Annotated in this window: 51 protein-coding genes (1 of these 51 cut by a window edge); 27 read left to right on the top strand and 24 right to left on the bottom strand. The window is 64.8% G+C overall.

Going from position 1 to position 57,085, the window contains the following annotated elements; genetic code table 11:
* Positions 1-654 carry the 5' portion of a lipid A hydroxylase LpxO gene (lpxO, locus tag ASN89_RS13105; protein ID WP_046685160.1) on the bottom strand. Its footprint begins 246 nt before the window's first position, so 654 of the gene's 900 nt are visible here — the first part of the coding sequence; the start codon lies at positions 652-654; its stop codon lies off the left edge, out of view.
* Between the two features lie 144 nt (positions 655-798).
* Between lpxO and ASN89_RS13100 the strand changes: the two genes are divergently transcribed.
* The 3 genes from ASN89_RS13100 to ASN89_RS13090 all read left to right on the top strand — a co-directional run bounded on the left by ASN89_RS13100 (position 799) and on the right by ASN89_RS13090 (position 3,700).
* A complete protein-coding gene (locus ASN89_RS13100) occupies positions 799-1,233 on the top strand; it encodes a hotdog fold thioesterase (RefSeq protein ID WP_058049557.1) in 435 nt (144 codons plus the stop codon).
* A gap of 267 nt (positions 1,234-1,500) precedes the next feature.
* Positions 1,501-3,081, top strand: coding sequence for a methyl-accepting chemotaxis protein (locus ASN89_RS13095; protein WP_058049556.1), 1,581 nt, complete (start codon positions 1,501-1,503; stop codon positions 3,079-3,081).
* Positions 3,082-3,163: 82 nt separating this feature from the next.
* Complete coding sequence (locus ASN89_RS13090; RefSeq protein ID WP_058049555.1) at positions 3,164-3,700, top strand: CPBP family intramembrane metalloprotease; 537 nt, start codon at positions 3,164-3,166, stop codon at positions 3,698-3,700.
* On the opposite strand, the gene ASN89_RS13085 is transcribed toward ASN89_RS13090, so the two are convergent.
* Positions 3,682-5,181 (bottom strand): MFS transporter, encoded by a 1,500-nt coding sequence (locus tag ASN89_RS13085; RefSeq protein WP_058049554.1) that lies wholly within the window; start codon positions 5,179-5,181, stop codon positions 3,682-3,684. The genes ASN89_RS13090 and ASN89_RS13085 overlap by 19 nt on opposite strands.
* A 109-nt stretch (positions 5,182-5,290) precedes the next feature.
* Here ASN89_RS13085 and ASN89_RS13080 point away from each other — a divergent pair, with 109 nt between their 5' ends.
* Together ASN89_RS13080 and ASN89_RS13075 are read left to right on the top strand one after the other, a co-directional pair.
* Positions 5,291-6,184 carry a LysR family transcriptional regulator gene (locus ASN89_RS13080; RefSeq protein ID WP_058049560.1) on the top strand — a complete coding sequence of 298 codons (894 nt, stop codon included), beginning with the start codon at positions 5,291-5,293 and terminating at the stop codon, positions 6,182-6,184.
* Positions 6,181-6,825, top strand: a complete 645-nt coding sequence (locus ASN89_RS13075) for a DUF6000 family protein (RefSeq protein WP_058049553.1) — start codon at positions 6,181-6,183, stop codon at positions 6,823-6,825. Before ASN89_RS13080 ends, ASN89_RS13075 begins: the two co-directional genes overlap by 4 nt.
* Before the next feature lie 43 nt (positions 6,826-6,868).
* On the opposite strand, the gene ASN89_RS13070 is transcribed toward ASN89_RS13075, so the two are convergent.
* Entirely contained in the window at positions 6,869-8,011 is a 1,143-nt protein-coding gene (locus ASN89_RS13070; RefSeq protein WP_200969030.1) for a serine hydrolase domain-containing protein, read from the bottom strand.
* A gap of 317 nt (positions 8,012-8,328) precedes the next feature.
* Here ASN89_RS13070 and ASN89_RS13065 point away from each other — a divergent pair, with 317 nt between their 5' ends.
* The 9 genes from ASN89_RS13065 (at position 8,329) to ASN89_RS13025 (ending at position 20,217) form a co-directional block, all read left to right on the top strand.
* On the top strand, positions 8,329-11,349 hold the full coding sequence (locus ASN89_RS13065) for a calcium-binding protein (RefSeq protein WP_058049552.1): 3,021 nt from the start codon (positions 8,329-8,331) through the stop codon (positions 11,347-11,349).
* 91 nt (positions 11,350-11,440) lie between these two features.
* Positions 11,441-13,627 (top strand): type I secretion system permease/ATPase, encoded by a 2,187-nt coding sequence (locus tag ASN89_RS13060; protein ID WP_058049551.1) that lies wholly within the window; start codon positions 11,441-11,443, stop codon positions 13,625-13,627.
* Positions 13,624-14,967 carry an HlyD family type I secretion periplasmic adaptor subunit gene (locus ASN89_RS13055; protein ID WP_058049550.1) on the top strand — a complete coding sequence of 448 codons (1,344 nt, stop codon included), beginning with the start codon at positions 13,624-13,626 and terminating at the stop codon, positions 14,965-14,967. Before ASN89_RS13060 ends, ASN89_RS13055 begins: the two co-directional genes overlap by 4 nt.
* Positions 14,957-16,330 carry a TolC family protein gene (locus ASN89_RS13050; protein ID WP_082654551.1) on the top strand — a complete coding sequence of 458 codons (1,374 nt, stop codon included), beginning with the start codon at positions 14,957-14,959 and terminating at the stop codon, positions 16,328-16,330. The genes ASN89_RS13055 and ASN89_RS13050 overlap by 11 nt, the downstream gene beginning before the upstream one ends.
* Positions 16,331-16,411: 81 nt before the next feature.
* Entirely contained in the window at positions 16,412-16,909 is a 498-nt protein-coding gene (locus tag ASN89_RS13045) for a VOC family protein (RefSeq protein WP_058049548.1), read from the top strand.
* A 90-nt stretch (positions 16,910-16,999) separates the two neighbouring features.
* The gene (gene purT / locus ASN89_RS13040) at positions 17,000-18,229 is read left to right on the top strand and encodes a formate-dependent phosphoribosylglycinamide formyltransferase (protein WP_082654550.1); all 1,230 of its coding nucleotides are present in this window, start codon (positions 17,000-17,002) and stop codon (positions 18,227-18,229) included.
* 42 nt (positions 18,230-18,271) lie between these two features.
* The gene (locus ASN89_RS13035; protein WP_058049547.1) at positions 18,272-18,985 is read left to right on the top strand and encodes a DUF6058 family natural product biosynthesis protein; all 714 of its coding nucleotides are present in this window, start codon (positions 18,272-18,274) and stop codon (positions 18,983-18,985) included.
* A complete protein-coding gene (locus ASN89_RS13030; RefSeq protein WP_058049546.1) occupies positions 18,982-19,428 on the top strand; it encodes a DUF6678 family protein in 447 nt (148 codons plus the stop codon). Before ASN89_RS13035 ends, ASN89_RS13030 begins: the two co-directional genes overlap by 4 nt.
* A gap of 51 nt (positions 19,429-19,479) precedes the next feature.
* Positions 19,480-20,217 (top strand): hypothetical protein, encoded by a 738-nt coding sequence (locus tag ASN89_RS13025; protein WP_058049545.1) that lies wholly within the window; start codon positions 19,480-19,482, stop codon positions 20,215-20,217.
* Here the strand turns inward: ASN89_RS13025 and ASN89_RS13020 are convergent.
* On the bottom strand, positions 20,204-21,526 hold the full coding sequence (locus tag ASN89_RS13020) for a hypothetical protein (protein WP_058049544.1): 1,323 nt from the start codon (positions 21,524-21,526) through the stop codon (positions 20,204-20,206). The genes ASN89_RS13025 and ASN89_RS13020 overlap by 14 nt on opposite strands.
* A gap of 254 nt (positions 21,527-21,780) precedes the next feature.
* On the opposite strand from ASN89_RS13020, the gene ASN89_RS13015 reads away from it, so the two are divergent.
* Together ASN89_RS13015 and ASN89_RS13010 are read left to right on the top strand one after the other, a co-directional pair.
* Positions 21,781-22,962: a S1 family peptidase gene (locus tag ASN89_RS13015; protein WP_235432974.1), complete on the top strand. Its 1,182-nt coding sequence runs from the start codon at positions 21,781-21,783 to the stop codon at positions 22,960-22,962.
* Positions 22,963-23,192: 230 nt separating this feature from the next.
* Entirely contained in the window at positions 23,193-23,471 is a 279-nt protein-coding gene (locus ASN89_RS13010; protein ID WP_152988556.1) for a hypothetical protein, read from the top strand.
* A 111-nt stretch (positions 23,472-23,582) separates the two neighbouring features.
* Here the strand turns inward: ASN89_RS13010 and ASN89_RS13005 are convergent, their stop codons facing one another.
* From ASN89_RS13005 to ASN89_RS12975, 7 genes are all read right to left on the bottom strand, one after another.
* Complete coding sequence (locus tag ASN89_RS13005) at positions 23,583-25,019, bottom strand: catalase (protein WP_046685210.1); 1,437 nt, start codon at positions 25,017-25,019, stop codon at positions 23,583-23,585.
* A 282-nt stretch (positions 25,020-25,301) separates the two neighbouring features.
* A complete protein-coding gene (locus ASN89_RS13000) occupies positions 25,302-26,006 on the bottom strand; it encodes a tetratricopeptide repeat protein (RefSeq protein WP_058049542.1) in 705 nt (234 codons plus the stop codon).
* Positions 26,007-26,062: 56 nt separating this feature from the next.
* On the bottom strand, positions 26,063-28,159 hold the full coding sequence (locus ASN89_RS12995) for a bifunctional 2',3'-cyclic-nucleotide 2'-phosphodiesterase/3'-nucleotidase (protein WP_058049541.1): 2,097 nt from the start codon (positions 28,157-28,159) through the stop codon (positions 26,063-26,065).
* Positions 28,160-28,248: 89 nt separating this feature from the next.
* Positions 28,249-28,698: a TlpA family protein disulfide reductase gene (locus ASN89_RS12990; RefSeq protein ID WP_058049540.1), complete on the bottom strand. Its 450-nt coding sequence runs from the start codon at positions 28,696-28,698 to the stop codon at positions 28,249-28,251.
* Positions 28,695-29,162 (bottom strand): DUF3299 domain-containing protein, encoded by a 468-nt coding sequence (locus tag ASN89_RS12985; RefSeq protein ID WP_058049539.1) that lies wholly within the window; start codon positions 29,160-29,162, stop codon positions 28,695-28,697. Before ASN89_RS12985 ends, ASN89_RS12990 begins: the two co-directional genes overlap by 4 nt.
* Positions 29,163-29,172: 10 nt before the next feature.
* A complete protein-coding gene (locus ASN89_RS12980; RefSeq protein ID WP_058049538.1) occupies positions 29,173-30,351 on the bottom strand; it encodes an FtsX-like permease family protein in 1,179 nt (392 codons plus the stop codon).
* A complete protein-coding gene (locus ASN89_RS12975) occupies positions 30,348-31,004 on the bottom strand; it encodes an ABC transporter ATP-binding protein (RefSeq protein WP_058049537.1) in 657 nt (218 codons plus the stop codon). Before ASN89_RS12975 ends, ASN89_RS12980 begins: the two co-directional genes overlap by 4 nt.
* A gap of 137 nt (positions 31,005-31,141) precedes the next feature.
* Between ASN89_RS12975 and zigA the strand changes: the two genes are divergently transcribed.
* The 4 genes from zigA to ASN89_RS12955 are packed head-to-tail and all read left to right on the top strand — an operon-like array spanning position 31,142 to position 34,733.
* On the top strand, positions 31,142-32,368 hold the full coding sequence (gene zigA / locus ASN89_RS12970; RefSeq protein WP_058049536.1) for a zinc metallochaperone GTPase ZigA: 1,227 nt from the start codon (positions 31,142-31,144) through the stop codon (positions 32,366-32,368).
* 18 nt (positions 32,369-32,386) lie between these two features.
* Entirely contained in the window at positions 32,387-33,385 is a 999-nt protein-coding gene (locus ASN89_RS12965) for a CobW family GTP-binding protein (RefSeq protein WP_058049535.1), read from the top strand.
* Complete coding sequence (locus ASN89_RS12960; RefSeq protein ID WP_058049534.1) at positions 33,382-34,170, top strand: hypothetical protein; 789 nt, start codon at positions 33,382-33,384, stop codon at positions 34,168-34,170. The genes ASN89_RS12965 and ASN89_RS12960 overlap by 4 nt, the downstream gene beginning before the upstream one ends.
* A gap of 44 nt (positions 34,171-34,214) precedes the next feature.
* A complete protein-coding gene (locus ASN89_RS12955; protein ID WP_058049533.1) occupies positions 34,215-34,733 on the top strand; it encodes a GNAT family N-acetyltransferase in 519 nt (172 codons plus the stop codon).
* Positions 34,734-34,739: 6 nt separating this feature from the next.
* Here ASN89_RS12955 and ASN89_RS12950 read toward each other — a convergent pair whose 3' ends face one another.
* The 9 genes from ASN89_RS12950 to ASN89_RS12910 all read right to left on the bottom strand — a co-directional run bounded on the left by ASN89_RS12950 (position 34,740) and on the right by ASN89_RS12910 (position 45,456).
* Entirely contained in the window at positions 34,740-35,165 is a 426-nt protein-coding gene (locus ASN89_RS12950; protein WP_034787417.1) for a Fur family transcriptional regulator, read from the bottom strand.
* Between the two features lie 103 nt (positions 35,166-35,268).
* A complete protein-coding gene (locus ASN89_RS29695; RefSeq protein WP_058049532.1) occupies positions 35,269-36,609 on the bottom strand; it encodes an alpha/beta hydrolase in 1,341 nt (446 codons plus the stop codon).
* 108 nt (positions 36,610-36,717) lie between these two features.
* Complete coding sequence (locus tag ASN89_RS12940; RefSeq protein ID WP_058049531.1) at positions 36,718-37,596, bottom strand: hypothetical protein; 879 nt, start codon at positions 37,594-37,596, stop codon at positions 36,718-36,720.
* Between the two features lie 91 nt (positions 37,597-37,687).
* Positions 37,688-38,497 carry a transglutaminase family protein gene (locus ASN89_RS12935; RefSeq protein WP_034748328.1) on the bottom strand — a complete coding sequence of 270 codons (810 nt, stop codon included), beginning with the start codon at positions 38,495-38,497 and terminating at the stop codon, positions 37,688-37,690.
* Positions 38,497-39,441, bottom strand: a complete 945-nt coding sequence (locus ASN89_RS12930) for an alpha-E domain-containing protein (RefSeq protein WP_058049530.1) — start codon at positions 39,439-39,441, stop codon at positions 38,497-38,499. Before ASN89_RS12930 ends, ASN89_RS12935 begins: the two co-directional genes overlap by 1 nt.
* Complete coding sequence (locus ASN89_RS12925) at positions 39,435-40,889, bottom strand: circularly permuted type 2 ATP-grasp protein (RefSeq protein WP_058049529.1); 1,455 nt, start codon at positions 40,887-40,889, stop codon at positions 39,435-39,437. Before ASN89_RS12925 ends, ASN89_RS12930 begins: the two co-directional genes overlap by 7 nt.
* Positions 40,890-41,062: 173 nt before the next feature.
* Positions 41,063-42,190, bottom strand: a complete 1,128-nt coding sequence (locus ASN89_RS12920) for a sensor histidine kinase (protein ID WP_058049528.1) — start codon at positions 42,188-42,190, stop codon at positions 41,063-41,065.
* A gap of 83 nt (positions 42,191-42,273) precedes the next feature.
* Complete coding sequence (locus tag ASN89_RS12915) at positions 42,274-43,146, bottom strand: hypothetical protein (RefSeq protein ID WP_152988555.1); 873 nt, start codon at positions 43,144-43,146, stop codon at positions 42,274-42,276.
* A gap of 99 nt (positions 43,147-43,245) precedes the next feature.
* Entirely contained in the window at positions 43,246-45,456 is a 2,211-nt protein-coding gene (locus tag ASN89_RS12910) for a TonB-dependent receptor (RefSeq protein ID WP_058049526.1), read from the bottom strand.
* 233 nt (positions 45,457-45,689) lie between these two features.
* Here ASN89_RS12910 and ASN89_RS12905 point away from each other — a divergent pair, with 233 nt between their 5' ends.
* From ASN89_RS12905 to ASN89_RS12895, 3 genes are all read left to right on the top strand, one after another.
* Positions 45,690-46,367: a hypothetical protein gene (locus ASN89_RS12905; protein WP_058049525.1), complete on the top strand. Its 678-nt coding sequence runs from the start codon at positions 45,690-45,692 to the stop codon at positions 46,365-46,367.
* Between the two features lie 302 nt (positions 46,368-46,669).
* A complete protein-coding gene (locus tag ASN89_RS12900) occupies positions 46,670-47,623 on the top strand; it encodes a 2-hydroxyacid dehydrogenase (RefSeq protein WP_058049524.1) in 954 nt (317 codons plus the stop codon).
* A 52-nt stretch (positions 47,624-47,675) separates the two neighbouring features.
* A complete protein-coding gene (locus ASN89_RS12895; protein ID WP_409929625.1) occupies positions 47,676-48,860 on the top strand; it encodes a low temperature requirement protein A in 1,185 nt (394 codons plus the stop codon).
* Between the two features lie 7 nt (positions 48,861-48,867).
* Here the strand turns inward: ASN89_RS12895 and ASN89_RS12890 are convergent, their stop codons facing one another.
* Positions 48,868-49,398, bottom strand: coding sequence for a GNAT family N-acetyltransferase (locus ASN89_RS12890; protein ID WP_046685226.1), 531 nt, complete (start codon positions 49,396-49,398; stop codon positions 48,868-48,870).
* A 91-nt stretch (positions 49,399-49,489) separates the two neighbouring features.
* Between ASN89_RS12890 and ASN89_RS12885 the strand changes: the two genes are divergently transcribed.
* Positions 49,490-50,056: a helix-turn-helix domain-containing protein gene (locus ASN89_RS12885; protein WP_058049523.1), complete on the top strand. Its 567-nt coding sequence runs from the start codon at positions 49,490-49,492 to the stop codon at positions 50,054-50,056.
* 2 nt (positions 50,057-50,058) lie between these two features.
* On the opposite strand, the gene ASN89_RS12880 is transcribed toward ASN89_RS12885, so the two are convergent.
* Positions 50,059-50,955 (bottom strand): LysR family transcriptional regulator, encoded by an 897-nt coding sequence (locus tag ASN89_RS12880; RefSeq protein ID WP_058049522.1) that lies wholly within the window; start codon positions 50,953-50,955, stop codon positions 50,059-50,061.
* A gap of 63 nt (positions 50,956-51,018) precedes the next feature.
* On the opposite strand from ASN89_RS12880, the gene ASN89_RS12875 reads away from it, so the two are divergent.
* The 3 genes from ASN89_RS12875 to ASN89_RS12865 all read left to right on the top strand — a co-directional run bounded on the left by ASN89_RS12875 (position 51,019) and on the right by ASN89_RS12865 (position 54,526).
* Complete coding sequence (locus ASN89_RS12875) at positions 51,019-52,515, top strand: MFS transporter (protein ID WP_058049521.1); 1,497 nt, start codon at positions 51,019-51,021, stop codon at positions 52,513-52,515.
* Between the two features lie 92 nt (positions 52,516-52,607).
* Positions 52,608-54,176: an EAL domain-containing protein gene (locus ASN89_RS12870; protein WP_058049520.1), complete on the top strand. Its 1,569-nt coding sequence runs from the start codon at positions 52,608-52,610 to the stop codon at positions 54,174-54,176.
* Entirely contained in the window at positions 54,173-54,526 is a 354-nt protein-coding gene (locus ASN89_RS12865; RefSeq protein ID WP_152988554.1) for a hypothetical protein, read from the top strand. Before ASN89_RS12870 ends, ASN89_RS12865 begins: the two co-directional genes overlap by 4 nt.
* Positions 54,527-54,529: 3 nt before the next feature.
* On the opposite strand, the gene ASN89_RS12860 is transcribed toward ASN89_RS12865, so the two are convergent.
* Together ASN89_RS12860 and ASN89_RS12855 are read right to left on the bottom strand one after the other, a co-directional pair.
* Positions 54,530-55,882, bottom strand: coding sequence for a serine hydrolase (locus ASN89_RS12860; RefSeq protein WP_058049518.1), 1,353 nt, complete (start codon positions 55,880-55,882; stop codon positions 54,530-54,532).
* Between the two features lie 125 nt (positions 55,883-56,007).
* On the bottom strand, positions 56,008-57,085 hold a 1,078-nt coding region (locus ASN89_RS12855), incomplete at its 5' end, for a serine hydrolase (RefSeq protein WP_058049517.1).

Genomic DNA, 57,085 nt, shown 5'->3' with positions numbered 1-57,085 from the left:
GTCGCAGAACAGGATGATGCGGTCGCTGTCGGCATCGTTGCGGGCCCAGTGGATATACGTTTCATCGAACATCACGGCCTGGCCGTCGCGCCAGCTGTGGCGCTCGCCATCGACGTCGATGAAGCAGCGGTCATCGTTCGGCGTCTGCAAGCCCAGGTGGTAGCGCAGGGAACCGGCGAACGGGTCGCGGTGCGGGTTGAGCTTGCCGCCCTGCGGCAGTTCCGCGAACATGGCGGCCTTGATCGACGGAATCGATTGCAGCAGCGCATAGGTTTGCGGGCACATCTGCTGCGCCGACGGGTGGTTCGCGTCATACCATTTCAGGTAGAAACGCTTCCAGCCATACTTGAAGAAGGAATTGAAGCCCACGTCATTGTTCTTTTCAGCGGCCTTGATCTTTTTCATTTCCTGCATGCGCAGCGCTTCATCGCGGATGATTTGCCAGTTCTGCTGCAGCGGCGCCAATTCCGGAAACTGCTCGACGGAAAGATAAGGCGTGGCCGGCACCTTGGAAAAGGTGTGCATGAACAGGTTCAGCGGCGCCATGAACGAGGAGTGATCGAAAATCTGGCGGCGGAACGGCAGGCGCACCTTGCCCCGAAAATGAATATGTAAAACAGAAAACACAAAAATGCCCAGCAAGGCCCACTTCATACACAACCTCGTTTTTTAAGAATGGGGCAATTATAACCAGTTAATGCCATCGCCACCCCGTGCCACGGTGAAGGAAAGATGAAGCGGCGCACATGGGCGAACTGCCCTACAATGGCCTTTTCTACACACTTCTCCGAGGTAACAATGGAAATTTGGCACGCACCGCTCGACCTGGCCATCCTCAACGCCGCCAGCGAGGGCACGGCCATGCGCCACCTGGGCATCGAATTCACGGCCTTCGGCCCCGACTGGATCGAGGCGACCATGCCCGTCGACCACCGCACCATGCAGCCATTCAAGCTGCTGCATGGCGGCGCCTCGGTCCTGCTGGCCGAAACCCTGGGCAGCATGGCCGCGAATGCCTGTCTCGATTCGCGCCGCTACGTGAGCGTGGGGCAGGAAATCAACGCCAACCACCTGCGCGGCGTGCGCGGCGGCCACGTGACGGGGCGGGCCACGCCGATCCACCGGGGCCGTACCAGCCAGGTCTGGGAAATCCGCATCACGGACGACGACGGCAAACTGTGCTGCATCTCGCGTATCACCATGGCCGTCATCGATGCGCCGGGCGCGGGCTGATACATCCCCGCTTGACTTGCATCAAGGCATCAAAAGCGAGCGCGTGAAATCATAAAAAACGCTGTTCGCTTATAATTCAGTGTGCTGTTGTATGGCGTAGAGGAAAGTCCCGCGCGCCTGCATTGCCCGAAATTAGAAGCTGACTGCCCAAAAAACGCCAGTTAAAGACCCATCCCGCGCCATGCGGGAAAGGCACCACGACGGCGAGCAGATCGCTGGTTCTAGCGGAACCAGCAACAATCAACTTTATACAGGGCAATAACAACAATGATGTCATTCAATCGTTTGACGATAGGCGCGCGCCTGAGCGCAGGCTTCGGGCTGCTGGTGCTACTCATGCTGGTGCTGGCCGCCTTCGCGCTGCTGCGCATCGGCGCCATCTCCGGCGCCATGGACGCGCAAGACAAAGTCCAGCTGGAAAAACTCGAGCCGCTGTACGTGGCGCGCGAAGCGCTCGACCAGACGGGCCTGGCCGCCCGCAACGCCTATATCTTCCATGACCAGGCCGCCGCCGAGAAAGAGCTGGCCATCCTCGACAGCCAGAAGGCGCTGTACCTGGACGCGCTGGCCCGCCTGGCGCCGCAGTTCGCCGGCGATGCGCAATTCGAGAAAGTCAGCACGGGCTTGAAAGCCATGGCGCAGGAATTGCAACGTCCGCGCCAGTTCCGCGCTGCGGGGCAGATGGAACAGTACGGCACCTTTCTCGTCGAGGAATGCAGCCCCCTGCGGCGCCAGATCGTCGCCGACATCGATACCGTGCTGAAAAGCGTGCAGCGCGAATCGGAGCAGGCCAGCGTGGCCGCGCGCGCCATCTACGGCCAGTCCTTGCGCTGGATCGGCGTGCTGGCAGCGCTCAGCGTGCTTATTTGCATTGCGGTCGCCACTGTCATCACGCGCGGCCTGCTGCGCCAGTTGGGCGGCGAACCGGCGTATGCGGCCGCGATTGCCGGGCGCATCGCGCTGGGGGAGCTGGCCATCGACGTGCACACGCGCCACGGCGACGACGGCAGCCTGCTGTTTGCGATCAAGACCATGCGCGACAACCTGGCCGCCATCGTCGGCAAGGTTCGCCACGGAACGGAAAGCATCGCCACGGCGTCGACCGAGATCGCCACGGGCAACCGCGACCTGTCGCAGCGCACGGAGCAGCAGGCCGGCTCGCTGGAAGAAGTGGCGTCATCGATGGAAGAACTGATTTCCACCGTGCGCCAGAATGCGGACAACGCCCAGCAGGCGAACCGCCTGGCGCGCGAAGCGTCGCAGGTGTCGGAGCAGGGCGGCAAGGCGGTGGCCGAAGTGGTGCACACCATGGGCCTGATCAACGCCTCGTCGAACAAGATCGTCGACATCATCGGCGTGATCGACAGCATCGCCTTCCAGACGAATATCCTCGCCTTGAACGCGGCCGTGGAAGCGGCGCGGGCCGGCGAACAGGGGCGCGGTTTCGCCGTCGTCGCCACCGAGGTGCGCAGCCTGGCGCAGCGATCCAGCGCCGCCGCGCGCGAAATCAAGGCCCTGATCGACGATTCCGTCAGCAAGGTGGGCACGGGCACGGTGCTCGTCGAGCAGGCGGGCGCCACCATGCATGACGTGGTGGCCGGCATCGGCAGGGTGACGGGGATCATGGCCGAGATCAGCCACGCCACGCAGGAGCAGGGCGCCGGCATCGAACAAGTCAACCGCGCCATCGTCGACATGGACCGGGTGACCCAGCAAAACGCGGCCCTGGTCGAGCAGGCGGCCGCCGCCGCGCACGAATTGCAGCAGCAGGCCGCGCAGCTGGAACAGGAAGTGGGCATCTTCAAGCTGGCCCCGCCGGCCAACGGCCCGCTGCGCCTGGCGGCCTGAGGCCGACGGTGCTTTGGCGCGGCGCGCGCCAACCGGCATATTCCGCGCTACAATGAGCGCTGGATCACCGCCAGGACGACTCATGCAAGTGCGCAGCAGCCATGATCTATCCAGCCCGGACGACGACAAACCGGCGCCGCCCGTGCTGCAGCTGGCCCTTGCCGGTCTCGGCTGGGGCTTGCTCACCTGCATGCTGTGCTTTGCCATTCTGTTCGTGACGAAATGGCTGCTGCCGCCCGAATACTGGGGGGCGCACACGGGCCTGTCCAAGTTCAAGCGTGAAATGTCGCTGCCCCTGCTGGTGTTCTGGGTCGTCATCTATTCCCCCATCCTGGAAACCTTCCTCGGCCAGCTGCTGCCGCTGGAAATCCTCCGTCGCCTGGGCGCCAGCCGGCAGCTCAGCGTTTTTATCGGCGCCATCCTGTGGGCCATCGTGCATTTCATCAGTGGCGGCTTGCTGCACGCCATCGTCGCGCTGGGGTCGGGCGCCATGTTCAGCTTTGTCTACCTGCGCTACCGCGGCCCCAGCGTGGCCGTTGCCTATGCGACAACGGCATTTGCGCGCGCCTGCAACAATATCGCCATCCTTATCGCCGTGTTCTACGGCCTCGACGCCTGAGTCGCACCAATCCGAAGCAAGTACTGCACCAGCGCCGCCAGCGCCACGGCCAGCAGCGCCAAGCCGACCAGCAACTGGCGGAAGGCGGCGTCATAGCTGGCGCGCAGCAGCGCTTCCTGGCCGCCCAGCAGCTGTGTTGCTTGTTGGATATCGCCGAGCGCGGCGCGGCTGGCGGCGGCCAGCACCGGTAAATCGGCCGGCAGTTGCCGCGCCAGGCCCGCACCGATCAGGCCGGCCAACAAGGAGCCCGCCAGGGCCAGCGCCACCCCGTCGGCGCTGACGCGCACGGTATTGAAGATGCCCGTCGCCATGCCGGCCCGCTCCGTTTCCACCACGCTCAGGGCCATGCCATCCATCAAGCCCCACGGCAAGCCGATGCCCACGCCGATCAGCAGCAGGGGGCCGGCCAGCGCCGCGGTGCCGCCATGGCCCAGCACTTGCGCCAGCCAGGCCAGGCCTGCCGCGGCCAGCAGCAGCCCCGCCGCACACAGGGCGCCCGTCTTGACCCAACGCGACAGCAGCGCCGCCAGCATGGGCACGAGCAGCAACGGCGCTGCCAGAGCGATCATCAAACGGCCCGCCGCCAGCGCGGACATGTTGTCGATGCCGATGAAGCGCCCCGGCAGCATCACGATCAGCACGATGAACAGGAAGGCGGGCGAGGCGGCCAGCACCTGCACGGCGACAAAGCGGCGCTGGCGGAACAGCGACAAATCCAACATGGGCCGCGCCGTCCGGCGCTCGATCGCGACAAAGGCGAGGAACAGCAGCACGGATGCGGCGATGGACAGCAGCACGGCGCCGTTGCGCCAGCCGTGTTCGGGCGCCAGCAGCATGCCCAGGGTCAGCAGGCCCAGCGCGGCGCTGAAGCTGATGGCGCCAGGCCAGTCCAGCCGGCCCTGGCCGCGCGCCGGATCGGCCGGCACGCTGGCCCATACCAGCAGCATGCCAATGGCGCCCAGCACGGCCGTGGCATAAAAGATGGCGGGCCAGCGGGCCAGCGCCAGCATGGCGCCGGCCGCCAGCGGACCGAAGGCCAAACCCAGGCCGAACGTCGTGCCCAGCACGCTCATCACGCGGCTGCGCGCCGCACCGTGGAACAATGGCGCCAGCGAGGACATGGCGGCGGCGAACGCGGCCGCGCCGCCCAGGCCCTGCACGAAGCGCAGCGCGGCGATCCATGCCACCGATGGCGCGTGGGCGATGGCCAGGGTCGCCACGCAGAACAGCGCCAGCCCCGCCAGCCAGACGCGGCGCCGTCCCAGCACGTCCGTCAGGCTGCCGGCCACCATCATGGCACTGCCATAGCTGAGGATATACGCATTGATGACCCAGTTCAGGGCAGCGGCGCTGCCGTGCAATTCGGCGCCGAGGGCGGGCAGGGCCACGGCCGGGCCCGTGAAGCACAGGGGTATCAGCAAGCCCGTCAGGCAAGCGGCCAGCACTTGCAGCGGGAGTGAAAGACGTGAGGAAGTGGACATGGGTGTCGGATATAAAAGAAAGAGGGGCGAGTATGGCGCGCCCATCATTGAAGAAAAATGGGCTAAACTGATCAACATATCGGACAAGAATGTCTTTAATGGAGTGCGCATGGATAGCTTGGGTGGCATCGCCATGTTCGTGCAGGTGGCCGACAGCGGCAGTTTTTCGGCCACGGGCCGGTTGCTGGGCCTGTCGTCGTCGGCCGTCGGGAAAAGCGTGGCGCGCATGGAGGCGCGGCTCGGCGCGCGCCTGTTCCAGCGCAGCACGCGGCATCTGGCCTTGACGGCGGAAGGGGAAAAATTCCTGCAGCGCTGCAAGCGCATCCTGGCGGAAGTGGAAGCGGCCGAGCGCGAACTCGGTGAATCGGGTGGCGCGCCCAGCGGCCGCCTGCGCATCAGCCTGCCACGTTACAGCGGCCTGTTCGAAGCGGCCATCGGCGCGTTCATGCAAACCTATCCCGCCATCGAACTCGACCTCGATTTCTCCGACGCCATGGTCAATATCGTCAGCGACGGCTTTGACGCGGCCGTACGCACGGGCGAGCTGGCCGACTCAAGCCTGATGCGGCGCAAACTGTGCACATTTCGCCGCCTGCTGGTGGCGTCGCCCGCCTACCTGGCGCGCCATGGCCGGCCCGCCGATGGCGCCGAACTGATGCGGCACGCGCGCCTCGATTACCGTTTTCCCGCCACGGGCCGTTTGGAACAGTGGCCGCTGATGGACGAGGCTGCCCAGCCGACGCCCGGCATGGTGTGCAACAGCGTGGAAATGCGCATCTACCTGGCCGTGCAGGGGCAGGGCATCGCCTACCTGCCCGCATTTGCCGTGCAGCGCGAGCTGGCGGCTGGGCAACTGGTCTCGCTGCTGGACGAGCATACGCAGGCGCGCACGGCATTCTGGCTGCTGTGGCCAGCCAGCCGCCACCTGCCGCCGCGCCTGCGCGTATTCATCGATTTCCTCGTGCAGCAGTTGCAGGATCAAACTTTTGGAGCTTTGCCATGACGCAGGACGCTTCCCTGACGCCCTTGCAGTTGCATGTGGCTGGCGCCACCGTGCGCCACGACCACCCGTTTGCCGTGCCGGCGCTGCCGCCGCAGGAACCGCTGACGGCGGCCTTGCGCGATGACTGGGTGCGTCCCCTGTACATGGGCTTGCACCAGCCCCAGGCGCAGGCGTGCGTGGCCCGGCTGGTGCTGGCCGACGCCACCGTCATCGCCCGCCTGCTGGGGCAATTCGACTGGCGCAGCCGCACGGCGGGCGCCTACCTGGCCGCATTGACCGGGCAGTCCGCTTTCACGGACCAGCTGGGCGGCCTGCTGCTGGCCAGCGAGGTCTGCTACGCGGGCAGCGCGTATTGTCTGGCGCTGGCCGCTTTCGACACGCCAGCCAGCCGCGATTTCCTGCACCGCTATCTTGCACATTACCTTCGCCAGCCGCAGCTGCACTTTGATCAGGAGCAAGCGATGGCGGCCATTGCCTACCTCGATGGCCAGCATGGCCGGGACGAGGCGGCGCGCCACGGGCCAGCCTGGACCGGTTTCGCCGCCAGCCGGCCGGGCCTGGCGCTGGACGACGCGCTCGTGCAATTTTCTTCACGCATGGCCGCCTTGCGCGCCTTGCAGGGCGCGGCGCCCGGCAAATAAGCGCCAACTCCCAAACGCTGGCGCCATTTGTATTGTTGACGGCCTATTTCGCGCTTTCCATCGATTCCACTGTGTCGAAAATATGCGCCAGCGCGCTTTCCATGGCGCCGGCGGTCGCGTTGCCGCTCTGGTTGGTGATGATGAAGACCCCCAGCTGATATTTGGGAACGATCCAGGCGTAGCTTTGCGCACGCGGCACGCCGCCATGGTGTACATAATGTGTGCCCAACTGGCGATTGCTGCCGATGTTCCAGAAGTAGGCAATGCTGAAGTCGTCCTGAAAGCGCACCAGCGGCTTGTGCGATTCGACAACCGCGGGATGGGCGCTCAATTGCAGGCGCAGGTACTTCGCCATATCCGGCATGGTCGACTTCAGGTTGCCGGCTGCCCCCCAGGGCAGTTGCGGCATCGGTGTTGTCACGACGGGATTGTCGCTGTGGTAGCCGGGCGCCAGCCGGCTGGTATCCCCGGCTGCGATTCTCAGCCGGGTATCGTGCATGCCGGCTTCGCGCGCGAGGAATTGCGTGAGCAGGACTTCATACGGCATGGCGTAGATTGTTTCGAGTGTGTGCGCAATGAGTTCGGTACCGGCGCTGGAATAGGCGTAGTCCTTGCCTAGTGGCCCTTTGATGCTGACTGTGTGCAAGTCCCGCCAGAATTGCTGTTGTCCGTAGTTGGCGTAGGCCGTATTGAGCTTTGCCGGCGTGGCGTGTGCCGTGAAATCCTGCAATATGGTGTTCACCTGCAACGGCAGCATGCCCGGCATGGTGCTGGTGTGCGTGATCAGATGGCGCAAGCGCACTGGCTGCCCCTGCGACTGCAGGTTCGGGTAGGCGTCCGCCAGGTAGGTTTGTATGGGATCGTCGAGCGCCGCCTTCCCGTCCAGCACAGCGTTCGCCAGTAGCAGGCCGGCAAAAGTCTTGCTGACTGAGCCGATTTCATACAGCGTTGCATCGTTCGGCGGATTGCTTTTGCCGGTCTCCAGCTCGCCCTGATGCAGAATGAATTCCTTGCCGCGATAAACGACGGCAATCGAGGTCGCGTGCAGCAATGTCGACTGCAGCAGCGTGGTCGCGGTCTGGCGCATGGCTGCAGGAATGTCATGCGCAGGTGCCGTGGCTGCGGGCTTGCAAGCTGCCAGCAGCAGTGTCATGACAGTGATGCTTGCGGCGAGTTTGGTCATCATGCGCACCATCCAGGAGGGAGGGGCATTCTCGCACAATGGTTCAATGGTGACAGAAAAAACTTGGCAAAGCTCCTCTTCTTTCTTCCATGTAGTGTGACATTTGCATGACAAATAACAGTGCCTGTCCTGATTGCGCGTCATTAAGGCGTGCATGCGAGGCGACGCTCAAGCGCGCGCCGTCCATGCGCCAAAAGTGCCGGACCGTTGAAGGTGCACCTTGGACTGCAGGCGGAGGCGGCCGGAACTTTTGCCTTGCATGCCGGCTTGCGCCGGCATATTCGATCTTGGTTTTAAGTTTAAGGACAGGAAACTGCAACATGACTGAAAACAATGCATCTGGCTCCAGCGTCTCCGCCATCGACGCTTACCTGAACAGTTCCGCAGCCGCCGCCCAGCGTTTCACGGGCACGCCGAACGCCGATGTGCTCAGCGGCACCACGGGCGCCGACGTGCTCGAAGGCCTGGCCGGCGACGACACGTATTACGTCAACCACAGCGGCGACGTGATCGTCGAGCTGGCCAACGGCGGCACCGATACCGTCTACACCAGCGTCAATTACACGGTGGCCGACAACGTCGAGAACGTGCGCCTGACCGCAGGCGGCCTGACGGTAACGGGCAGCGCCAATACCAATAACGTCTTTTTCGTTGATGCGGCCGGTGGCAACAGGATCGATGGCGGCGGCACGGGCAACACGGTCAACTATATTGCGTCCAGCACGGGTGTGACGGCGACCTTGTCCGGCGCGAATGGCCCGGCGACGGCGCCGCCCGGCAGCGACGTGCTGCTCAATATCGCCAACATCGCCGGCAGCAAGTTCGATGATGTCCTGACCGGTAACGAGCTCAAAAACGCGCTCGTGGGCGGTTTTGGCAACGATATCCTGCGCGGCGGCAAGGGCGACGATACCCTGGCCGGCATGCAGGGCGACGACACCTATATGTTTGCCCGTGGCGACGGCGCCGACATCATCGTTGACGGGGAAGAGGCGGCCAGCCATAACGTCGTCTCCTTCCTGGCCGGCGTCAGCGCCGACCAGCTGTGGTTCCGCCAGGTGGGCACGGCGCTGGAAGTGAGCACCATCGGCACCGGCGACAAGATCACCATCAACGTCTGGTATTCCGGCACGGCGCCGCGCATCCAGGAGTTCCGCACGGCCGATGGCCGCGTGTTGCTGGGCAGCGACGTGCAAAACCTCGTACAGGCAATGGCGGGCCTGGCGCTGCCGCCGGCCGGCCAGCTGACCCTGCCAGCGGCGACGGCCGCCGCCCTGGCGCCGGCGCTGGCGCAGAACTGGCGCACGGAAGGGCCGTCCCAGCCCGGCAACGGCGTCTTCACCGGCACGGCGAATCCGGACATCATCCAGGGCACGGCGGGCGCAGACGTGATGGCGGGCCTGGCTGGCGACGACACGTATTACGTCAACCACGGCGGCGACGTGGTGGTGGAACAGGCAGGCGGCGGACGCGATACCGTCTATGCCACGGTCGATTACACCTTGGCCGCCAACGTCGAAGAGGTGCATGTGAGCGCTGCCGGCCTGACGGTGACAGGCAACGGCAATGATAACGTGTTCCACGTCGATGTCGCCGGCGGCAACGTGCTGCGCGGCACCGGCACGAACAGCACGGCCACCTATGCGGGTTCCAAGGCAGGCGCGACGGCCAGCATCGTTTCCATCAACGAATCCCACGCGGCCCGCCCGGGCGGCGATGTGCTGGTGAATATTTCCAGCGTCACGGGCAGCGGCTACGACGACGTACTGTCCGGCAACGAGCTGGCCAATACCCTGGCTGGTGGCCTCGGCAACGACACCTTGCAAGGCGGCAAGGGCGACGACGTGCTGACGGGCGGCCTGGGCGACGATACCTATGTTTTTGCCCGTGGCGACGGCGCCGACGTCATCGCCGAATCGTCTGCCGATGCCAATTACGACACCATCGCCTTCCTGGCCGGCGTCAACATCGACCAGCTGTGGTTCCGCAAGGTGGGTGCCGACCTGGAGGTGAGCACCATCGGCACCACGGACAAGATCACCATCCGCGCCTGGAACGCGGCCGTGCCGAACATCGAGGAATTCCGCACGGCCGCCGGCCACGTCATGCGCGGCGCCGACGTGCAGCTGCTGGTGCAGGCGATGGCGAACCTGACGCCGCCGCCGCTGGGCCAGCTGACCCTGTCGGCAGGCACGGCCGCCGCCCTGGCGCCCGCGCTGGCCCAGGCCTGGCACTTCAACGGCCCCACGCAGCCGACGGGTCTGACCTTCGTCGGCACGGCGGGCGCCGATGTCATCAAGGGCACAGCCGGCGCCGACCTGCTGCAAGGCCTCGGTGGCGACGACACGTATTACGTCAACCACAGCGGCGACTTCATCGACGAGCGGGGCAATGGCGGCAACGACACCGTGTTTACCACGGTCAACTACACGGTGGCCGACAATGTCGAGAATGTGCGCCTCGGCGGCCCTGGCTTGACGGTGACGGGCAGCGCCTTCACCAACAACATCTTTTTCGTCAATACGCCCGGGGGCAACGTGCTCGACGGTGGCGGTGCTGGCAACACCCTTAATTACGTCAATGCAAGCGCTGGCGCGACAGTTGCCTTCGCGCCAGCCGGCACGGCCCTGGCGGCGCGTCCTGGCGTGGATGTGGTGGCCAATTTCAACGCGGTTGTCGGCAGCAAATTCGATGACGTGCTGATCGGCAATGAACTGAAGAACACCCTGCTGGGCGTCCTGGGCAACGATATCTTGCAAGGCGGCAAGGGCGACGACATCCTGGCCGGTGTGCTGGGCAACGACACCTATATCTTCGCCCGCGGCGACGGTGCCGACTTGATCAACGAGGCGAACGAGGCGGGCAGCCGCGACGTGGTGTCCTTCCTGGCCGGCGTCAGCGCCGAGCAGCTGTGGTTCCGCCAGGTGGGAACCAACCTCGAAGTGAGCACCATCGGCACCACCGACAAGATCACCGTCAATGGCTGGTATGCGGCAGCGGGGGCGAGCATCGAGGAATTCCGCATGGCCGATGGCCGGGTCTTGCTGGGCAGTCAGGTGCAAAACCTCGTGCAGGCCATGGCGGGCCTGACGCCGCCTGCGGCTGGCCAGCTGACCTTGCCTGCAGGCACGGCCGCCATCCTGGCGCCGGTGCTGGCGCAAAACTGGCGCTCCGTCCAGCAATTCAGTGCCGTCAGCCAGGACGGACTCGGCGGCTGGCAGGCGGATTCCGCGCAGCTGGTGCAAGCGATGGCCGGCTTTGCCGTGCCGGCGGCCGCATCGGCGCCATGGTCAGGCCAAGGCAATCCGTCGACGCAACTCCAGCTGGCGGCAGTCCATTAATCAGTTGACGTAGCCAGATCCACCCTCACGCAGCCGGGCCGGGGCGACCAGCGCCGGCCTGGCTGCGCCATTGAATCTCTGATATTGCCCGATGACAGTCCTCTCCCACCGCAACGATCCGCCGTCCTTGGAAAAAACTGTGCCCGACACGGGCTTGCTGTCGCTGCTGCTGATCGCCAGCCTGCACGGCATCGCCGCGGACGGCATCCAGCTCAAGCATGCTTTCGGCCAGGCCGTGTTCACGCGGCAAACCGTGCTGCTGGCCGCCCGGCAACTTGGCTTGACGGCCAAGCTGGTGCGCCAGGCGCCCGAACGGCTGGCGCAAGCGCCGCTGCCCGCCATCGCCATCGATACGGATGGCCGATTTTTTATCCTCGGCAAGGTCGAGACGGACGCTGACGGCGTGAGCAAGGTGCTGGTCCAGCATCCGGGCCAGCCGCCGCAAATCCTCGGCCGGGCAGCGTTCCTTGCCGCCTGGACGGGCGAGCTGATTTTTTTCACGAGCAAGGCCAGCTATGCGGGCGAGACGGCCCGTTTCGACTTCAGCTGGTTCATCCCCGCCATCGTCAAATACCGCAGGCTGCTGGGCGAAGTATTGCTCATTTCCTTCGTGCTGCAACTGATCGGCCTGGCCACGCCCCTGTTTTTCCAGGTGGTGATGGACAAGGTGCTGGTCAACCACGCCATGAAAACCCTGCACGTGGTGGCCATCGGCCTGGTGTGCGCCATCGTCTTCGAGGCCGTGCTTGGCCTCATCCGCAGCTATGTTTTTGCGCGCACCAGCAGCAAGATCGACGTGGAACTGGGCGCGCGGCTGTTCCGCCACTTGCTGGCCTTGCCGATCGCGTATTTCCAGGCGCGCCGCGTGGGCGATTCCGTGGCGCGCATCCATGAACTGGAAAACATCCGCTCTTTCCTCACCGGCAACGCCATGACCCTGGTGCTGGACTTGCTGTTTTCCTTCATCTTCATTGCCGCCATGCTGTGGTACAGCGCGGCGCTCAGCGTCGTCGTGCTGGCCTCGATTCCCGTCTACGCGGCCCTGTCGATGCTGCTCACGCCCGTGCTGCGGGGGCGTTTGAACGAGAAATTCAACCGCAGCGCGGAAAACCAGTCTTTTCTCGTTGAAACCATCAGCGGCGTCGATACGCTCAAGGCCATGGCCGTCGAGCCGCGCTGGCAGCAGCAGTGGGAAAAGCAGCTGGCCGGCTATGTGTCGGCGGGCTTGTCGGCAAACAATATCGGCATGCTGGCCAGCGGCGGCGTCACCCTGGTCAGCAAGCTGGTGACGGCGGCCATCATGTGGTGGGGCGCCACGCTCGTCATCGACGGCAAGATGACGGTGGGCGAACTGGTCGCCTTCAACATGCTGGCCGGGCAGGTGGCCTCGCCCATCCTGCGCCTGGCGCAGCTGTGGAACGATTTCCAGCAGGTGGGCATCTCCATGAGCCGGCTGGGCGACATCCTCAACGCGCGCGTGGAAGCGGGCAGCCAGAAGGCGCGCCTGCCGCGCATCGCGGGCGCCATCGACTTCCAGCAGGTGGGTTTCCGCTACCGGCCCGATGCGGCCGAGGTGCTGCGCAATGTGTCGATCAGCATCGCGCCCGGCGAAGTGATCGGCATCGTCGGGCGTTCCGGTTCGGGCAAGAGCACCCTGACGCGGCTGGCGCAGCGCCTGTACATTCCCGAACGGGGCAAGGTGCTGATCGATGGGCAGGATATCGCCGTCATCGACACGGCTTCGCTGCGGCGCCAGATCGGCGTGGTGCTGCAGGAAAACATCCTGTTCAACCGCTCCGTGCGCGACAACATCGCGCTGAGCGACCCGGCGCTGCCCATTGACGCCGTCATCGCCGTGGCGAAACTGGCGGGCGCCCACGATTTCATTTGCGAACTGCCCGAAGGCTACGACACCATGGTGGGCGAGCACGGCACGGGCTTGTCCGGCGGCCAGCGCCAGCGCATCGCCATCGCCCGCGCCCTGATCGGCAATCCGCGCATCCTGATTTTCGACGAGGCCACGAGCGCGCTCGACTACGAGTCGGAAAAAATCATCCAGGATAATATGCGCGGCATTTGCGCGGGGCGCACCGTGCTGATCATCGCCCACCGCCTGTCGGCCGTGCGTGAAGCGCACCGTATCGTTGTCATGGAACGGGGGCAGGTGGCCGAACTGGGCACGCACGACGCGCTGCTGGCGCAGCCGGGCGGCATCTACGCCCACCTGTACAGCTTGCAGCAAGGCACGCACGGGAGCGCAACAGGGGACGCAACATGAGCGCCGGCCACCGCCTGGCCGCGTACGGCGAGCTGTTGCAACGCTACGGCCAGGTGCTGCGGCACAGCTGGCGCCAGCGTTCCGCCTTGAGCGGCCCCGTGCTCAGCGAAGACGAGGCGGCTTTCCTGCCAGCCGCGCTGGCGCTGCAGGAGCGGCCCGTGTCGCCCTCGCTGCGCCTGACGGCCCGGGTGCTGATGCTGCTGGTCGGCTGCGTCGTGCTGTGGGCGGTCTTCGGCCAGGTCGACATCATCGTCAATGCGGCTGGCAAGATCATTCCGTCCGGTAACACCAAGACCATCGCCTCCGTCGACGTGGCGGCCGTCAGCGCCCTGCATGTAAAGGAAGGGCAAGCCGTCAAGGCGGGCCAGCTGCTCGTGGAACTCGACAGCCGCGGCCCGGACGCCGAGCGCGACAAGGCGGCCGGCGACGCCGTGGCGGCCGCGCTGCAAATGGCCCGCTCGCGCGCGCTGATCGCCGCCATCGACAGCTTGACGCTGCCCAAGCTGGTTGCGCCCGATGGCGCCTCCTCCGCCCAGCGCGAGGAAGCGCAGGGCCACCTCGATGGCCAGTACGCGAATTTCCGCGCCAGGCTCGCGCATCTCGATGGAGAAATCGCCCGCTACGCCCAGGCGCTGCCGCTGGCCACGCGGCGCGCCGGCGATTACCGGGCGCTGCTGGCCACGCGCGACGTGGCCGAACACGCGTGGCTGGAAAAGGAACAGGCGCGCATCGACGTGGCCGGCCAGCTGGCGTCGGCCCGCAGCGAGCGGGCGGCCCTGGTGGCGCAGACGCGCAAGGACGCCTACGACGCGCTGACGGAAGGGGCGAGGGTGGCGGCGGCCAGCGGCCAGGATGCGCGCCGCGCGGGCGCCCGTGGCAGCCTGCTGCGCCTGACGGCGCCCGTCGACGGCACGGTGCAGCAACTCAAGCTGCACACGGTGGGCGGCGTCGTGCCGGCCGCGCAGGCGCTGATGCAGATCGTGCCGCGCCAGGGCAGGCTGGAAATCGACGCCGTGCTGGAAAACCGCGACGTCGGCTTCGTGCAGGTCGGGCAGGCGGTGGCCATCAAGGTTGATGCCTTCGATTACACCAAGTATGGCACCGTGCCCGCCGTCGTCAGCAGCGTCTCGCGCGACGCCGTCGAGGATGAAAAGAAGGGCCTTGTGTACGCCGTGAAAATCACGCTGCGGCAGCCGTCCATCATCATCGATGGCAAGACGGTGCCCTTGACGGCCGGCTTGGCCGTGCGCGCGGAAATCCGCACGGGGACGAGGCGGGTGATCGAATACGTGCTCTCGCCGCTGGTGCAGCACCAGAAGGAGGCGCTGCATGAACGCTAGACGCCGCGCCATGGCCATCGCCATCGCCGCCAGCTTGCTGCTGGCCAGTGCCGCAGCGCAGGCGGGCGAGCTCGAGGGCGCGCCATGCCCGTCCGCGTACGAGGCGAGCGTGCCATTGACCCTGCCGGCGGCCGTCGACCTGGCCCTGTGCCGCAACGCGCAGGTGCACGGCGCCTGGGCCGGCATCCGGCTGCAGGCGGCCGGGGTGGGCGAGGCCAGGGCCGCCTTTCTGCCGACCCTGAATGCGGGCCTGAGCCGGGTGCACGACCGCACGACTTATCCGGGCGCCAGCACGCGGTCCGGCAGCTTGAACAGCAATACAGGTTCGCTCAATCTGTCCTGGCGTTTGTTCGACTTCGGCGGGCGCGCGGCGGGCCAGCGTTCGGCGCAAGCCATGCTGGACGCGGCCCTGGCCAACCGCGACGCCGTGCTGCAAAAGACCCTGGCGGCCACCGTCAGCGCGTATTTCGACGCGCAGACGGCGCGGGCCAACGTGCGGATGCGCGAGGAATACCGGGCGCTGGCCAATGAAACGGTGCTGGCCACGCAGCGCCGCGCCCAGCGGGGACTGGGCTCGCACAGCGACACGCTGCAGGCGACGAGCGCGCTGGCCAAGGCGGCCCTGGGCGCCAGCCGCGCCGATGGCGAATTCCGGAAGGCGCGCGCCGTGCTCGTGTATACCCTGGGCTTGCCGGCAGAGGCGGGCGTGGTGCTGGACGACGATGCGGCCGAATCGGCGGCGGGCCTGCGTGATGGTTTGCAAGATGAGTTGCACACCTGGCTGGCGCTGGCCCAGGCGCGGCACCCGGCCATTGTGGCCGCGCAGGCGCAGCTGGCGGCGGCGCGCGAACGGGTGGCAGTGACCGAGTCGGAAGGCCGCCCCAGCATCGACCTGACGGCGAATATCTACCAGAACGGCCGCCCCAACCAGGGCTTGTCCGCCGCGTCCACGCGCGAAACCCTGGTGGGCATCGCATTGAACATTCCCCTGTTCGACGGTTTTGCGCGCCACTACAAGGTGCGCGGCGCGCTGGCGCAAGCCGGGCAAAGGGAAGCCGAGGCGCAAGAGGTGCAGCAGCAGACCCTGATGGAGCTGGTGAAAACGCATGCGGAAGCAAGCACGGCGCTGGCCAACCTGGCCGCGTCGCAAGCATGGCTGGACGCGGCGCGCGATGCCCAGGCCAGCGTGCAACGCAAGTTCGGCCTGGGCGCGGCCGACATCCTGGAAATGCTGAACACGCAGTCGGCGCTGCTCGAGGCGCAGCAGGAGCGCATCCGTTGCCAGGCGGAATGGCGTTCGGCCCGGCTGCGGCTGCTGGCCAGCGCCGGCGTGCTGGGACGGGAGGCGATTGCAGGGCGCTAACAGGCGCATTCCGCGCGCCATGCCGGCGCAATTATGACTATATTAGCGTAGCTAATCCACACACCGGCCAAGGGAGACATCATGCACAGCATACAAAAGATTACCCCGTGTTTATGGTTCAACGGCCACGCCGAGGCGGCGGCTCTGTTTTATACGGGGATATTCCCCAATTCGAAGATCGGCCAGATCCTGCGCTATGGCGAGGAGGGCAAGGAAATCCACGGCCAGGAGCCGGGCAGCGTGCTGACGGTGGCGTTCGAGCTGGACGGCCAGACGTTTACGGGCCTGAACGGCGGTCCCTTGTTCCAGTTTTCCGAGGCCATCTCGTTCCAGGTCAATTGCGAAACCCAGGACGAAGTCGACCACTACTGGAACCAACTGTCCGAAGGCGGGCCGCCGGAAGCGCAGCAATGCGGCTGGCTCAAGGACCAGTTCGGCGTGTCCTGGCAAATCGTGCCCACCATCATGGTCAAGCTGCTGGGCGACCCCGACCCCGTCAAGGCCCAGCGCGTGATGAAAGCCATGATGGGCATGAAAAAGATCGATATTGACGAGATCAAGCGGGCGTACGCGGGCTAGCCTGGCCCGTCAGGCAGCGGTGCGCCCTGTCCAAGATGGCCGGCATTTGTTATAGTCCCAGCCATCTTTCCATTGCCTACAGACCCTGCCATGACCACTAGCACCAGCAGCACCATCGCGCCCCGCACCTTCGGCACGCCCCTGTCCTCCACCGCCATCAAGGTCATGCTGCTGGGTTCCGGTGAACTGGGCAAGGAAGTGATCATGTCGCTGCAGCGCCTGGGCGTGGAAGTGATCGCCGTCGACCGTTATCCGAACGCGCCGGGCCACCCGGTGGCGCACCGCTCGCACGTGATCGACATGAGCGACGGCGTGGCCCTGGCCGCCCTGATCGACCTGGAAAAGCCCGATTTGATCGTGCCCGAAATCGAAGCCATCGCCACCGACACCCTGGCGGCGCTGGAAGCGGCCGGGCAAATCACGTGCATCCCGAACGCACGCGCGGCCGTGCTGACGATGAACCGCGAAGGCATCCGCACCCTGGCGGCGGAAACCCTGGGCGTGGCCACGTCGCCATACCGCTTCGCCAGCAGCCTGCAGGAGTTGCAGGTTGCCTGCCAGGAGATCGGTTTTCCGTGCGTGGTGAAACCCGTGATGTCGTCGTCGGGCAAGGGCCAGTCCAAGCTCGATGGCGCGCAAGACGTGGACGCGGCGTGGGCGTATGCGGCCAGCGGCAGCCGGGTCGACACGGGCCGGGTCATCGTCGAGGGTTTCATCGACTTCGATTACGAAATTACCTTGCTGACCGTGCGCGCCGTCGGCGCCTCGGGGCAGATCGAAACGCAGTTCTGCGAGCCGATCGGCCACTTGCAGGTGCATGGCGACTACGTGGAATCGTGGCAGCCGGCCCGCATGGCGCCGTTGGCCCTCGAGCGCTCGCGCGACATCGCGCGCAAGGTGACGGACAACCTGGGCGGCCTGGGCCTGTTCGGTGTGGAGCTGTTCGTCAAGGGCGACATGGTGTGGTTCTCGGAAGTGAGCCCCCGTCCGCACGACACGGGCATGGTCACCATGGCCAGCCAGGTGCAGAGCGAATTCGAGCTGCACGCGAAAGCCATCCTCGGCTTGCCCGTCAACGTGGCGCTGCGTTCGCCCGGCGCTTCGGCCGTCATCTACGGCCAGCTGGAAGCGAAAGGCATCGCCTTCGAAGGCGTGGCCGACGCCTTGAGCGTGCCGGGCGCCGACTTGCGTCTGTTCGGCAAACCCGAATCGTTCGCCCGCCGCCGCATGGGCGTGGCGCTGGCCACGGCCGATGATATCGACACGGCCCGCGCGCGCGCCGTGCTGGCTGCGTCCAAGGTCAAGCCGGTGGCGAAATAAGCCTGTTTGCGTAGATAACATCATCAACATGGAAGCCCGCGCATGACGGAACTCGATACTTATCTCGCGCAGCACTATCTGGACGAGACGCAGCTGTCGGCAGCCGCCGCCATGACCATGGCGGACATCGACGCCTTGATCCAGGCCCGCCTCGTTCCCGCGCCTGCGTACGTGGTCGACAACAGCGGCAATCTGTGCTCGTTCGTCTTTGGCGCCATGGCCGCGCCCGGGGCCCGTGCCGGCCGCTATTTTCCGCCGTCGCAGCTGGCCTGGATCGCTGTTGCGCGGCACGCTCTCGCCGAAGGAGCGCAAACGGCGCCAGCGCGTCTGCAGGCGCAATTTGCATCCCGTTACGCTGCCGCGCTGGCGGCCTTGAACCTGACGACCTGGCGCCTGCGCGACTGCTTCGACGACAGCGGTGCGCCGATCGCGGATGGCTTGCGCGCCCGCGCCGACAGCGCCTGGACGTATTTTTTGAATGGCACGTTTTCCCTGTGCGTGGCCAATCCCATGTCAGAGGCGCACATCGCCTGGAAAGAGGTGCTGCAGGAAAAGCTCGCGCAGCAAAGCGGGAATGGCGGCAAGACGCTGTTGTCGCAGGCGCAGGCGCAGCAGATGCATGCGCTGATCGATGCCTATGCGGCGGCCGCCATGCCTTTTTCGCCCATCGAATACGCCTTGAGCAGCCGCAAGCGGCTGGTCGAGGATTTGCGGGCGAACATCCGCGTGAGCGACGAAGAGGGGACGCCAGCATGACGGCATCAGTGACGTACAGCCTGCCGCAGGCCGACGCCGGCGGCGACGACATCAAGCGCAAGCTGCGTGGCCATATCGCGCGGCGCAACCTGGCCGGCGCCGCCAACGATTGCAAGTGGAACGAGCTGCTGGCCTTCATGCGCGGACGCACCGACTGGGCGCCGTCGTACCGTTACGGCTCCGTCTCCGGCTATGTCTCGCGCTGGGATACGGAATGGGATTACCACCCGCCGTTCCCGTTCATGGGCGTGGAATGGTTCGATATCAGCCTGTACTCGGAAGAACACGTGGCCATGCTGCTGCCAAAGAAAATCATCGACCACGGCGTGTGGATCGTGCCGGAGCTCGATCGCATCGGCTTCGATTTCGAGGTGCGGGACCGGGTGGCGCGCATCTGGGGGTATTTACCCCGCAATTATCACGACTTCCCACCCGCCGACTAATTCAAAGACTCTCTCATGCCTGAAAACCTTATCCCGCAAGTAGACTCTCTCATGCCTGAAAACCTTATCCCGCAAGTGCCGCAACCGGACGACGCCGTCGTCGGCAAGGAAGCGGGCGCGCAGATGCTGGCCGCGGCTTGCGCCGCGCGCGACGCCTTCTATGCCACCCTGGGCACAATGGGCGCCGACGTACTGGCGCCGCTGGTCAATCCGGCCTTCATGGGTGGCCCGCGCTGGCCATCGTTGCGCCAAGCCTGGAGGGTGATACGCCGGCCTGATTCGATTCTCATCGCCAGCGATGGCTTGAGCGATCCGTTCGAGGATGACGACGACGTGTTTGTGCCGCGCGGCCACCTGCTGGAAGTGTGCATCGAGGCGCCGCTGTCCGCCTTCGACGGCAATCCCGTGCAGGCATCGTGGCTGTTCGATCTGATTTATCAGGTCAGCCAGAACGTGGCCGACCATGGTTCCATCGATTTGCTGGTGCAGCGCCACGGCAGCGTGTCGATGGCGCTGGACTTGCAAGACGCGCCCAAGGGCCTCGAAGACGAGAATGAACAGGTGGGCATGCTGCTGGCCCAGGGCGCGAGCACCATCCCTTCATCGTTCGATACGCCGTATGGCGAGGTGATGCTGCTTGTTCTTACCGTGCTGCAGCCGGCCGAACTGGCGTACATCAGCGAGGCGGAAGACAAGGCGCAAGCGCGGCGCGACCTGGCCGCCGCGCTGGCCGCGTCGCCGGCGGGGCACCTGAGCGTGGCCCAGCGGCCGGCCGTCATTCCCCGCTAGGTTCGTCGACCGGCGGCATTGCCGGTTCTTCCGCTTTCGGCGCTTCCTTCGCCTCCACGACGACGGGCGCCGGCGGCGGCTCGCGCCACTTGCCCGCCGCCTTCAGCTTGTTCTTCAGCCCCGGCAAGGGGAAACCCAGCGCATAGGCCTTTTGCGCGTGCGCGCTGGCCTTCTCGTATTCTTTCTTCTTTACATACATCAAGCCCAGGTTGTACTGGATGGTGGGCTGGTCGGGCGCCAGGCGGCTGGCAGCGTCCAGCTGTTCCAGCGCCATCGCATCCTGGCCCGTGGACAGCAGATAGCTGCCATATACCATGCGCGCCGTCACGTCGTGCGGTGCGAATGCGATGGCGCGCTCGAAAAAGCAGCTGACCGTGTAGCGGGCGCCCACCGGTTGCGCGCTTTTCAGGCGCAGTCCCAGTTTGGCCATCGACGCCAGCGCCCGGTGGTGGTTCGGGAAGTGTTCGAGCGTGTAGAGGAATTCCCGCTTGACCTTGAGGATCTCGATCATTTCCAGCATGCCGCGGCTGGCCGCATACACGGCGCCTGACCACGACCAGGCGCGCGGGTCGCCTTCGTCGCCGTACTGCGCCACTTTCGACAGGTCGACGGAACCCACCAGGTCGGCCAGGTCGGCCGTGGTGGGATCGTGCGGCGCATAGGTGCCGATGCCGCAGCGGCCCGCCTCGGACAGGTGGATACGCTCGACGGGCATGCGCAGGAAGTCGCCCGCGTACTGTTCTTCCAGGCGGGCGCGGCAATGGGGACACAGTTCGCCGTGCAGCTCGGCATCATAGCTGGCGCGAAAGTCGGCGCGCATGCTGTGCGGCACCAGATGCAGCGGCGATTCGTGCACGGGACAGCCGGCGATGCCGTACAGTGCGCCTTCGCTGCTGTGGCTGTACTCTTCCAGCCCCCGCTTGAGCAGGATCACCATGGTCGACTTGCCGCCCGATGGCGGCCCCAGCAACAGCAGCATGCGCCGGCCCACTTCGGAGCCGGCGGCCGCTGCCTTGAAGTAGGCGGCGACCCGGTCGATCGCTTCGTCAATGCCGAACAGCTCGTCGTCGAACAGACGGCAGCGGAAGCGCCCGGCATCGTCCGTCTGGCCGTTCCAGCGCATCATGTCCCACAGGTACTGGTGCGCGCTGCGTGTCAGCAGAGCTGCGCGGCCGGGCAGGATTTGCTCGATGAAGTCGGCAAAACTGCCGCGCCAGGGACTGATGCGATGTTTTTCCGCCCATGCCGCCATACCGTGCACAAAATCGGCATGCTGGTCCGCAGGCGCGTCGTCGGGTTGGCGTGTCATACCAGGGCTCGTCATTGTTCCCCCATCCATACCGTTGCTGCCATGAAGCAGGCCCAGTTCCAGCCTGCCAGTCAAGTATACGGCGTCGCCTCTGGCCGCACGCCTGATCTCGCTCAACCTTGACGATGGAACTATTTTTATCCTCGCTGCCGCCGTCGGGATAGGCCAGCCATGTGTCGGCTCGGTTCAATCCAGATCAATACCGGCCCGCGCGGCCCGTCCACACTGGTCTTGCGACGACCCACGAGGAGAACATGATGATAGGCAATGAGAATGGTTTCAGCGCCCCGCCAGGCGGCAGCGGCAGGGGACAAAGCGCGGACGATGAAGAGGCCGTCGGCCAATTTTCCGCCCCCGGCGAAGACGACAATACGATCGAGAGCGCGTCCGTCTCGGACGTGCCCGACGCCTTGAGCGGTGTCAGCATGGAATTGCTGGAAATCAAGCGCAGCATCGAAGACGGCATGCGCCAGTCCATCTCCCAGGTGGGCGGCGTGCGCGCGGCCGATGCCTTCAGCGACGGCGGCAATATCCAGGGCGTGTCCATCGGCCTGGGCGAGGGCGCCAGCGACAGCTCGTCCGGCGAACCGGGCTTGCCAGCCCTGACCCTGTACGTGGCCGAGCCCACTTCCGTGGACCGCGCCAAGGCCGCCATCGTGGGCGCCATGGGCGTGCGCGCCGTGTCCAGCGACAGGGTGCCCGTCAACATCGTCGTCACGGGCGTGATCGATGCGCAACCGCATCGTTTCCGCTTGCGCCCGGCGCCGGGCGGCGTGTCGGTCGGGCATTTCCGCATCACGGCCGGCACCATCGGCTGCCTGGCCGTGGGGCGCAGCGCGCCGCGCAACAGCCGCTTGATGATCCTTAGCAACAATCACGTGCTGGCCAATTCCAACGGCGGCGTCTTTAACGACTGCATCGTGCAGCCTGGCCCCATCGACGGCGGCCGCTGTCCGCAAGACCAGGTGGCCGTGCTCGAGCGCTTCGTGCCCATCAATTTCAGTGGCGGCGTCAATTTTGTCGATTGCGCCACGGGCTGGGCCTGGCCAGACCGCGTGCGTCCCGAACTGGTCTACCTGAGCGGTGGCGTGCCCGCGTACTTCCGCATCAGCAATGCGCTGGTGGCGCCCGCGTTGGGCATGATGGTCGGCAAGTCCGGCCGCACGACGCAATTGACGCAGGGCCGCATCACGGGCCTGGGCGCCACCATCAACGTCAATTACGGTGGCGGCAGGATCGCGTTGTTCCAGGATCAGATCGCCATCACGGGCGTGAGCGGGGCGTTCAGCGCGGGCGGCGATTCCGGTTCGTCCATCTGGACCTGGAACCAGCAGCGCAATCCCGTCGGCCTGCTGTTTGCCGGCGGCGGCAATATTACGTTTGCCAACCAGATGCGGCGGGTGGTGGTGGCGCTCGACATCAATTTGTACACCTGAACGCCGCGAGGACACGGCGTGGCGTTGGCGTCGCGCCGCCTCGTCCTTGTATAACGCTGCTTTTTGCACGATGATGATGGTATGAGGGGCAGCAGTCACGCATGGTTGTGCCCGGCGAAGGGTGCGGCGACGCCCGATGGCCGGGTGTATCATGGAAGGCATCAGGAGGGTGTGTCATGTCAAACAGTAAATTCGCACAATCGCCTCATGGCGTCTTCGAGGACGCTGCCATGCCGTACTTACCGGATGAGGCTAGTGGACGGGGAATGGGGCAATATGCGCCTGCCGCGCCCCAGGGCCGCCTGGAAGCGGCGAAGCGTCGCAACGAGCGGGCGCTGATGGCCATCGACGGCGTGGAAGGTGTCAGCTTGGGGCAGACGGCCGTGGGCAAGGATGCACTCGTCGTGTATCTGCGCGACTCGTCCGTCAAGCGGCGCGTGCCATCGCAGGTCGAGGGCTATCCGGTGGAAACGAGCATCACGGGCCAGATCGATATCCAGCGCTGGTAGGGGGGCGGGCCCGGCAGCTTGGCCACCATGCCGCGGATCGCTGCGGAGGAAGGCCTGTTGCCAGGCCTTCCATGCAGTGTTTGAGCCTGCCTTACCTGGTTTGAGCCTGGCTTATTTGCTCAGGCGGCCGATCGCTTCGGCCACGCCCGCGCCATAGGCGGGGTCGCACAGGGTGCAGTTGCCGATGTGGCGTTGCTTGACTTGCTCGGACGCGCCCGAGATGGCGCGCGCCGTGTTGTCGAACAAGGCTTGCTGCTGCGCCGCGGTCATCAGGCGGAACAGGGCGCGCGGCTGCGAATAGTAATCCTCGTCAACTCTGTGGTTCCAATGGTCGGCCGCGCCTTCGATGCTCAATGGCGGCTCGCGGAAATCGGGCTGCTCGGCCCATTCCTGCTCGCTGTTCGGTTCATAGCCCAGGGTGCCGCCCATATTGCCGTCGACGCGCATCTGGCCGTCGCGGTGGTAGCTGTGGAACGGGCATTTCGGCGCGTTGACAGGGATATGGCTGTGATTGACGCCGAGGCGGTAGCGCTGCGCGTCGCCATACGAGAATAAGCGGCCTTGCAACATCTTGTCCGGCGAAAAGCTGATGCCGGGCACCACGTTGGCCGGGTTGAAGGCTGCCTGTTCCACTTCCGCGAAGTGGTTGTCGGCATTGCGGTTCAGTTCCAGCACGCCCACTTCGATCAGTGGATAGTCGCCGTGCGGCCACACTTTCGACAGGTCGAACGGGTTGAGGTGATACGTGCCTGCCTCTTTTTCTGGCATGATCTGCACGTACAGGGTCCAGCGGGGGAAATCCTTGTTTTCGATGCTCTCGTACAGGTCGCGGTGCGAGCTTTCGCGGTCCTTGCCGACCAGTTCTTCAGCTTCGGCATCCGTCAGGTTTTGAATCCCTTGCTGGGTCTTGAAGGTGAACTTGACCCAGAAACGCTCGTTTTGCGCATTCAGGAAGCTGAAAGTGTGACTGCCGAAGCCATGCATGTGGCGGAAGCTGCGCGGCAAGCCACGGTCGCTCATCACCACCGTGACCTGGTGCAAGGCTTCGGGCAGCGAAGTCCAGAAATCCCAGTTGCTGTTGGCGCTGCGCAAGCCCGTGCGCGGGTCGCGCTTGATGGCGTGATTCAGATCGGGAAATTTCAAGGGGTCGCGCATGAAGAAGACGGGCGTATTGTTGCCGACCAGGTCCCAGTTGCCTTCTTCCGTGTAGAACTTCAGGGCGAAGCCGCGGATGTCGCGTTCCGCGTCCGCCGCGCCCCGTTCGCCGGCCACCGTGGAAAAGCGCGCGAACATCGGCGTTTTCTTGCCCACTTCGCCAAAGATTTTTGCCCGCGTGTAGCGCGTGATGTCATGCGTGACGGTAAACGTGCCGTGCGCGCCGGAACCCTTGGCATGCATGCGGCGCTCGGGGATGACTTCGCGGTCGAAGTGGGCCAGCTTTTCCAGGAACCACACATCTTGCAGCAGGGCGGGGCCGCGTGGACCGGCCGTCTGGATGTTCTGGTTGTCGGGAACAGGCGCGCCAAAGGCGGTGGTCAGCTTTTTCATTGGACTCTTTCTTTCATGGCTAGGCAGAGCAATGGACGCACCGGCGCTACTCAAACACTGGCTGGGTTGAATGAACACTCACCGGGGCTGGTCCAGAGTAAAATTTCTAAAATGCAAACCAGTGTAAACTTTTTTGTGCGGGATGGTTTGCCACTCCGCCCGAGCAAGCTCAGCCGGCGTCCTTGCATCATAAGCGCTGAATAGCTGCCGCTCCCGCACGCTTGCAAGTTGCAAGTATATAAAGGCAGGCTTCGATCACGCCACTGGCCTTTTGCCCAGTTTTTAAAACTTGTTCCAATTATTATGCCGGTGCTCCGTCGCTTCCTTCATCAGGTGGCTGGCGCGCAGCGCGTCGTCCGCTTGCACCGTCATGGCCAGTTCCTGGATGGCGGGCGGGTATTCGTGGTGGGCCGCTTCTTCCAGCAGCGCATGGCCCTTGGCCAGGTCGCGCGGCACGCCGCGGCCCTCGCGGTAGGCGTTGTAGAGCAAAAACATGGCGTGCGGATTGCCCAGCTCGCTCGACTTGGCCAGCCAGTGTGCGGCGATCACGGGGTCTTGCGGCACGCCTTCGCCATTTGCCGCCAGCAGGCCCAGCATCAGTGCCGCCTTGGCGTGGCCTTGCTGCGCCGCTTGCCGGTACCACAGCCAGGCCTGGTCGGGCGTAGCCGCGCGCAGCATCTGGCCCAGCTCGAATGCCGCTTCCGTGTCGCCGGCGCGGGCCGCCTGTTCGAACAGGCTCAAGGCATCGGCGCGGCGTTCGGGACGGGGCTGGTAAATCAGCGCCAGTTCGCGCTCGGCGACGGGCATGTCCTTGCTGGCCCAGCTGCGCACACGGCGCTCGGCCTGGTGGTCGCCCGCCTGGCGCGCATGCATGGCGACGGCTTCGATTTCGGCAGCCGTGGGCGGTGGCGACGACTGGCAGGCGGCCAGGATAGTGGCCAGGACAGGGGCCAGCACGACGGCAGGAAGGGATAGTGCATGTTTCATATTGATCACCTTTCATCAAGACAGGCCGGAACTGTCGCAGTCCCGGCCTGTGGACCTTATTTGCTCAGGTCGATGCGGTACTTGGCGAAACCGCTGGCGTCGAGGCCGCCTTCGGCCGCCACGTTGGCGATGCCGCTGCCTTGCGCCAGCGCCAAATGGCCCGGTGCCGAGCGCAGGATCACGGGGCCGGCCGTGGCCGTCTTGACGAAGCTCCAGCTGCGCGCGCTGCCATTGGCCGCCAACGTCACCTTGCCGCCCTTGGTGCTGAGCGACGCCAGGTAGTTGCTGACCACGGCCTGGTTCGCATCGGGCGACTTGATGATGGTCTTGCTGCCGTCGATGCCAGGCACGGCGCCGCCGCCACCGGCGCGGTAGTCGTTGGTGGCAACGATGAAGTCATCGCCGTCGGCCACGGGCGCGCCCTTGTACGTGAGGTTGACGATGCGGCTGCCCGGCTTTTTCGTCACGTCGATCTGGTACGTCAGCGCATTGTTTTCCGCATAGAACACGTCATAGTTGTAGATCGTGCCATACGACGGCACCAGGTCCTGCTCGACCGTGGTGCTTGGGTCGATCTGGGCAAATTGCCTGGCCGACGTTTCCAGCCATGCTTTCAAGTCCGATCCCTTGATTTTGACGGCTTGCAGGTTGTTATTGCTATACAAATACAAGTCGCCCGGATTGCGCACTTGCAAGCCGACCGGTGCGGCCGGCGTCGCGCCCGCGGCCACGTCCGTGAAGTCGGACGGTCCGTTGCGGCCCGCCTTGAATGGCGCGCTGCACGAGATGACGGGGATATTCTTGTAGCTGGACAAGGTGGCGTCCGTGCTGGTGGCGATGAAATTCTTCACGTAGTCGAGCTGCGCCTGGTTGACCAGCTGGATGGCGCTCACGTCGCCCACCAGCGCGAAATAGGCCGACATCTCGAAATCCGTGCTGATGCCCAGCGGCTGCTTGGCGTAGGCGATGGTGGCCGCGTGCTCGGTGGCAACGAGCGGTGCGATGGCCGGGTCGGCTTTCACGAGGGTCGTGCCATCCGTGTACTTGAAGCCCCGCGATTCCACCGTCGTCTTGGCCGACTGCACCACCCATTTTCCACCCTGATACACCATCGTCAGCTTGATGATGCCCAGGCGGCGGCCCCAGCTTTGCGCCATGACGGTCGGCACGCCATTGACGAAACCGTTGACGGCGTCGATCTTGGCGCTGGCGGGGAAAGCGGCAAACGAGGCGTCCAGCGCGGCCGCGCCTACTTCCTTGCCTTTCGGGAAGATCAGATGCGAGTGGCCGATCATCAGCGCGTCGATGCCCGTGGTGGTCAAATGATAGCTGCCGTTTTCCATCTTCGGGCTGTAGGCGCTCGTGTCCAGGCCGCCATGCGACAGGGCCACGACGAGGTCGGCGCCCTTGTTGCGCAATTCCGGCACGTACTGTTTTGCCGCTTCCTGCACGCCCGTCACGCTGACCTTGCCAGCGAGTACTTTCTGGTCCCATTCAAGGATTTGCGGCGGCACAAAGCTCAGCACGCCCACATTGATTTTGACGGTCAGCTTGCTGCCATCGGGCGCCGTGGCGGCGAAGTCGCGCGGCAGCACAGTGTAGGGCTGGAAGATGGGCTTGCCGCTGGACACGCCGACAACATTGCTCAGTACGGAAGGGAAGGCGGGCGCGCCGCACGTGCCCGTCGGCTTGGCCACGCCGGGAATGCCGAAATCCGTGTTGGTGATCTGGCTCAGGTAAGACAAGCCGTAGTTGAATTCATGGTTGCCCATGCCGCCCGCGTCGTACTTCAGCGCGTTCATTGCCTTGTGCACGGCCAGGGTGCCGCTGCACGGCACTGGCGCGGCCACAGCCTGCAGGTCGGCCAGCAAGGTGCCCTGGATGACGTCGCCATCGTCAAGCAGCACGTTGTTCGGATTTTCCGCGCGCGCCGCCTGGATCAGGGTCGACGTGCGCTCCAGGCCCAGGCTCGTGTCTTCGGCCAGCGCATAATAGTTATAGCTCAAGACGTTCGAGTGGATATCGGTGGTTTCCAGCAATGCCACGGTGACCGTCGTGCCCTCGGGAATGGCCGGCGCCGTATTCGAACTGCCGTTGCAAGCAACGAGACCCGCACTTGCCAGCGCCGCCAGCATGACCCTATTTGTTTTCATTACCGCCCTCGGAAAGATTCAAAGGACGCGACTGTAACGCCGCCATGTGACGCGGCGATGACAGCCGTGCAAGGCGCATGGATACAGGCTTACGCGCAGGTGGCCAGGGCCTTGGCCAGCCAGGCCGCATCGATGGGGCCCAGGCGCCGCGTGCAGATTCGATGTTGAGAAGTCAGAATCACTGTGTACGGCAAGCCCTTGATTTGATTGCCAAAGATGGGCAGGAGAGTGGACGAAGCCAGGGCCTGGGGATAGCTGGCCCGATGCTGCCGCAGGAACGCTTGCGCGGCCGCCCGCGTGTCCATGGCGATGCCGATGAAGGGCAAGCCGGGCTGGCGGGCGGCGTGGGCATTCAATATCGGCAGTTCCCGGATGCACGGCTGGCAGTTGCTGGCCCAGAAGTTCAGCACCACGGCCTGGCCCTGGAACTGGCCGAGCTTCAGGCGGCCATCGCCATCGAGCCGGGCCAAGTCAAAGGACAACGGCGCGGCAGTTGCCTGGCCGGCCAGCAACAGCAATAGCGCCGGCCAGCGCGTCATTGCGGCACCACGGCCGCGTCCGTCATGCGGTAATACAAGCCCATGGGGTCGCTGGCCAGCACTTTCAGCTTGCCTTGCACGATGAAGGGCGCATAGCTGAATTTCACGGCTGTGCGGCTTTTGATCTCCACCACGCCCTCCGGGCCGGCCGGCAGGCAAAATGGGCAGCTGGCCGAGGTGATTGTCAGCAGGAAGTGTTTCTGCTTTTGCCCCGGTTCCAAGGGCATCATGAAACCTTGCACTTTCACGTCCGTGTTGTCGAGTGCGCTGATTTCCGGCGTGTATTTCGGCACCATGCGGCCTTTTTTTCCCTTGACGGTGGTGGCCTGGCCCAGCAGTTTCCACGACACGACGCCGGGCAAGTCCGTCAAGGGAGCGAAGAACGAGGGTGGCTCGTCGGCGGGGGCGGCGCAGGCAGATCCGGCCAGCAGCAGTCCAGCGCTCAAGATCATGATTTTCAACATTTTTTTCCTTTCAGGGGCGCGCCAGGGTGGCGGCGATATCGGTGCGGTAGGCGCGCGCGGCGGGAATGGCGGCGGCCAGCAAGCCGACGGCCACGGCGATGACGGGCAACCACGCTTCACCGGGCGCGACGCGCCACGCTTGCAGATTCAGTTGCTGCATCGATTCCAGCAAGCCAACACCGGCATGGCCCAGCAGCCAGCCTAGCGCCGCGCCCGTCAAGGACAGCAGCAAGCCTTGCGCCAGCAGCAAACGCAGCAGTTTTGCGGGCGAGGCGCCCAAGGTGCGCAGGATGGCCAGGTCAGTCTTGCGCTCTTCCAGCGCGCCGTACAGGGCCACGAACAGCGACAGGGCCGCCACCAGCAGCACGCCGGCGGCAATTGCCCGCAACACATCGATGCCGACGCCCAGCAAATTGAACAGCCGTGCCGCCTCGAAAGCGGGCTGGGCCGCTTGCAGGCGCGGCTGCCCATTCACCCAGCGCGGCAGGCTGATGGCGGCCAAAGGAGACGCGTATTGCACCAGCACGGCCGTCAGTTCGCGTTCAGGTGCGGCCGCCACCGGTTCATCGGGGTCCGTTTCGTGCACTTGCCACACGGAAGCGACAGGCGTGATGATCAATCGGTCGAGCACGGTGCCCGTGGGCATCAAAATACCCGTCACCGTGTAGGGGGCGTGGTCGTGCACTTCGCCGCCGGAAGCCAGGCCGTGCGAGCCGGCAAAGCGGGCGCCGAGGGTGGCGCCCGTTTCGCGGGCCGCCTGGGCGCCGAACACGGCTTGCATCGGCTGCGTGAACAACTTGCCTTGCGCCAGGTGCGCGCCATAGTGGCCCAGCAGCGCCGTGGTGCTGCCGGCGATGCGAAAACCGTGGAAATTGTCGCCTAGCGCGAGCGGGATCGCCGATTGCACCAGCGGCTGCGCGGCCAGCGCCGCCAGCGCGCTGTCGGGAATGTTGCCGGTCGGAATATCGGCGTGATACACGGACGACAGGATCAGTTGCAAGGGCGAGCCTTTCGCGCCCACCACGAGGTCGATCCCTTGCGCATCGCGTTCGGCGTGTTCTTCCAGCTGGCTGGATACGCCGAGTATGAAGGTCATCATGGCGATGCCGATGGCCACCAGCAGCAGGTTCAGGCTGGACGCCAGCGGCTTGTGGCGCAGGGCGCGCCAGGCCAGGGTGGCCGCGTTCATGCCGTCACCCGCGTACCTGGCAGGCGCAGCACGAGCGCATCGGGCAAGGCGGCCAGTACCCTCGCATCGTGGCTGGCAATCACCAGCGAGGCGCGGGCCTGCGCGGCTTGCCCGGCCAGCAGGTGCACGACGGCGGCGCAGGCGTCGTCGTCGAGGTTGGCCGTCGGTTCGTCAGCCAGTATCAGTTGCGGGCGCATGAAGAGCGCGCGCGCGATGGCGGCCCGTTGCCGCTGGCCGCCGCTCAAGGCATACGGATAGGCATCGAGCTTGCCAGCCAGGCCCAGCTGTCCCAGCAGGCTGGCCGCACGGGCCCGATCGGGCCGTTGGCCGCTGGCGTAGGCGGGCAGCAAGACATTATCGAGCACGTTCAAGCTTGGCACGAGCGCCAGTTGCTGGGGCAGCAAGCCGATGACGCGGCCGCGCCAGCTGTCGCGCTGGCGCGGTGTGAGGCCGGGCAGGGACGTGCCCGCCACGTCGAGGCGGCCCGCCTGGGGCGCCAGGATGCCCGCCAGCAAATGCAACAAGGTCGATTTGCCGGAGCCGGATGGCCCCAGCAGCAGCGCGTGCCGCCCGGCGGGCAGGTGGAAGTCGGCGATGTCGAGCACGGGGCTGGCTGGATCATAGCCATAGGTCAGTGAGGCGAGGTGGAGCATGGAATTCTTTCGGGAGTCAGGCTGGCAAAGATTGCTGCACAAATGCAACTTAGCTGCATTATAATTCAAACGCAATAGACTTGCATTTAAAATCCAAGGTCTATTGTTTCCCTCAATTGCCCATCCGAAAGATACTCATGACCCAGCGCAAACTCCCCGTCACCGTCCTGTCCGGCTTTCTCGGCGCCGGCAAGACCACCTTGCTCAACCACATCTTGCGCAACCGCGAAGGCAAGCGCGTGGCCGTCATCGTCAACGACATGAGCGAAGTCAATATTGACGCCTCGCTTGTCAGGGATGGCGCCGCAGCGGCTGGCGCGGCCCTGTCGCGCACGGAAGAAAAACTCGTGGAAATGTCGAACGGCTGCATCTGCTGCACCCTGCGCGACGATCTGTTGCTGGAAGTGCGGCGCCTGGCCGCGGAAGACCGCTTCGATTACCTGTTGATCGAATCGACGGGCGTGGGCGAGCCGATGCCAGTGGCCGCCACCTTCGACTTCGAAGACGAGCACGGCGACAGCCTGAACGACGTGGCGCGCATCGACTGCATGGTCACCGTCGTCGACTGCGCCAACCTGCTCAACGATTTCCACAGCGAAGACAGCCTGGAGCAGCGCGGCGAGATCGCGGGCGAGGGCGACGACCGCCAGCTGGCAAACTTGCTCACGGAACAGATCGAGTTTGCCAATGTCATTGTCCTTAACAAGGTCGACATGGTCGATGCGGCCGAGCGCCTGCGCGTGCTGGCTGTCATCAAGGCCCTCAATCCCGGCGCGTGCATCATCGAAACCAACCAGTCCGTCGTGCCGCTCGATGCCATCTTGGGCACGAATCTGTTCGACCTGGAGCAGGCGGCCGCCATGCCGGGCTGGGCCCAGGAGCTGGCAGGCGTGCACACGCCGGAGACGGACACCTATGGCATCAGCAGCTTTGTTTACCGCGCGAAAGAGCCGTTCCATGCGCAGCGCCTGCACGATTACATTGCCCAGCCGATCAAGGGCGTGGTGCGCAGCAAGGGCTATTTCTGGCTGGCCAGCCGTCCCGAATGGGTGGCCAGCCTGTCCGGCGCGGGCAAGCTGATGAATATTGAACCCGTGGGCCTGTGGTGGGCGTCCGTGCCCAAGGAGCGCTGGCCAACGGATGCGGCCTCGCTGGCGGAAGTTAAAGCGGGCTGGAGCGAGATGTATGGCGACCGCTACCAGGAGCTTGTCTTCATCGGCCAGGACATGGACCAGGCCGCCATCGAGGCGGACTTGAGGAAATGCCAACTTAACTACACGGAAACGCGCCAGGGCATGGCCGCCTGGCGCAAGCTGCCCGACCCGTTCCCCCAATGGCAGCGCATGGAAGAAGTCGAAGACTAACTTTAACAGGAACACAACATGACAGAACTGATCCCCGTTACCATCATCACGGGTTTTCTCGGCAGCGGGAAAACCACCTTGCTCAAGCGCATATTGCAGGGCGATCACGGCGTGCGCATCGCCGTGATCGAAAACGAGTTCGCCGCCGAAAGCATCGACCATGGCTTGCTGGTGCAAGACAGCGACGAGCAGATCGTGGAAATGAACAATGGCTGCATCTGCTGCAGCGTGCGTGGCGATCTGATCCGCATCCTGGGCGAATTGCAGGCCAAGCGTCAAGCCGGAACCATCGCGTTCGACCACGTGATCATCGAAACGACGGGCCTGGCCGCGCCTGGTCCCGTGGCGCAAACCTTCTTTGCGGAACCGGCCGTCAGCGAGTACTACATGCTCGACGCCATTTTGACGGTGGTCGACGCACGCCATGCGCAGCAGCAATTGACGGGGCACAAGGAAGCGCAGGAGCAGGTGGGCTTTGCCGACCGCATCCTGCTGTCGAAGACGGACCTGGTCAGCAAGGACGAGCTGGCCGCGCTGCGCCAGCGCCTGGTCGCCATCAATGGCCGCGCCGGCATACAGAAAGTGAGCTTCGGCAATGTGCCGCTGCGCGACATCCTGAACATCCGTGGCTTCAACTTGAACGCCATCGTCGAGCTGGAGCCGGATTTCCTAGGGGAAATGGGCCACCGCCATGGCGACGGCGTGCAATCGTTCGTCTACCACCAGTCCCAGCCCCTCGATCTGCTGCAGGTGGAAAATTTCCTCGATGCCGTGGTGCAGCTGTTCGGCACCCAGCTGATGCGCTACAAGGGCATTTTGCACGTGGCCGATCTGGATTGCCGCGCCGTGTTCCAGGGCGTGCACATGCTGATGGGCTCGGAGCTGGGCGCGCCGTGGCGCGACGGCGAGACGCGCGCCAGCAAGATCATCTTTATCGGCCGCGACTTGCCGCAGGATATGCTGATCCGGGGCCTGGACCGTTGCGTGCTGGCCAGCGTAAGCGAGGTGGCGGCATGAGCGTGGAAGCGGGCTTGCCCGCCCTGGCGCTGATCTTTCTCCTTGGCATGCGCCATGGTCTGGAACCGGACCACCTGGCCGCCGTCGATGGATTGACCCTGCGCAGCCAGGCCGCCGCGCCGCGCTGGGCACCATGGATGGGTGCGCTGTTTGCGCTGGGGCATGGCGTCACCGTGCTGGCCATCGTGGCTGTCGCCGCCGTGGCGTCGCAGCAATTTACACCGTCGGAGGCCGTGTTCGGCTGGCTGGAATGGCTGCCGATCGCCTTGCTGCTGCTCATTGCCGCCATGAATGCGCGCAGCTTGCTGGCTGGCGCGCAACTGGCCGAGGTGCGCGGCCGGCTGCTGCCGCGCTCGCTGCGGGGCGCATCGGGGCCGCTGGCCGCCATCCTTGTCGGCATGCTGTTCGCGCTGGTCTTCGACACGGCCCTGCAGGCGGCTGCCTGGGGCTATGCGGCCGTCGCGCTGGGCGGCATGCAGCCGGCCTTGCTGACCGGTCTGGTGTTTGCCGTGGGCATGGGCGTGACGGATACCTTCGATGGCTGGGTCACGGCAAAGGTCATGCGCACGGGCCAGGCAGAGATCGTGCGTGCGTTCCGGCGCCGCCTGGGCTGGCCCATCGTCGCCATCTGCGTGGCCATGGCTGGCACCATGGCGGCCGGCAAGCTTGACCCGGCGTGGAGCTTGCCGGAAAGCTGGACGGCGGCGCTGGGCGCGGCCATGGTATTGCTGATGGCGGCCCTGTACGGCTGGACCTTGCTGGGATTGCGCCGCGTGCGTGCCTGAGCTGGAGGCGTGGGTATAATGGAAAAAAACTGCCGGATTCCACCATGCCCGCACCCGAGATCGTCATCCGCCTGCTGACGCCAGCAGACACCCCCGCCTTTTGCGCGCTGCGCCTGCGCGCCATCCTCGATTCGCCCAGCTCGTTTTCCTCGTCGCGCGAGGATGAGCTGGCGCGCACGCCGCAAGAACATGCGCAGCGCATTGCCGGGGGCGCCTTTCAGCGCGGCTTTGGCGCCTTCGATGGCGAACGTCTCGTCGGTTTTGCCGGATTGCAGCGCGAAAGGATGCGCCAGTTGTCGCACAAGGCCTTGCTATGGGGCGTGTTTGTCGATGTGACGCAGCGGGGCAAGGGCGTGGCGCGGCGCCTCGTGAACGCCTGCATCGAACAGGGCGAGATGGACCCTGCCATCATGCAAGTGCACTTGAGCGTGAATGCGGAAAACAATGCCGCCTTGCGGCTGTATGAATCGCTGGGATTTATCGCCTATGGCACGGAGCCGCGCTCGATGCGCGTGGGCGAACTATTTTATGACGAGCATCACCTGGCCTTGCTGCTCAAGTGACACCCGCTATTTGCAGCGCGGGCACAGGCCCTTGATCAGGTAATCGACTTCGCCGCCGCTGAAACCTTCCGGCAACAGCACGGGCGGCGGCAGCTTGACTTCGTTGAAACAGGTAACGTTCGCGCATTTGGTGCACTGGAAGTGCGCGTGCTCGTGCGCCTGGTGGCCGGCGCCCGCGCTGAAGCGCCACACCTGGTCGGCGCCGGCGATGCGATGCACCAGTTCATTTTCCGTCAGCCATTCCAGTACCCGGTACAGGGTGACGGAATCGATATCGCTGTCCTGCGACAGCGCCTGCTGGATTTCATGGTGGGTCAGCGAACGGCTTTGCGCCATTAAAAAGTCGAGCACCTTCACGCGCGTCTTGGTGACGCGGGCGTTGGTGTTGCGGATCAGCGATTCGGCTTGCGGTGTAGAAGATGATGTCAACATGATAGGCCTGCTTGCGGGGGATCGGCTGGCGGCGTCATCGCCGTGCCTGTTGCCACCCTATGGGCCGTATCTTAGCATGCGTGCCGCTCCCGATGGAACGGCGTCACGGTTTGAACGTCCAATAGCGGCCGGCCGCCGTGTCGACGGGGTCGAGAAAGCGCTGGTCGGCGCGCGCATGGTTGCGTATCAGATAAAACATGTCGGACAGGGCGGAGCGCTTTTCCGCGAAATACGTGTGTTTCATGAAGCTCGTGTCGACCCCGGTCGCGTCGATGGTTTCCACGCCCGCCACGATCAGCATGCCGGCGCCGCTGTCGCCCGCGCGCGCGTAGCCGTGCACGGCCTTCGAGGCGGCCAGCGCCAGGTCTTGCGACGAGGCATACAAAGTGACGGGGTTGCGCGCGCCGGCCAGTTTCGGCGCGATATCGTGCTTGAAGATGGCCGCGTCGATATCGGGTGCGGAGAGGATGATTTCCGTGATCTTTTGCGCCAGCTGCGGCTGCGCGGCCAGCAAGTCGGCCACGGCCCGCGCCAGGCCCCGGCTGCCCATGCTGTGTCCCACCAGATAGACTTGCGCCGCGTCCGTGTTGGCGAGAAAGTCGGCCAGGAAGGCCGTGATGTGGGGCGTGCTCCATTCGATATTGTTTTCATCGATGGTGTAGCCGGCCACTTCGCCACGCGACGGCCAGCTGTAGAACACGGGCGCGCCATCGAAACCGAGGTCATAGGCCATCTGTCCCGTGCGCCGCGCCGCATCCTCGAAACTCACGTTGTAGCCGTGCACGAAGACAAAGGCGCTTTTATCGGCCGAGGCGCGGATCTGGGTTTTGAGTGCGGCAAAGAAATTGTCGCGGTCCTGCACCTCGGCGGACAGCACCACCACGTGCTTGGCCGGGTCGTCGCGAAATTCCAGGCGCCACAGCGATGGCGATTCCAGCTGGCCCATGCGGTGGTCGCGGGGGATGCTGATGTCGCAGCTGCCATAGCTGAGCGGGCCATTGCCTCCCAGGATGTTGCGTTCGCCGCTGAAGCGCTGGGCCGGCGGCTTGCCCACGTCGCGCTGGCGGTCCGTGGCGAAATACACTTTGACGACGGCATAGTTCGACACGACGGCGCCTTTATCGGCCGGGGCGGGCGCGGCTTCCACGTCGGGTACCTGGGGCAAAGGCCGCTGCACCGCGTCGAGCAAGCCTTGCGCGGCAAACAAAGTTTCCATGTCGTCCGGCACTTTCGCGCTAGCCAGGGCGGCCGACAGGGCCAGTTGCAACTGGGTATTGGCAGGCTCGGCTTCCAGCGCGGCGATGGCGGCCAGGATGGCGGCGGCGCTGTCGAACTTGGCGATGGCCTGCTTGAGCCGCTCATAGTGGCTGGCGACGGCTTCGGGCGCGTGGCCGGGCGCGCCATGCCCGATGGCCGCCACGACAGCGGAAGTGATCAAGTCCATGCGCCACCTGCCTTTCAGGTCAATCTGGATTAAATGTCAATCCATATTGCCATAAAAGCACGCGAAAAGCGACTTGTCCAGCGGCGCGCACAGCGGGCCTGTGGCCGGTCAATGCTGCTTGTCGTCGCTGAACTGCTGCGCCAGCGATTGCAGGGGCGCCACGGTCAGCCCGCCGCGGCTCACGTGTTCGGGGATGGTCACGCGCACGGGCTTGCTGTGCATGTTGGCGGACGACAGCACGTTCGTCGTCGTCTCGGGCGCCGCATTCCACACGGGATCGACGATGCCTTCGAACACATGTTTCAATTGTTCGCCCCACGTGTCGCGGATCATGCGGAAATACTGGTTCTTTTCATCGATGGTGACGAAGCGCGTGACGGCCAGGCTGCCTGTCTCGTAGACGAGCAGGTCGAGCGGCAAGCCGACGGAAATGTTCGAGCGCAAGGTCGAATCCATGGAGATCAGCGCGCACTTGGCCGCCTCGTCCAGGCGCGTGAACGGATTGACGACCCGGTCGATGATGGGCTTGCCATATTTCGCTTCTCCGATCTGGAAATACGTGTTTTCATCGTGCGATTCGATGAAATTGCCGGCCGAATACACCTGGAACAGGCGGCAGCGCTCGGCGCCTATCTGCCCGCCCAGAATGATGCTGACGTTGAAATCGATGCCGCAGTCGGCCAGGGCTTTCGCTTCGCGCAGGTGCACGGTGCGCACGGCTTCGCCAACGATACGGGCCGCATCGTACATGCTGGCCACGTTCCAGATGCTGCGTCCGTCCGCATCCACGTGTTCGGAAACGATCTGGCGGATCGCCTGCGAGATCGACAAATTGCCGGCCGTCATCAGGACCAGCATGCGGTCGCCCGGGTTTTCGAACACGCTCATCTTGCGGAAGGTGCCCACCTGGTCCACGCCGGCGTTGGTGCGGGAGTCGGACAGGAAGACCAGGCCTTCGTTCAGGCGCATGCCTATGCAATAAGTCATCGTCGTAAATCAAATCAAAAGGGGAAGCATTTTACACCAGCCGGGCCCGGCATACCGCCGGCAAGGCCCGGCCAGCCTCATTCCTGCCTGTTTACACGGGCACGATCTGCACATCGACTCTTAACGTTTCCGTGCCGCCACCCTGGCGCACGCCGCGCACGGGGGCCGCCGAATCGTAATCGCGCCCGATGGCCAGGCGGCAATACGCATCCGTCATCAGCCGCGCATGCGTGACGTCGATGCTGACCCAGCCCGCGAAATCCGTGTCTTCGGCCCACGCGTCGACCCAGGCATGGCTGGCCGCGTGCCCTGTCGTGCCCGGATCGATATAGCCGGACACATAGCGTGCCGGGATGCCCCAGGCGTGGCAGCAGGCGAGGAACAGGTGGGCGTGATCCTGGCACACGCCGCGTCCCAGGGCCAGCGCGTCGCCGGCCGTCGTGGTGACCATGGTGGCGCCGCTTTCATACGCGACCTTGCCGACGATGTGCTCGGCCAGGCGCAGCAGATGGCCCGTGCCCGCGGTCACGCTCCGGTCCGGCAGGCTGGCGGCCGCCAGGTCGAGGATGGCGGGATCGGCCTGCGTCAGCGGCGTCGGCATGGTAAACAACAGCGGCGACAGGGTATCGATCAGGTTCAGCCGTCCCTTGTGCGGGTAGATGGTTTCCACCACGCCATGCGCCACCAGGCTCAGGGAGTGATGGCTGCCGTTAATCGTCAGCATGTGCGACAAGTTGCCGTAGGCATCCGTGTAGGCGTGGCACTGGCCCGGCGTCGTGATTTGCCAGGACAGGGCCCGCTGCTGCGGTTCGATACGCGGCGTCAGATGCAGCTGCTGGATGGTGTAGGCCAGCGGCGCACTGTAGGCGTAATGGGTTTCGTGGCGGATGGTGAGCTGCATCAGGCCGCCAAGGGAACAAGGAAGTCGCGGCTGACCCGGTTGCCCAGGTCATTGATGTTTTCTAGAAACTCCGTCAGGGTCAGATGCAAGCCCGCCTTCATGATGTCGTCGATATGGCCGAATTTCAGTTCCGCGTGCAATTTGCCGGCGAAGCGCTCCGTATCGGCCGAGACATCGTTGCGGATATGTTTCAGGTTTTCCACCACGTCATCCATGCAGGCCAGGAGCGACCTGGGCATGTCCCCGCGCAGCATCAGCAATTCCGCCACCCGTTCCGGGGTGATCACGTCGCGGTAGACCTTGCGGTAGATCTCGAAGCCCGAGACGGAGCGCAGCAGGGCCGCCCAGTAATAAAAGTCGCGCTGGGTGATGTCTTTCGACGTGTCGCGCGCGCCGTGGAATTTCACGTCGAGGATGCGCGCCGTGTTGTCGGCCCGCTCAAGGAAGGTGCCCAGGCGAATGAAGTGGATGGCCTCGTCCTTGAGCATGGTGCCTAAAGTGACGCCGCGCGACAGGTGCGAGCGGTACTTGACCCACTCGAAGAACTGGCTGGGATCCGTTTCCAGCAGATTGCTTTTCAAACGCTTCTGCATGTCGAGCCAGGTGGCGTTCTGGATTTCCCACACTTCCGTCGTCAAAGTCCCCCGCACGGCGCGGGCGTTTTCGCGCGCCCCCGTCAGGCAGGCGAGGATGGACGACGGGTTGTTCGGGTCGCGCACCATGAAGTCGAGCACGTCGCGCGTGTGGAAACTGCCATATTTGTGGTCGTACGCGCTTTGCAGCTCGGAAATACCCAGGGTGGCGCGCCAGCCTTGCTCCGCGTCCTGCTCGGACTGGGGCAGCATGGAGGTCTGCATGTTGACGTCGAGCATGCGCGCCGTGTTTTCCGCCCGCTCCGTGTAGCGGGCCATCCAGAACAAATGATCGGCGGTGCGGCTCAGCATGTTTTCTCTCCTGCAAAAGCGGAAGTGGCTTCCAGTACCCAGGTGTCCTTGGTGCCGCCTCCCTGCGAGGAGTTGACCACCAGCGAGCCTTCACCGAGCGCCACGCGGGTCAGGCCGCCGGGCACCATGGAAATCGTCTTGCCGGATAGCACGAATGGGCGCAAATCGATGTGGCGCGGCGCAATGCCGGCTTCGACATACGTGGGGCAGGCGGACAGTGCCAAGGTCGGCTGGGCGATGTAGCCGCCCGGATTGGCCAGCAGGCGCTGGCGGAAATCCTCGATTTGCGCGGCGCTGGACGCCGGCCCCACCAGCATGCCGTAGCCGCCCGCGCCATGCACTTCCTTGACGACAAGTTGCGCCAGGTTCGCCAGCACGTAGGACAAATCGGCGCTCTTGCGGCACTGGTATGTGGGTACGTTGTTGAGTATCGGCTCTTGCGAAAGATAAAACTTGATCATGTCGGGTACAAAAGGATAGATCGACTTGTCGTCGGCCACGCCCGTGCCGATGGCGTTCGCCAGAGTCACCCGGCCGGCGCGGTACAGGGACAGCAGGCCCGGCACGCCCAGGGACGAGTCGGAACGGAAGGCCAGCGGGTCGAGGAAGTCGTCGTCCACACGGCGGTAGATCACGTCGACTCTCTTAGGACCGCGCGTCGTGCGCATGTAGACGGAATTGTCGTTGACGAACAGATCCTTGCCTTCCACCAGTTCCACGCCCATCTGCTGGGCCAGGAAGGCGTGCTCGAAATAGGCGGAGTTGTACATGCCGGGCGTCATGACGACGACCGTGGGGTCATCGACGCCCATGGGCGCGACGGAGCGCAGGTTGTCGAGCAGCATGTCCGGGTAATGGTCGACGGGCGCGATGCGGTTGCGCGCGAACAGTTCCGGGAACAGCCGCATCATCATCTTGCGGTCTTCCAGCATATAGGATACGCCGGACGGCACGCGCAGATTGTCTTCCAGCACATAGAATTCGCCCTGGCCCGCGCGCACGATGTCGACGCCGGCGATGTGGGCGTAAATGTCGGAGGCGACGGAAATGCCCTGCATTTCCGGGCGGTACTGGGCATTCTTGTAGATTTGCTCGGCAGGAATGATGCCCGCCTTGATGATGTTTTGCTCATGATAAATATCATGGATAAACATGTTCAAGGCTTGCACGCGCTGCACCAGGCCCGTCTGCATCTGCGCCCATTCGGCGGCGGGGATGATGCGGGGGATGGTGTCGAACGGAATCAGGCGTTCCGTGCCGGCATCGTCGCCGTAGACGGCGAACGTGATGCCGACCCGGCGGAACGTCAGGTCGGCCTCGGCCCGCTTGCGGGCGATGGTCTCGGGGGATTGCTGCTCCAGCCAGTTGCTGAATTCACGATAGTGTTCACGTACCTTGCTGTCCGTACCCACTTCATTTGCAGTCATTTCATTGAAAAAATTTGCCATGTTGTGATTTCCCTTGAGCCGTGTCTGACTATAGCTCAGCAGAAATCGTGCCAGTGCCGCGCACCCGAAAGTATGTAAAAAATGACCATTTTTGTGGCGTAAAACCGTCATCCGCACCGTATTGGTGCGTTACTGCGCGGAAAGTGCCGGTGTTGGGGCAGGTGGCGGCGAGCTCAAGCGTCCGGCGTGACGAAGGGGCGGCAATCGATGGGCAGGTCGATGGTAAACGTGGTGCCTGTTTCCGGCGCGCTGTCGACCAGCGCGCTGCCGCCATGGCTTTCCGCCACGTTTTGCACGAAAGGCAGGCCGATGCCCCAGCCGGGCGCGCTGCCCTGGCGTTCGCGGCGCAGGTATTCGAAGATGCGCTCGGTTTGCTCCGGCGCAATGGTGCTGCCCGTGTTGTGCACGGTGAGTATCATGCGTTCGCGCAGGGTGTTGATGTGGATATGGATGGGGCCGTCGTCGCCATACTTGAGGGCGTTTCCCACGAGGTTTTCCAGGGCGCGGCGCAGCGAATTTTCGCACCACCAGCCGGTGACGGACGCGCCCGTGACCTCGCACTTGCCTGGATGGCCCGTGTTTACGCTGTCGGCCACCTGGCGCGCCAGCGGCAGGATGTCGAAGCGCTGCAGCACCAGCGGCAGCTTTTGCCCCCGGTGGTAGCTGAGCGTATCGAGCAATTCCTGGATCATGTCGTCGAGGCGCTTGCCGTGTTCGATTATTTTCGAGGCCAGGGCTGGCACGTCGAACTGCTGCGCGCGCCGCTGCAGCAGCTGGGCGCTGTTGAGCATGACGGAGAGGGGATTGCGCATGTCGTGCGACAGGCCAGCGGCGATGCGCCGCTGGAAGCTTTCATGCATGGCCGTAAATTCCAGGATGGCTTCGCGGATGCCCGTATCGATCGAGGCATTGATCACCTTCCAGTCGCGGCGCCGCAGCGGCACGCCCGCGTCGAGGGCCGCATCGGCGAAACAGTCGCGGAAGATCTGGTATTCCTGGATCACTTGTTCCGGGCCATAGCTGGTCATGCGCGCCCGTTCGTTGCCGTGCACGGCCGGAGCGTTGGTGTTGCTGGTGGCATCGTCGCGCGGATAGCCTGGCGTCAGCGCTTCGGCCAGGTTGTCGAAGAAGGCGGGCAAGGTGTTGATCAATATGGGTGTCAGCAGGGCGTCGGCGCCGCGCACCTTGGCGCGCACCTCGTGTTCCCATTGCGTCAGCACGGCATCGCGCATGCTGAAGATGCGCCGCGTACGCGCGGGCATGTCCAGCACGTGCATTTTCTGGTCAGAGGCATAGGTCATCGCAGCTCTCCATCGACAGCACGGCACCCGCGCGGTGAAAAGCGGGAGGTACAGTATCCTCCAAATCGGCGTGCGGGTGGTGTTCAATTCGGCGCGTCGGCGCCTGTCATGACGGCACTCAAATGACCGAGGGCTGTATCCCATTGCTCCAGCGAAAAGTTCTGCGGATCGTCATGGCCATTCGCATAGCCCGTATCGAGCACGGCGTGGAAGGCGGGGATCAGCCACGTGCCCTTGCGCACGCTGGCGGCGACGTACAGCAGGGCCAGCCGCTCGTATTGCGCGGGCGTAAAACCGGGATCGGGCGCCAGCCCGTCGTTGCCCTTGCCGCCGCCGGGCACGGAGTTGCGCGGCTGCACCAGTTCCACGTGCAGAAACAGGCCCGTCAGCGACGGCTTGTCCTTTTCCAGCTTGCTGGCGTAGCTGGCCGTGCCGAAGTCGCGTACGGCCAGGGAATCGCCGAGGCGGTTCACGTACACATGGCCCTTCGGACCGCCGCCCAGCGCGGGGTTACGTAGATTGAAATCGTTGAAATCCCAGCTGGCGTCGTTGATGTGGCCGGGAATGGGTTCCAGCAGGAAATTCGGGTAGCTGGTGTCGTGAATGACGAAATAGCGGGCCATGGGCGCGGCCAACCGGCCCACGGCGCGCGACAGCGGTGCATCGACGGCGCCGCCCACATCCGCTTCGGCGATGCCTTGCTCGGCAAGCCAGGCGCGCAGCTTGGCCGGAGCGATGCCCGTGCGCTGGCCGATGCGGGCGGCAAGAAACTCGGGCAGCGGCGCGCTGTCGCCCAGGCGCGCATACAGTTTCACTGGACGCAGCAAACACGTGGCTTGCGCCCGCGCATCGCCCTGGAAGCCGCTTTTCCAGGCGGCATACGGGCAGGCCGCCTGCTTTTGGGCTGCGGCGGGCAGGGCAGTGGCGATCAGCAATAGCAGGGCAGGGATTCTCATGCGGGCATTGTCGCCGAAGCGCCGCTTGCGGCACAGGCGCGCACGCGAAAAAAAAGCTGCCCGAAGGCAGCTTTCGTGACGGCATGGACTGCCAGCTCTTTAAAATGCCACGCTGCCCGAGACGACGAAGGTGCGCGGCGCGGCCAGCACCAGGCTGCCCGCGTCGAACGAAGAGACGGCCGAGGCCCAGTAGCTGCGGTCGGCCACGTTGTCGATGCGCGCGCGCAAGGTCACGTCATGGCCCGCCACCTGCGTCAGGTAGCGCGCGCCGATGTCGATGCGGGTCCACGATGGCAGTTGCTTGCGGTTGGCCAGGTCCGCATACTGCGTCGACGTGTAGACGGTACGGGCGTTCAGGCTCAAGCCTGGCGCGTTGGGCACGTCCCATTCGCCACCCACGCTGAGCTGTGTTTTTGGCGCGCCGATGGCATTCTTGCCATTGTTGGCCGGCTTGTCCGTCTTGCGCTGTTCCGTATCGAGCCAGGTCAGGCCGCCCAGCAGGCGCACCCCCGCCATCGGCGTGCCGAAGACGGACAGTTCCAGGCCCTGGTTGCGCTGTTCGCCCGACAATGTAGCGCGCGAGCCGACCACGGCTGGCAAAGGCTTGGCGGTGGAAAACAGGGCGGCGCTCATGCCCAGCCTGCCGCCGTCATACTTGATGCCGATTTCCTTCTGCTTCGATTTGTAGGGCGAGAAGACTTCGCCTTTGTTGCTCAGTGGCACGTCATTCTTGCCATCAAAATAGGTGCCGCTGGCAACGGGGCCCTTGACCAGCGCCTCGATGTAGTTGGCGTACAGCGACACGTTCTTGCTGGCCTTGTAGACGATGCCGGCCACGGGTGTCGTGGCGCGCTTGTCATAGCTGGAATACTGCACGGCCGTGCCATACGCATACGCGGCGTCGCGGATCTGCTGGCGGCGCAGGCCCACGGTCAGCAGCAGGCGGTCGTCGAGGAAGGCCATGGTATCGGCCACGGCGTAGCTGCTGAGGATGGTTTTTTGCGTCAGGCGCGGATCGCTCATCACGCCACCCGAGTTGGCGGACAGGGTGGGCGGCATGGCCACGTCCAACGGACGGTAGATATTCGTCGGCAAGCCCGCGTAGTCGCTGATCGCATACGCATTCTTCGCCTCGTTCCAATGGCCGGACCAGCTGGCCACCAGAGTGTGCCGGACGGCGCCCGTCGTGAGCTTGCCGCGGATGCCCAGCTCGCCCGTGCGGATTTCCTGCTTGCGCGCATTGTCGAAGCGGTACACGCTGGCATCGCCATTAAGCGAGGTCAACGTCGGTTGGGCCAGGCTGTTCGACTCCTTCGTCGAACGGCTGCCGAACGCGGCCCAGGCCACGACATCCTTGGCCAGGTCCACTTCGGCGCGCGCCGTGCCGAACACATCGTGTTCCTTCGAATAGCTCCACGGCTGGGCAAAGTTCTTCGACGCATCGGGCGCGCCCGGCAAGGCCGTCAGGCTGCCCGTGTTGATGGAAGGGCGCGGCGCCGTCAGATCGAAATTCTGGTAGCCGGCATCGGCCGACAGGCGGTAGCCGCGGCCGCGATAGTCGAGGCCGACGGAAAACATGCCCACGTCGTGGTCTTCGCGCTTGATGCTGGTCTCGCCCTGGCGCTTGGCGGCGTTCACGCGCACGCCAAATTCCTGGTTGTCGCCAAAGCGGCGCGCCACGTCGATGGCCGCATAGGCGTGGCCGCCCGATTCCACGCCCACCGTCAGTTCCGTCAACGGCGTGTTGCCGGCGCGCTTGGGCATCAGGTTGATGGCGCCGCCGATGCCGCTGCCGCCCGGCGCCGCGCCGTTGAGAAAGGCGCTGGCGCCACGGAACACTTCCACGCGCTCGAGCAATTCCGGCGAAACATATTGACGGGGCAGCACGCCGTACAGGCCGTTGTAGGCCACGTCGTCCGAATCGAGGGCGAAACCGCGGATGACATATACTTCCTGGAAATTGCCATAGCCGCGCGACATGCGCACGGCCGCATCGCTTTGCAGCAAGTCGCCCACGCTGCGCGCCTGCTGGTCGGCAATGAATTGCTGGGTATAACTGGTGCTGCCGAATGGCGAATCCATCATGTCCACGGACCCGAGGATACCCATGCGCCCGCCACGCGCCACCTGGCCACCCGCATACGCCTTCGACAAGCCTTCCGCCGACGCATCGGCCGAGGCATTGACGACAATGGTCGGCATGGTTTGCGCGCCGCTGTCTGCCGGAACGGTTTGGGCATGAGCGGCGGCGCTGGCCAGCAGGAATGCGGCCAGGGCGAACGGGGTAGGGACGAGGTGGAAGGAGCGCATGGTGTTATCTGGATATTAATGAGAATGATTATCATTATATTCCAGCGCGGCGACATGCGTGGGAAAGTGTGAGAAAGCGATCAAAAAGTCGCCATTTGTACAACAACCGGCAAGCCGCGGTACTGGAATCTGGCAGGAAAAGGGGCGTCAACCGATACCTTATGGATTTATTAATGCCTATGGTCAAGTTTCGCTAAAATGGGTTATCGCGCCCCGCGCCCACAGGAAACCGCATGCCATTGCTCCGCCATCTACAGTCCGCTTCCATGCGCATGCGGGAGGGCTTGAGCCTGAAGGGCGCGGCCGTCGTGCTGATCCTGGCCATGCACGTGCTGGGCCTGTATTTCCTGCTCCTGCCGGCGCGGCAACTCAAGCAATATACGGAAGTGGCCTTCATGACCTTGCTGCCGCCCCGGCCAACGCCGCCGGCGCCGCCGCTGGCCTTGCCCATGCCGGTTCCCATGCCGCGTGCGCGTGGCGCTGTGCCGCCTGTCGCGCCGTCCGCCATCGTTGCGCCACCGGCCGTCGCAGCGGAAGCCATCACCGTTCCCGCCGAGGAGTTTCCTGCCGCACCCGCCACGGCGCCGTCCGTCGGAGATTTGCGCACGCGCGCCCGGCTGGCCGCAGGCGCCGCCGACAAGGCCTTGCGCGGCGAGCTCAAACAAGACAAGCCATGGCTGGCCACGGCCGAACTCAAGAGCGACAGCACCTTCCAGAAGCTGGTCGCCTCCGCCTGGCGCGGCGGCCCCGTCATCCGCGTGGAAGAATACCTGACGGCCGACGGCCGCCCCGTCACGCGCGTCGTCAGCGCCGGCGGCGCCACGTGCTTTGGTCTCGACGCGAACCCGGGCGCGGGCGCCGACCCGTTCAAGACAGGCGGCAAGGTCAAAAGAGTGCCTTGTCCGGGTTGAAGCGATCTGGCAATCTTCGTGGCGTCGCCCGTCGGCTTGCGCCCGTTGGGCCAAGCCGACCTACGTTTCAGATGTGTAGGTCAGATTAGCGCAGCGTAATCTGACAGGTTGCGCGGCGGCGCTTGTCGGCTTACGCCCGTTGGGCTAAGCCGACTTACGCATGATGCAAGCGTGATCCATGCCAGGCAAAGACCGCACGGCGTACAGGGTTTTAGGGGCTGTAACAGGGTATGCCATCCCCGGCAGGGCCTCAAATATGCTAAGTTGCGTCTGCAATTCATGTGACACGACCCAGGACGCCCATGCCCCCCGAACTCCTTATTCTCGCTCCCAGCCCTTCGGCTGCCGTCAACGCGCAGCTGGAACAGCAATATAGTTGCAACCACGCCTGGCAAGTGCCGGCGGACGAACGCTACGCCTGGCTGGCCGAGCGGGCGCCCCACATCCGCGCCGTCGTCACGACGGGCGCGCTGGGCTTGAACGCCACCGACATGGGTTTGCTGCCCGCACTGGAAATCGTCGCCGTCAATGGCGTGGGCCTCGATGGCGTGGCGCTCGACGTGGCGCGCGAACGGGGCATCGCCGTCACCACCACGCCGAACGTGCTGACGGACGACGTGGCCGACGCGGCGCTGGCCTTGCTGCTGGCCAGCGCGCGGCACATTGTGGCGCTCGACCGTTTCGTGCGCGACGGCGGCTGGGAGCGCCGCGAGGCCATCACCCCGGCATCTAGCCTGCGCGGCAAGACGGCCGGCATCTTCGGTTTCGGCCAGATCGGGCAAGCCATCGCGCTGCGCCTGGCCGCTTTCGGCGTCCACGTCCGCTATTTCCAGCCGCGCGCCATTGTCGGCACCGACGTGCCGCGCGCCGAATCGCTGCTGGCCCTGGCGCAGGAAAGCGATTATCTGATCGTCTGCGCGCCGGGCACGCCGGCCACGCGCAAGATCGTCGACCGCACCATTCTCGATGCGCTCGGTCCGCAAGGCACCCTGATCAACATCGCCCGTGGCGCGCTGATCGACGAAGACGCCATGATCGCCGCCTTGCAGGATGGCCACCTGGGCGCAGCCGGCCTCGACGTGTTTGCGGACGAACCGCGCGTACCAAACGCCTTGCGCGCCTTGCCCAACGTCGTGCTGACGCCCCACGTGGGCAGCCTGACCGTGGAAACGCGCCATGCGATGGGGCAACTGGTCGTCGATAACCTGGCCGCGCACTTTGCCGGCTTGCCCTTGTTGACACCCGTAAAGTTATAAAGTCCAGGATCAACCGTTTTAATCAAGCATGAATGAAAGAGTAGCTATGGAATTGACAAAATCGCTGTTGCGCACGCGCGGCGGGTTGGACAGCGGCAAGGTGGGCATGATCGAGCTGTTCTTCGATCTCGTGTTCGTGTTTGCCGTCACGCAGCTGTCGCACGGCTTGCTGGCCCACCTGAGCGCCATGGGCTGGCTGCAGACGGGCTTGCTGCTGATGGCCGTCTGGTGGGTGTGGATCTTTACGTCGTGGATCACCAACTGGCTCGACCCCGAACGCATACCCGTGCGCATCAGCCTGTTCGCGCTGATGCTGGGCGGCCTGATCATGTCGGCCTCGATTCCCGAAGCGTTCGGCACGCGGGGCCTGGCCTTTGCTGGCGCCTACGTCGCCATGCAGGTGGGGCGGCCCCTGTTTGCCTGGTGGGCCGTGCGCCATGAAGCGCTGTCGCGCCGCCGCAATTTCCAGCGCATTGCCCTGTGGGCGGTGTTGTCCGGCATCTTCTGGATCGCCGGCGGCGTCGCGTCGCCCGAGCAGCGCATCTTCTGGTGGATGCTGGCACTGGCGATCGACCTGGCCGGCCCCTGGATGCAGTTCGGCCTGCCTGGCCTGGGCCGCTCGACGACGGCCGACTGGGACGTCGATGGCAGCCACATGGCCGAGCGCTGCGGCCTGTTCGTCATCATCGCCCTCGGTGAATCCCTGCTGGTGACGGGCGCCACGTTCGCGGGCCTGGAATGGACGGCCGCCAACTGGCTGGGCTTCCTGTCGGCCCTGGTCGGCAGCATCGCCATGTGGTGGATTTATTTCGACACGGGCGCCGAGGCGGGCCACCACCGCATCGCCCACTCGAAAGACCCGGGCCGCATCGCCCGCAAGGCCTACACGTATATCCACGTGCTGATCGTGGGCGGCGTGATCGTCAGCGCCGTGGCCGATGAACTGGCCCTCGTGCATCCGGACGAAGCGAGCTTCGCCGGCATCAGCGCCTTGCTGGGCGGCCCGATCCTGTATTTGCTGGGCAATGCACTGTTCAAATGGGTCAGCAGCGAGCGCGCCGCGCCGCCACTGTCGCATCTGCTGGGCATTTTGATCATCCTGGCGCTGATCCCGATGGCCTACGGCCGCCTGTATTCGCCGCTGACCCTGGCCTGCATCACCAGCTGCGTGCTGGTATTGGTGGCCGTGTGGGAACATATGGCGCTGCGCCGTCCGCCACCGGAGATTGATCCCTGATGCTTGCTTAGCCGGGCGGCGCGATGCCGTCCGGATCGCTGCGCGTATCGAGCTGCAGCTGCAAGAACGCCAGGTCCAGCCAGGCGCCGAACTTGGTGCCCACCTGGCGCATCAAGCCCACTTCCTCGAAGCCCAGCTGCTTGTGCAGGGCGATTGAGCCGGCATTGCCCGCTTCGATGCCCGCCACCATCACGTGCTTGCCCAAGCCGCGCGCCCGCGCTATCAATTCCACCATCAAGGTCTTGCCGACGCCGGCGCCGCGACTGTCGGCGCGCACGTACACGGAATGCTCGACCGTATGCCGAAAACCCTCGAACGGGCGCCAGTCGCCAAACGAGGCGTAGCCAGCGACCTTTCCCTCCGCATCGATGGCAACGAGCACCGGATAACCGGCCCGCTGGCGGTCGGCCAGCCAGGCCGCGCGGTTGGCCGCATCGACCGTCCGTTCATTCCAGATGGCCAGGGTATTGCTGACGGCATCGTTGTAGATGGCCAGTATGGCCTCGATATCGCCCGCATGGGCATCGCGTATCTGCATGTTGCTCTCCTCGTCAAGCGTCTACTATAATGGACAAATCATAGATTGCCGTCCACCGCTTGTCCAATAAAATCCGAATGGAAGCCAATACATGTCCACTAAACCAGACGAATTGAACCAGCGCATCGGCGCCAGGGTGCGCCTCGAGCGGGAAAACCTGGGCTGGTCGCTGACGGACCTGGCGGCCCGCTCGGGCGTGTCGCGCGCGATGGTGCACAAGGTGGAGCGGGGCGACTGCAGCCCCACGGCCACCTTGCTGGCGCGGCTGTCGGGCGCCTTCGACCTGAGCATGTCCGAGCTGATCGCCCGCGCCGAGATACGCGCAGGGCGCTTGCTGCGCAAGGCGGAACAACCGGTATGGATCGACCCGCAGAGCGGTTACGTGCGGCGGCACGTGTCGCCCGCGTCCGACATGCCGCTCGACCTCGTGCATATTACCTTGCCGCCAGGCGCCGTGGTGGCCATGCCGGCCGCCGCCTATGTAGCGCGGAGACAACTCATCTGGTCGCTCAGCGGCAGCCTCGTGTTCATCGAAGGAGAGACGCGCCACGTGCTGGACGAGGGCGACTGCCTGGAACTGGGGCCGCCGGCCGACTGCGTGTTCAGGAATGAAACGGCCACCGCCTGCACCTACGCCGTGGCGGTATTGAAGAACTGAGGTCAAGCCAGCGCCGCCGAGCGCAGCTGGGCAATGAAGGCGCGCGCGGCGGGCGCCTGTTCGTGGCGGCGGAAGGCCACGGCGATTTCCGAGCTGATCTGCGGCCCTGCCAGCTCGCGGAATACCACGCCCGGCAATTGCACGCTGGCCATCACGGAATGGGGCACGATGGCGCAACCGACGCCCAGCGACACTTCCGTCAGCACGGCCACCAGGCTGCCCGGACGCGACACCACCTGCGCCACAAAGCCGCCGCGCCGGCTCACTTCCAACGTTCCCAATTCCTGTTCCGGCACGATGAAGGACTGCTGCGCCAGCGCGGCCGGCGCCGCCACATCAAACAAAGCCAGCGGGCTGTCCGTCAGCACGGCCAGCACGAAGCGGTCGCGCAGCAAGACCACGCTGTCCAGTCCGTCCGGCAAGTGCAGGGGCGGGCGCACGAAGGCCAGGTCGACCCGGCCCTGGTCCAGCAAGCCGGGCAGGGCATCCATCGCGTATTCGCGCGCACCGATGTGGATGCCGGGGTGGCTGGCGCGAAAGCGGGCAAACTGGTCTTGCAGCACGCCGGAATATGCGGCCGAGGCCACGTAGCCGATTTCCAGCCGTCCCAGCTCGCCCCGGCCCGCGCGCCGCGCCACTTCCTGCGCCTGCGCCAGTTGCCCCAGCGCGCGCGCAGCCTCGATGACGAACAGTTCTCCGGCGGCCGTCAGGGACACGGTGCGCTTGCTGCGCTGGAACAGCCGCGTGCCCAGCAACTTTTCCGTTTCCTGCACCTGCTTGGTCAGGGCGGGCGGCGAAATACCGAGTTCCGCGGCGGCCCGCGCGAAGTGCAGGCTGTGCGCCACGGCCAGCACGCAGCGGAAATGCCGCAGTTCCATCTCTTTGTCTGTATTCACCATGGGTAAATTATAAGGCGGCTGCCTTATAACAGGAAATAATACAAGCGTGCTTACAATCGGGACATGAAGAAACCCAACTGGACCTTATATACGTGCTCGGGCGTCTGCGCCCTGATCATGCTCGACACCAACGTCGTGGCCGTTTCCTTGCCGTCGATCGCCCGCTCGCTCAACGCCAGCTTCGTCGACGTGGAATGGGTGGTCAGCGCCTACATGCTGGCGTTCGCCTCGTTCCTGCTGCCGGCCGGCAGCATCGCCGATCGCCTGGGACGGCGCAGGGTCATGCTGTTCGGCCTGGCCGTATTCGCGCTGGCGTCGCTGCTGTGCGGCCTGGCGTGGACGCCGTTCGTGCTCAACGTGGCGCGCGCCGTCAAGGGCCTGGGCGCCGCGCTGCTGCTGACCTCCGCGCTGGCCGTCATCGGCCACACGTTTCACGAGGAAAAGGAGAGGGCGCGCGCCTGGTCCGTGTGGGGCGCGGCCATGGGCGTGGCCATGACGGTGGCGCCGCTGCTGGGCGGCCTGATCACGAGCGCCATCAACTGGCGCTGGATTTTCTACCTGAACCTGCCCGTCGTCGCCATGTTGATGTGGCTGGTAGGCAAGCACGTGGATGAATCGAAAGATGCGTCCAACGCCAGTTTCGACCCGCTCGGCGCGGCATTATTCTCCGCCGGTCTGTTCGCCATCATCTGGGGCTTGATCGACGCCAGCGTGGCGGGCTGGTCCAGCCACGCCACCGTGCTGCGTTTCCTGGCCGGCGCGGCGCTGCTGGCCGTCTTCATCGCGGTGGAACGGCGCCAACGCGCGCCCATGGTCGATCTGTCGCTGTTTGGCCGGCGCGTGTTCGTTGGCGCCGTGCTGGGCATGTTCGGCTATGCGATCGCCGCGCAAGTGATGATGACCTTTTTGCCCCTGTATTTGCAGAACGCCTTCGGCTTTTCCGCCGTGCTGGCCGGCTGCGCCATGCTGCCGTTTGCCGTCGCCATGGTGGTGCTGTCCCGTCTGGCACCGCGCGCCATGCGTCATCTGGACGACCGCGGCATTCTGGTGACGGGCTTGCTGATCGTCGCTGTCGGCAACGTGGCCACGGCCCTGGCCGCCGCCAGCCTGCAGTATGGCTGGGTTGCGGTGGGCATGGTCGTTACGGGGGCGGGGGCGGGGTTGCTGAACGGCACGACGCAAAAAGCCATCCTTGCCTGCATTCCGCGCGAGCGCACGGGCATGGGCTCGGGCATCAGCACGACGACGCGCTTTGTCGGCATCGTGCTGGCCGTGGGCGCGCTGGGCGCCGTGCTGGCCATGCGCACGGCCGCCTCGTTCGACAAGCTGGCGTGGCTGCACGGCTTGAAGGCGTCGCCCGAAATGATAGGACGTATCGTTGCCGGCAACGCGGCCGACGCCTTCGGCCAGCTGCCGCCTGCGATGCAGGCCGTGGCGCAGGAAGCGGCGCGCCACGCCTTCATCGACGGTTTTGCCAGCGTGCTGTACCTGGCTGGCGCACTGGCGGCCGTGGTGGCGGCGCTCGTGTTCGTGCTGGCGCGGCCACTGGAAAAAGTGTAACTGTTCAGCAATATCCGCGTGCGCAGCCTGCACTTGTAATATGATGCCATCGAGCAATACATAGCAATCATATAACTACCGCAGGTAACCACATGCGCAGAAAACGGATCATTATTACCAGCGTGCTGGTGGCAGTCATCGGCGTGGCCGCTCCCCTGAGCCTGGCCTTCTATCTGTCGTCCGTGCGCGCCGAGCAGGGCGAGCAGGAACGCCTGCGCCTGCTGGCTGGCTACGCGCTCGAGCGCGCCCACCGTTCGATCGCCTCGGCCAGCATGGCCCTGCGCAGCGCCGATGCGCTGGACCTGGCGCCGTGTTCGGAAGCGCATGTCCAGCAACTGCGCCGCATCACCATCACCACGCGCAGCATTGACGATATCGGCTATGTGGAAAACGGCTTGCTCAAATGCACGTCCACCGGACTAGAGGAAGAACGCATCGCCGTCACGCCCGCCGACTTTACCCTGGACAATGGCATGGGGCTCGATTTCAACCTGCGCCCCGTCGTCAGCGGCGGCAAGCGCATGGTGGGGCTGTCCTACCGCGCCTATAAAGTGCTGATCGATCCCGTGCGCTTTTCCGACGTCATCGTCGACAACGATATCCAGATGGCCGTGGCCATCGGCAAGGGCGGCGTGCTCGACACCTTGCACCATCCCGACCCGGCACTGGTCAAGACCCTGCTTGACGGCAAGGAAGCGATGGGCAACCTTGCCCACGAGGACAGCATCCATGCGATGCTGTACCGCGATGGCTTGACGGCCGTCATGATCGAGCCGCGCAGCAAGCTCAGCGAGAGGCTGCGCCGCGAACAGCTGCTGCTCTTGCCGCTGGGCCTGTTGATGGCCGCCTTCATCGTCGGCATCGTCGTGTGGCTGTCGCGCCGCCGGCTGTCTCTGCGCGGCGAGCTGGAAACGGCGGTCGAGCGGCGTGAATTCTTTGTCCACTATCAACCGATCATCGCGCTCGACACGGGCGTGTGCGTGGGTGCCGAGGCGCTGATACGCTGGCGCCGCCCCGACGGCAGCATGATACGCCCCGACCTGTTCATCCCCGTGGCCGAGGAGGCCGAACTGATACTGCCCATCACGGACCAGGTCATCGCTTGCGTGATTGCCGACATGCGCGCCGCGCTGCTGGCTGACCGCGACCTGCATATCGCCATCAACTTGTGCGCCAGCGACATCGAAACGGGCCGGGTGCTCGACGTGCTGGAACGCGCGCTGGCCGGCACCGGCATCGAGGCGCAGCAGATCTGGCTGGAAGCAACGGAGCGGGGCTTCATCAACGTGGAAGCGGCCCGCGCCACCATCGAAAAGGCCAGGGCGCGCGGCCACGCGGTGGCCATCGACGACTTCGGCACCGGTTATTCCAGCCTGTCGAGCCTGCAAAACCTGCCGCTCGACGCCTTGAAAATCGACAAATCCTTCGTCGACACCATCGGCACGGACGCCGCTACCAGCAGCGTCACGCCGCACATCATCGCCATGGCCCGTACCTTGAACATGCTGATCGTGGCCGAAGGCATTGAAACGCAGCAGCAAGCCGATTATTTGTTGGAACGCAAGGTAGAATTCGGCCAGGGCTGGCTGTTTGCCAAAGCGCTGCCGGCTGCGGAATTCCTCACTTTTTACCGGGCGCGCCGCGCACCATCGTCCCCATGAAACAGCCACGCTTTCCTTATCCATTGCAGCCGCTGCGCGTACCGGGCGGCTGGCACATCACCGTCAATACCCTGTTCGAAGTGGAGCCTAGCCCCGATACCATGGAATGGTTCAGCAGCGCGCTGCTGCTGTGGGGCAGCTGCCGCGACAACGGTTACTGCTTCAATTCGCATTTTGAACCTGAGGACGATCCGCAGGGCGAATTCGTGCTGGAGATGGGCAAGGTGGAATACGACCGCCACGGCAAGATCGTCCAGGGCAGCGACGCCTTCCTGGGCGAATTTCGCACGCGCAGCAAGGCGGCGTTCGTCGCCCGGGTCGAGCAATTCATGCAAGACCCGGCAGCATGACTTTTACGGCTTGCGCGGCAAGACCACGTCCTGCCCGCCTTGTTTGAGCACGGCGCTGGCGATCTTGCCCGCGGCATCGCGTGTAAACGCCAGGTCCGCGTCGATGGCACGGAAGAAAAATTGGTCTTTCGCGCTGGCAAACAAGGGGGCGGATCCCATGCCCGTGCCGGCCGCTTCCAGGCCATTCTTGCCCAAGGTCACCGTCAACGTGAAATCCTTGTCCAATAGATACTCGCCCACGTACTCGGCCAGCGCGGCACGCGGCAGCGCGATGGCGGCCAGCGGCTTTTTCAGCGGCGGCAAGGGCGTGCCGGGCAGCAGGGCGGACAAGCCCAGCGCGTCGATGGTGCGGGCCGTGTTCGTCAGCACCATCACGCCCCGCTTGCCGTCTGTTGTAAACGCCGCATAACTCGAGTAGCCGCCCGTCTGGCCGCTGTGCCAGGCGTAGGTCTGGCCCTGTTGCTGCTCCAGCAGCCAGGCCAGGCCGACTTTCGTATCGCTGTCGGGCGCCAGCGCACGCTGCGGCTGGATCGCCAGCGCATACGGGCGCAGCGGCTTGAACATATACGCTTGCAGGTAGGCGATCATGTCGCGCGCGCTCGAATACACGCCGCCGGCCGGCGCCACCACATTTAAATCCCAGGCGGGTGTCGGTTCGCCCGACAGCAAATGGCCAGGCGCCAGGCGCGCCAGCATGCCGTGCGTGGGTTTGTTCGAGGTGGAACGCATGCCCAGCGGCACGGCGATGCGCTTTTGCAGCAGCGCTTCATAGCTGGTGCCCGCCTGTGCCGCCAGGGCCGTGCCCAGCACGGCGTAGCCGATGTTCGAGTAGTCAAATGCCGTGCCCGGCGCATGCGGCAGGTGGTAGGCGGCAAGAAACTGCCGCTGTTTGGCTTCCGTGTAGTCGGCATACGGGTTGGCCGGATCCTTGGGCGCGAAGTTGTCGGGCAGGCGCGGCAGCGCGGAATAGTGCGTGGCCAGGTCGAGCACACTGATCGTCTTGCCGTCGAACGCAGGCACCGTATAGCCGGGCAATAATGCCGCCACGGGCTCGTCGAGTTTGACCTTGCCCTCGACGACGGCGTCGGCCAGCAGCAGGGCCGTCATGGTCTTGGTAACGGAACCGATCTGGTAGACGGTATCGGCGCCCGGCTTGGCGCTCTTGCCTGCATGGACATGGCCAAAGCCGTACACGGCGCTGTCCTTGCCGTCGATGATGGCGATGACGATGCTCGGGTGCATGCCCGTGCGCGTGAGTTCCTCGGCGCGCTGGCGCACGGCGTCGTCCAGTACGGGCGCGGCCAGCGCGGCGCTGCCGAGCAGGCAAAGGGGAAGGAAAGTAAAAGCGGGTGTCATGGGGAACCTTGTCCTGGGTGGGCCGGATGCACGCCAGTGCCTGGGTAAGGTGTCTGGCATGTCAATTGCAGGATACGGCCGCAACATGAAGGTTGCCTGAGTTTTATGGCACTCTTGCCAGCATGCTAAGGCTTGCGTTTTCCCGGCAGGGCATGGCCGTTCTGGTGCAGGACGACGCCCGTGACGGCGCCTTGGGCGTCGCGCTGGAACACCAGCTGCGCCTCGACCACCTTGTAAAAGAAGGTGTCTTTCGCGCTGGCGTACACAGGTGCTTCAGGCTGGCCCGTGGCGCCCACCAGCAAGCCTTCCGGACCCTGGCGCACGCTGAGGACAAACGTGGGCGCCAGCGCATACAGGCCCGCATATTGCGCCAGTTCGGCCGGGGCGATGGCGATTTCCTTGGGCGCCGGGCCGTTCGGCGGCGACAGGCTGCCGGGCAGCAGCACGCCCACACCCAGCCCATCGACGTCGCGCGCCGTGCTGCTCAGCACCACCACGCCCCGCTTGCCGTCCAGGGTGTAGCCGGCAAAGCTGGCATAGCCGCCAGTCTGTCCGTTATGCCAGGCGAAAGGCCGGCCCTTGACCTGGTCCAGCATCCACGCCAGCCCGATCTTTTTCACGCCATCGCCGTCGCCTTCGCCGGCCAGCACCCGCTGCGGCTGCACGGCCAGTTGCTGCGCCGGACTGGTCGACCGCATGTACGATTGCATGTAGGCAATCATGTCGCGCGCGCTGGAGCGCACGGCGCCGGCCCCCGCGATGGCCTGGAAATCCCAGTTCGCGGCCGGCTTGCCATCGGCCAAGTGGCCCGGCGCCAGTCGCGCGCGCAGGGCGGGCGTGCCTGCCGTAAAAGTCGAGACCATGCCCAGCGGACGGAAAATGCGGGCTTGCAGCAGTTCCTCGTAAGACATGTTTGCCTGCGTGGCCAATGCCGTGCCCAGCAAGCCATACCCCAGGTTCGAGTATTCATACGCGGCGCCGGGCGCGCGCGTCAAGGTATGGCCAGCCAAAAAGGTGCGCAACTGCGCCTCGCCATAGCCGGCGTAGGGATTGGCCATGTCCGCCGGCGCCAGGTTGGCGGGCAGGCGGGGCAAGCCGGATAATTGCGTGGCCAGCTGGCCCACGGTGATTTGCCGGCCAGCCAGCGTGGGGATGGCGTAGCCGGGCAGCAGCTCGGCCACCGGCTGATCCAGCCGGGCCTTG

It is taken from the genome of Janthinobacterium sp. Ant5-2-1 (assembly GCF_001445815.1).
In the GTDB taxonomy this organism is placed as follows: domain Bacteria; phylum Pseudomonadota; class Gammaproteobacteria; order Burkholderiales; family Burkholderiaceae_D; genus Janthinobacterium; species Janthinobacterium lividum_E.
Note: the sequence above shows the minus strand (reverse complement) of the source record. Positions and strands in the feature narration are given on the sequence as shown.

Coding starts and splice junctions, on each gene's coding strand:
- ASN89_RS13085 (WP_058049554.1), bottom strand. CDS start 5,181: ATGTCCACTTCCTCACGTCTTTCACTCCCGCTGCAAGTGCTGGCCGCT.
- ASN89_RS13035 (WP_058049547.1), top strand. CDS start 18,272: ATGACGGAACTCGATACTTATCTCGCGCAGCACTATCTGGACGAGACG.
- ASN89_RS12860 (WP_058049518.1), bottom strand. CDS start 55,882: ATGACACCCGCTTTTACTTTCCTTCCCCTTTGCCTGCTCGGCAGCGCC.
- ASN89_RS12980 (WP_058049538.1), bottom strand. CDS start 30,351: ATGAACGCGGCCACCCTGGCCTGGCGCGCCCTGCGCCACAAGCCGCTG.
- ASN89_RS12885 (WP_058049523.1), top strand. CDS start 49,490: ATGTCCACTAAACCAGACGAATTGAACCAGCGCATCGGCGCCAGGGTG.
- ASN89_RS12875 (WP_058049521.1), top strand. CDS start 51,019: ATGAAGAAACCCAACTGGACCTTATATACGTGCTCGGGCGTCTGCGCC.
- ASN89_RS12870 (WP_058049520.1), top strand. CDS start 52,608: ATGCGCAGAAAACGGATCATTATTACCAGCGTGCTGGTGGCAGTCATC.
- ASN89_RS13065 (WP_058049552.1), top strand. CDS start 8,329: ATGACTGAAAACAATGCATCTGGCTCCAGCGTCTCCGCCATCGACGCT.
- ASN89_RS13060 (WP_058049551.1), top strand. CDS start 11,441: ATGACAGTCCTCTCCCACCGCAACGATCCGCCGTCCTTGGAAAAAACT.
- ASN89_RS13100 (WP_058049557.1), top strand. CDS start 799: ATGGAAATTTGGCACGCACCGCTCGACCTGGCCATCCTCAACGCCGCC.
- ASN89_RS12950 (WP_034787417.1), bottom strand. CDS start 35,165: ATGTTGACATCATCTTCTACACCGCAAGCCGAATCGCTGATCCGCAAC.
- ASN89_RS13070 (WP_200969030.1), bottom strand. CDS start 8,011: ATGATGACCAAACTCGCCGCAAGCATCACTGTCATGACACTGCTGCTG.
- ASN89_RS13045 (WP_058049548.1), top strand. CDS start 16,412: ATGCACAGCATACAAAAGATTACCCCGTGTTTATGGTTCAACGGCCAC.
- ASN89_RS13020 (WP_058049544.1), bottom strand. CDS start 21,526: ATGACACGCCAACCCGACGACGCGCCTGCGGACCAGCATGCCGATTTT.
- ASN89_RS13090 (WP_058049555.1), top strand. CDS start 3,164: ATGCAAGTGCGCAGCAGCCATGATCTATCCAGCCCGGACGACGACAAA.
- ASN89_RS12990 (WP_058049540.1), bottom strand. CDS start 28,698: ATGACGCGCTGGCCGGCGCTATTGCTGTTGCTGGCCGGCCAGGCAACT.
- purT (WP_082654550.1), top strand. CDS start 17,000: ATGACCACTAGCACCAGCAGCACCATCGCGCCCCGCACCTTCGGCACG.
- ASN89_RS13095 (WP_058049556.1), top strand. CDS start 1,501: ATGATGTCATTCAATCGTTTGACGATAGGCGCGCGCCTGAGCGCAGGC.
- ASN89_RS12880 (WP_058049522.1), bottom strand. CDS start 50,955: ATGGTGAATACAGACAAAGAGATGGAACTGCGGCATTTCCGCTGCGTG.
- ASN89_RS13080 (WP_058049560.1), top strand. CDS start 5,291: ATGGATAGCTTGGGTGGCATCGCCATGTTCGTGCAGGTGGCCGACAGC.
- ASN89_RS12985 (WP_058049539.1), bottom strand. CDS start 29,162: ATGTTGAAAATCATGATCTTGAGCGCTGGACTGCTGCTGGCCGGATCT.
- zigA (WP_058049536.1), top strand. CDS start 31,142: ATGACCCAGCGCAAACTCCCCGTCACCGTCCTGTCCGGCTTTCTCGGC.
- ASN89_RS12915 (WP_152988555.1), bottom strand. CDS start 43,146: ATGAGAATCCCTGCCCTGCTATTGCTGATCGCCACTGCCCTGCCCGCC.
- ASN89_RS12920 (WP_058049528.1), bottom strand. CDS start 42,190: ATGACCTATGCCTCTGACCAGAAAATGCACGTGCTGGACATGCCCGCG.
- ASN89_RS12955 (WP_058049533.1), top strand. CDS start 34,215: ATGCCCGCACCCGAGATCGTCATCCGCCTGCTGACGCCAGCAGACACC.
- ASN89_RS12935 (WP_034748328.1), bottom strand. CDS start 38,497: ATGCAGCTCACCATCCGCCACGAAACCCATTACGCCTACAGTGCGCCG.
- ASN89_RS12910 (WP_058049526.1), bottom strand. CDS start 45,456: ATGCGCTCCTTCCACCTCGTCCCTACCCCGTTCGCCCTGGCCGCATTC.
- ASN89_RS13030 (WP_058049546.1), top strand. CDS start 18,982: ATGACGGCATCAGTGACGTACAGCCTGCCGCAGGCCGACGCCGGCGGC.
- ASN89_RS29695 (WP_058049532.1), bottom strand. CDS start 36,609: ATGGACTTGATCACTTCCGCTGTCGTGGCGGCCATCGGGCATGGCGCG.
- ASN89_RS12995 (WP_058049541.1), bottom strand. CDS start 28,159: ATGAAAACAAATAGGGTCATGCTGGCGGCGCTGGCAAGTGCGGGTCTC.
- ASN89_RS12975 (WP_058049537.1), bottom strand. CDS start 31,004: ATGCTCCACCTCGCCTCACTGACCTATGGCTATGATCCAGCCAGCCCC.
- ASN89_RS13025 (WP_058049545.1), top strand. CDS start 19,480: ATGCCTGAAAACCTTATCCCGCAAGTGCCGCAACCGGACGACGCCGTC.
- ASN89_RS13010 (WP_152988556.1), top strand. CDS start 23,193: ATGCCGTACTTACCGGATGAGGCTAGTGGACGGGGAATGGGGCAATAT.
- ASN89_RS12925 (WP_058049529.1), bottom strand. CDS start 40,889: ATGGCAAATTTTTTCAATGAAATGACTGCAAATGAAGTGGGTACGGAC.
- ASN89_RS12905 (WP_058049525.1), top strand. CDS start 45,690: ATGCCATTGCTCCGCCATCTACAGTCCGCTTCCATGCGCATGCGGGAG.
- ASN89_RS13005 (WP_046685210.1), bottom strand. CDS start 25,019: ATGAAAAAGCTGACCACCGCCTTTGGCGCGCCTGTTCCCGACAACCAG.
- ASN89_RS13000 (WP_058049542.1), bottom strand. CDS start 26,006: ATGAAACATGCACTATCCCTTCCTGCCGTCGTGCTGGCCCCTGTCCTG.
- ASN89_RS13050 (WP_082654551.1), top strand. CDS start 14,957: ATGAACGCTAGACGCCGCGCCATGGCCATCGCCATCGCCGCCAGCTTG.
- ASN89_RS12900 (WP_058049524.1), top strand. CDS start 46,670: ATGCCCCCCGAACTCCTTATTCTCGCTCCCAGCCCTTCGGCTGCCGTC.
- ASN89_RS12930 (WP_058049530.1), bottom strand. CDS start 39,441: ATGCTGAGCCGCACCGCCGATCATTTGTTCTGGATGGCCCGCTACACG.
- ASN89_RS12865 (WP_152988554.1), top strand. CDS start 54,173: ATGAAACAGCCACGCTTTCCTTATCCATTGCAGCCGCTGCGCGTACCG.
- ASN89_RS12965 (WP_058049535.1), top strand. CDS start 32,387: ATGACAGAACTGATCCCCGTTACCATCATCACGGGTTTTCTCGGCAGC.
- ASN89_RS12940 (WP_058049531.1), bottom strand. CDS start 37,596: ATGACTTATTGCATAGGCATGCGCCTGAACGAAGGCCTGGTCTTCCTG.
- ASN89_RS13015 (WP_235432974.1), top strand. CDS start 21,781: ATGATGATAGGCAATGAGAATGGTTTCAGCGCCCCGCCAGGCGGCAGC.
- ASN89_RS12890 (WP_046685226.1), bottom strand. CDS start 49,398: ATGCAGATACGCGATGCCCATGCGGGCGATATCGAGGCCATACTGGCC.
- ASN89_RS13075 (WP_058049553.1), top strand. CDS start 6,181: ATGACGCAGGACGCTTCCCTGACGCCCTTGCAGTTGCATGTGGCTGGC.
- ASN89_RS13055 (WP_058049550.1), top strand. CDS start 13,624: ATGAGCGCCGGCCACCGCCTGGCCGCGTACGGCGAGCTGTTGCAACGC.
- ASN89_RS12960 (WP_058049534.1), top strand. CDS start 33,382: ATGAGCGTGGAAGCGGGCTTGCCCGCCCTGGCGCTGATCTTTCTCCTT.